General features: G+C 59.5%; 46 protein-coding genes and 2 pseudogenes (1 of these 48 running past the window's edge). 35 read left to right on the top strand and 13 right to left on the bottom strand.

The features are described from left to right. The 3 genes in view from EV130_RS29000 to EV130_RS28990 are tightly spaced (at most 39 nt apart) and all read left to right on the top strand, a layout consistent with a single transcriptional unit that may run on beyond the window. Window positions 1-1,109, top strand: partial view of a polysaccharide pyruvyl transferase family protein gene (locus tag EV130_RS29000; RefSeq protein WP_132553993.1) — the 3' portion only. The gene continues 70 nt to the left of window position 1, outside the view; 1,109 of the gene's 1,179 nt are visible here — the last part of the coding sequence; the start codon falls outside the window, past its left edge; its stop codon occupies window positions 1,107-1,109. 39 nt (window positions 1,110-1,148) lie between these two features. Continuing rightward, window positions 1,149-2,321, top strand: coding sequence for a polysaccharide pyruvyl transferase family protein (locus EV130_RS28995; RefSeq protein ID WP_132662426.1), 1,173 nt, complete (start codon window positions 1,149-1,151; stop codon window positions 2,319-2,321). 28 nt (window positions 2,322-2,349) lie between these two features. Then, window positions 2,350-3,453 (top strand): glycoside hydrolase, encoded by a 1,104-nt coding sequence (locus EV130_RS28990; protein ID WP_165918589.1) that lies wholly within the window; start codon window positions 2,350-2,352, stop codon window positions 3,451-3,453. 192 nt (window positions 3,454-3,645) lie between these two features. Here EV130_RS28990 and EV130_RS28985 read toward each other — a convergent pair whose 3' ends face one another. Further along, a complete protein-coding gene (locus EV130_RS28985; protein WP_245520138.1) occupies window positions 3,646-4,302 on the bottom strand; it encodes a GGDEF domain-containing protein in 657 nt (218 codons plus the stop codon). 516 nt (window positions 4,303-4,818) lie between these two features. On the opposite strand from EV130_RS28985, the gene EV130_RS28980 reads away from it, so the two are divergent. From EV130_RS28980 to EV130_RS28940, 8 genes are all read left to right on the top strand, one after another. Then, window positions 4,819-5,133, top strand: coding sequence for a hypothetical protein (locus EV130_RS28980; protein ID WP_245520137.1), 315 nt, complete (start codon window positions 4,819-4,821; stop codon window positions 5,131-5,133). A gap of 84 nt (window positions 5,134-5,217) precedes the next feature. Next, a complete protein-coding gene (locus EV130_RS28975) occupies window positions 5,218-6,174 on the top strand; it encodes a hypothetical protein (RefSeq protein WP_132662420.1) in 957 nt (318 codons plus the stop codon). A gap of 565 nt (window positions 6,175-6,739) precedes the next feature. Beyond that, on the top strand, window positions 6,740-6,949 hold the full coding sequence (locus EV130_RS28965) for a hypothetical protein (protein ID WP_132662418.1): 210 nt from the start codon (window positions 6,740-6,742) through the stop codon (window positions 6,947-6,949). Window positions 6,950-7,220: 271 nt separating this feature from the next. Continuing rightward, window positions 7,221-8,315, top strand: a complete 1,095-nt coding sequence (gene cax / locus EV130_RS28960; protein WP_074062614.1) for a calcium/proton exchanger — start codon at window positions 7,221-7,223, stop codon at window positions 8,313-8,315. A 203-nt stretch (window positions 8,316-8,518) separates the two neighbouring features. Further along, window positions 8,519-8,830, top strand: coding sequence for a potassium channel family protein (locus EV130_RS28955; protein ID WP_074062613.1), 312 nt, complete (start codon window positions 8,519-8,521; stop codon window positions 8,828-8,830). Between the two features lie 178 nt (window positions 8,831-9,008). Then, on the top strand, window positions 9,009-9,245 hold the full coding sequence (locus tag EV130_RS28950) for a hypothetical protein (protein WP_074062612.1): 237 nt from the start codon (window positions 9,009-9,011) through the stop codon (window positions 9,243-9,245). 338 nt (window positions 9,246-9,583) lie between these two features. Then, the gene (locus tag EV130_RS32765; RefSeq protein ID WP_165918588.1) at window positions 9,584-9,757 is read left to right on the top strand and encodes a hypothetical protein; all 174 of its coding nucleotides are present in this window, start codon (window positions 9,584-9,586) and stop codon (window positions 9,755-9,757) included. Between the two features lie 269 nt (window positions 9,758-10,026). Continuing rightward, the gene (locus EV130_RS28940) at window positions 10,027-11,817 is read left to right on the top strand and encodes a hypothetical protein (protein WP_132662416.1); all 1,791 of its coding nucleotides are present in this window, start codon (window positions 10,027-10,029) and stop codon (window positions 11,815-11,817) included. 371 nt (window positions 11,818-12,188) lie between these two features. On the opposite strand, the gene EV130_RS28935 is transcribed toward EV130_RS28940, so the two are convergent. Beyond that, entirely contained in the window at window positions 12,189-12,509 is a 321-nt protein-coding gene (locus EV130_RS28935) for a hypothetical protein (RefSeq protein ID WP_132662414.1), read from the bottom strand. A gap of 755 nt (window positions 12,510-13,264) precedes the next feature. Here EV130_RS28935 and EV130_RS33625 point away from each other — a divergent pair. After that, window positions 13,265-13,771 (top strand): phosphate acetyl/acyltransferase, encoded by a 507-nt coding sequence (locus tag EV130_RS33625; protein WP_245520136.1) that lies wholly within the window; start codon window positions 13,265-13,267, stop codon window positions 13,769-13,771. 2 nt (window positions 13,772-13,773) lie between these two features. Continuing rightward, window positions 13,774-14,952 carry an acetate/propionate family kinase gene (locus EV130_RS28925; RefSeq protein ID WP_132662412.1) on the top strand — a complete coding sequence of 393 codons (1,179 nt, stop codon included), beginning with the start codon at window positions 13,774-13,776 and terminating at the stop codon, window positions 14,950-14,952. A 193-nt stretch (window positions 14,953-15,145) separates the two neighbouring features. Here EV130_RS28925 and EV130_RS28920 read toward each other — a convergent pair whose 3' ends face one another. The 6 genes from EV130_RS28920 to EV130_RS28895 all read right to left on the bottom strand — a co-directional run bounded on the left by EV130_RS28920 (window position 15,146) and on the right by EV130_RS28895 (window position 27,249). Further along, window positions 15,146-16,465: a glucoamylase family protein gene (locus tag EV130_RS28920; protein ID WP_165918587.1), complete on the bottom strand. Its 1,320-nt coding sequence runs from the start codon at window positions 16,463-16,465 to the stop codon at window positions 15,146-15,148. A gap of 5 nt (window positions 16,466-16,470) precedes the next feature. Then, entirely contained in the window at window positions 16,471-20,364 is a 3,894-nt protein-coding gene (locus EV130_RS28915; RefSeq protein WP_132662410.1) for a GH36-type glycosyl hydrolase domain-containing protein, read from the bottom strand. Window positions 20,365-20,397: 33 nt separating this feature from the next. Then, window positions 20,398-22,863 carry a phosphoketolase family protein gene (locus EV130_RS28910; RefSeq protein WP_132553967.1) on the bottom strand — a complete coding sequence of 822 codons (2,466 nt, stop codon included), beginning with the start codon at window positions 22,861-22,863 and terminating at the stop codon, window positions 20,398-20,400. 416 nt (window positions 22,864-23,279) lie between these two features. Continuing rightward, window positions 23,280-23,948, bottom strand: a complete 669-nt coding sequence (locus tag EV130_RS28905) for a CBS domain-containing protein (RefSeq protein WP_132662408.1) — start codon at window positions 23,946-23,948, stop codon at window positions 23,280-23,282. Between the two features lie 99 nt (window positions 23,949-24,047). Next, window positions 24,048-25,736 carry an ABC transporter ATP-binding protein/permease gene (locus EV130_RS28900; protein ID WP_132662406.1) on the bottom strand — a complete coding sequence of 563 codons (1,689 nt, stop codon included), beginning with the start codon at window positions 25,734-25,736 and terminating at the stop codon, window positions 24,048-24,050. A 514-nt stretch (window positions 25,737-26,250) separates the two neighbouring features. Then, window positions 26,251-27,249, bottom strand: a complete 999-nt coding sequence (locus tag EV130_RS28895; RefSeq protein ID WP_165918590.1) for a LacI family DNA-binding transcriptional regulator — start codon at window positions 27,247-27,249, stop codon at window positions 26,251-26,253. A 217-nt stretch (window positions 27,250-27,466) separates the two neighbouring features. Here EV130_RS28895 and EV130_RS28890 point away from each other — a divergent pair, with 217 nt between their 5' ends. The 6 genes from EV130_RS28890 to EV130_RS28865 all read left to right on the top strand — a co-directional run bounded on the left by EV130_RS28890 (window position 27,467) and on the right by EV130_RS28865 (window position 33,092). Further along, the gene (locus EV130_RS28890; protein WP_132662404.1) at window positions 27,467-28,783 is read left to right on the top strand and encodes an MFS transporter; all 1,317 of its coding nucleotides are present in this window, start codon (window positions 27,467-27,469) and stop codon (window positions 28,781-28,783) included. An 85-nt stretch (window positions 28,784-28,868) separates the two neighbouring features. Then, window positions 28,869-29,804 (top strand): L-threonate dehydrogenase, encoded by a 936-nt coding sequence (gene ltnD, locus EV130_RS28885; protein WP_074062601.1) that lies wholly within the window; start codon window positions 28,869-28,871, stop codon window positions 29,802-29,804. A 10-nt stretch (window positions 29,805-29,814) separates the two neighbouring features. Then, window positions 29,815-30,591: a 2-oxo-tetronate isomerase gene (otnI, locus tag EV130_RS28880; RefSeq protein WP_074062600.1), complete on the top strand. Its 777-nt coding sequence runs from the start codon at window positions 29,815-29,817 to the stop codon at window positions 30,589-30,591. A 3-nt stretch (window positions 30,592-30,594) separates the two neighbouring features. Continuing rightward, a complete protein-coding gene (gene otnK, locus EV130_RS28875) occupies window positions 30,595-31,875 on the top strand; it encodes a 3-oxo-tetronate kinase (protein ID WP_132662402.1) in 1,281 nt (426 codons plus the stop codon). Window positions 31,876-32,430: 555 nt separating this feature from the next. Continuing rightward, window positions 32,431-32,751, top strand: a complete 321-nt coding sequence (locus EV130_RS28870) for a hypothetical protein (protein ID WP_074062598.1) — start codon at window positions 32,431-32,433, stop codon at window positions 32,749-32,751. Window positions 32,752-32,762: 11 nt separating this feature from the next. Beyond that, window positions 32,763-33,092: a hypothetical protein gene (locus tag EV130_RS28865; RefSeq protein WP_074062597.1), complete on the top strand. Its 330-nt coding sequence runs from the start codon at window positions 32,763-32,765 to the stop codon at window positions 33,090-33,092. A 45-nt stretch (window positions 33,093-33,137) separates the two neighbouring features. On the opposite strand, the gene EV130_RS28860 is transcribed toward EV130_RS28865, so the two are convergent. Next, on the bottom strand, window positions 33,138-33,773 hold the full coding sequence (locus EV130_RS28860; protein WP_074062596.1) for a response regulator transcription factor: 636 nt from the start codon (window positions 33,771-33,773) through the stop codon (window positions 33,138-33,140). Between the two features lie 431 nt (window positions 33,774-34,204). Here EV130_RS28860 and EV130_RS28855 point away from each other — a divergent pair, with 431 nt between their 5' ends. Further along, window positions 34,205-34,597, top strand: coding sequence for a response regulator transcription factor (locus EV130_RS28855; protein WP_074063340.1), 393 nt, complete (start codon window positions 34,205-34,207; stop codon window positions 34,595-34,597). 61 nt (window positions 34,598-34,658) lie between these two features. Here the strand turns inward: EV130_RS28855 and EV130_RS28850 are convergent, their stop codons facing one another. Next, window positions 34,659-37,808, bottom strand: a complete 3,150-nt coding sequence (locus EV130_RS28850) for a PAS domain S-box protein (protein ID WP_132662400.1) — start codon at window positions 37,806-37,808, stop codon at window positions 34,659-34,661. 520 nt (window positions 37,809-38,328) lie between these two features. After that, a complete protein-coding gene (locus tag EV130_RS28845; protein WP_132553952.1) occupies window positions 38,329-39,240 on the bottom strand; it encodes a helix-turn-helix domain-containing protein in 912 nt (303 codons plus the stop codon). A gap of 86 nt (window positions 39,241-39,326) precedes the next feature. Between EV130_RS28845 and EV130_RS28840 the strand changes: the two genes are divergently transcribed. The 12 genes from EV130_RS28840 (at window position 39,327) to EV130_RS28785 (ending at window position 53,233) form a co-directional block, all read left to right on the top strand. After that, window positions 39,327-40,601, top strand: coding sequence for an ABC transporter substrate-binding protein (locus EV130_RS28840; RefSeq protein ID WP_132662398.1), 1,275 nt, complete (start codon window positions 39,327-39,329; stop codon window positions 40,599-40,601). 77 nt (window positions 40,602-40,678) lie between these two features. Next, the gene (locus EV130_RS28835; RefSeq protein WP_074062592.1) at window positions 40,679-41,539 is read left to right on the top strand and encodes a carbohydrate ABC transporter permease; all 861 of its coding nucleotides are present in this window, start codon (window positions 40,679-40,681) and stop codon (window positions 41,537-41,539) included. Further along, window positions 41,536-42,378 (top strand): carbohydrate ABC transporter permease, encoded by an 843-nt coding sequence (locus EV130_RS28830; RefSeq protein WP_074062591.1) that lies wholly within the window; start codon window positions 41,536-41,538, stop codon window positions 42,376-42,378. The genes EV130_RS28835 and EV130_RS28830 overlap by 4 nt, the downstream gene beginning before the upstream one ends. 13 nt (window positions 42,379-42,391) lie before the next feature. Further along, window positions 42,392-43,477, top strand: a complete 1,086-nt coding sequence (locus EV130_RS28825; RefSeq protein ID WP_132662396.1) for an ABC transporter ATP-binding protein — start codon at window positions 42,392-42,394, stop codon at window positions 43,475-43,477. 43 nt (window positions 43,478-43,520) lie between these two features. Continuing rightward, window positions 43,521-45,524, top strand: coding sequence for an aldo/keto reductase (locus EV130_RS28820; protein WP_074062589.1), 2,004 nt, complete (start codon window positions 43,521-43,523; stop codon window positions 45,522-45,524). Window positions 45,525-45,710: 186 nt separating this feature from the next. After that, window positions 45,711-47,228: a glycerol-3-phosphate dehydrogenase gene (gene glpD, locus EV130_RS28815; protein WP_074062588.1), complete on the top strand. Its 1,518-nt coding sequence runs from the start codon at window positions 45,711-45,713 to the stop codon at window positions 47,226-47,228. A 42-nt stretch (window positions 47,229-47,270) separates the two neighbouring features. Continuing rightward, window positions 47,271-48,350: an ABC transporter ATP-binding protein gene (locus EV130_RS28810; protein WP_074062587.1), complete on the top strand. Its 1,080-nt coding sequence runs from the start codon at window positions 47,271-47,273 to the stop codon at window positions 48,348-48,350. A gap of 9 nt (window positions 48,351-48,359) precedes the next feature. Beyond that, a complete protein-coding gene (locus EV130_RS28805) occupies window positions 48,360-49,430 on the top strand; it encodes an ABC transporter ATP-binding protein (protein WP_074062586.1) in 1,071 nt (356 codons plus the stop codon). 2 nt (window positions 49,431-49,432) lie between these two features. Next, complete coding sequence (locus EV130_RS28800; protein ID WP_022716001.1) at window positions 49,433-50,299, top strand: carbohydrate ABC transporter permease; 867 nt, start codon at window positions 49,433-49,435, stop codon at window positions 50,297-50,299. A gap of 10 nt (window positions 50,300-50,309) precedes the next feature. Then, window positions 50,310-51,137 (top strand): carbohydrate ABC transporter permease, encoded by an 828-nt coding sequence (locus EV130_RS28795; protein WP_074062585.1) that lies wholly within the window; start codon window positions 50,310-50,312, stop codon window positions 51,135-51,137. An 11-nt stretch (window positions 51,138-51,148) separates the two neighbouring features. Continuing rightward, window positions 51,149-51,430: a DUF2160 domain-containing protein gene (locus tag EV130_RS28790; RefSeq protein WP_074062584.1), complete on the top strand. Its 282-nt coding sequence runs from the start codon at window positions 51,149-51,151 to the stop codon at window positions 51,428-51,430. Between the two features lie 78 nt (window positions 51,431-51,508). Next, on the top strand, window positions 51,509-53,233 hold the full coding sequence (locus tag EV130_RS28785) for an ABC transporter substrate-binding protein (RefSeq protein ID WP_074062583.1): 1,725 nt from the start codon (window positions 51,509-51,511) through the stop codon (window positions 53,231-53,233). A 98-nt stretch (window positions 53,234-53,331) separates the two neighbouring features. Here EV130_RS28785 and EV130_RS33620 read toward each other — a convergent pair. Continuing rightward, window positions 53,332-53,816: pseudogene (locus tag EV130_RS33620) on the bottom strand (hydroxypyruvate isomerase); the annotation flags it as partial. Window positions 53,817-53,966: 150 nt separating this feature from the next. Here EV130_RS33620 and EV130_RS28780 point away from each other — a divergent pair. After that, on the top strand, window positions 53,967-55,502 hold the full coding sequence (locus EV130_RS28780; RefSeq protein ID WP_074062581.1) for a phospholipase D-like domain-containing protein: 1,536 nt from the start codon (window positions 53,967-53,969) through the stop codon (window positions 55,500-55,502). Here the strand turns inward: EV130_RS28780 and EV130_RS28775 are convergent. After that, a complete protein-coding gene (locus EV130_RS28775; RefSeq protein WP_132662394.1) occupies window positions 55,452-56,423 on the bottom strand; it encodes a lysylphosphatidylglycerol synthase domain-containing protein in 972 nt (323 codons plus the stop codon). The genes EV130_RS28780 and EV130_RS28775 overlap by 51 nt on opposite strands. A 65-nt stretch (window positions 56,424-56,488) precedes the next feature. Here EV130_RS28775 and EV130_RS28770 point away from each other — a divergent pair, with 65 nt between their 5' ends. Both EV130_RS28770 and EV130_RS28765 read left to right on the top strand, forming a co-directional pair. After that, window positions 56,489-57,277 (top strand): endonuclease/exonuclease/phosphatase family protein, encoded by a 789-nt coding sequence (locus EV130_RS28770; protein WP_132662453.1) that lies wholly within the window; start codon window positions 56,489-56,491, stop codon window positions 57,275-57,277. A 224-nt stretch (window positions 57,278-57,501) separates the two neighbouring features. Continuing rightward, a pseudogene (locus EV130_RS28765) lies at window positions 57,502-57,671 on the top strand (sugar ABC transporter substrate-binding protein); the annotation flags it as partial.

Below are 57,671 nucleotides of genomic sequence, written 5' to 3'. Positions count from 1 at the left end.
TGTCCGTCTCCTATGCGGAGCGACAGAAGCAGCCGGAAACGAAGGAAGAGTTTCTGCAGGAACTGCGCAACATCAGCAATACCGGGAACTACCTCATCGGTGAGGGCGCCCTGCATGCGCTCGCGCCACATGCGAAGCAAGTTCCCTTCTGGCATCTCTACAATTTGAGCAAGAACGGCAATGGGTTCGACGAGTTTAACGCCAACTTCGACATCTGCGTCTTCACCTGCGCGAACCTCTTGCGTAAAGGCCTCTCCGCGGACGCAGAGGCGGATGTCCTAAGCCGGCTTAACATGCCAATCGTCATGCTGGGCATCGGCCTGCAGAACCGCAAGGACCTTGAGAACAATCTTCCGGAGGGAACGAAGCGGCTTCTGGCCATCCTGAAGGAGCGTGAGCACTACTTCCTGACACGCGGCCACGAAACTGCCGGCTTCTTAAAGGACCAGGGTTTCTCCTTCGTGCGCCCGACCGGTTGCCCTTCAGTCTACTTCATGCCGGCCAACATGCGCCGGTCCATGAGGAAGCTGTCGAGCGTCAATATCGGCAAGGCGCGGACAATCTTTTCAGGCTACCTCGGCGGCAATCAGGATGCTATCGTCGATGCGAATGCGCTGACCCCGCCGGAAACCGTGCCGCAATACGTGGTGCAGGACGAGTTCCTCCACTTCGATATGAAGGTGGAGCCTAACGACGAGGGGCGCGTCTATGATTCCGCGTCGGGCCTGATGATCGGCGATATCGCCTATCCCGGCACCGAGCGGGAGAGGCGGCGGTTCGAGGCTCGCACCTTCTTCGACACCAACCAGTGGCGCGCCTGGGCCTCGTCGATGGACTTCAATTTCGGCCGTCGTTTCCACGGCTCGATCATCGCCATGCAGGCGGCCGTGCCGAGCCTGATGGTGGCGGTGGACGACCGCATGCGCGAGATGCTGGGCTTCACCGGCCTACCGGCCGTCGACATCACCGAGGTCGACAAGGCGGAGAACCGCGCCGAGTTCGTGGCCGATCATCTGGCAAAGCTCAACACGAATGAACTCGTCGACCGGTATTCCGACCGCGAGCGCGCCTTCCGCACTACGCTTCGTGAAATCGGCATTGGTCTATAGCGGCCAGAGGGCCATCACTTTTCGGTTCAGAGGACAGTTATGCGTATATTGCTTACGGGCATTCCATCCTATCTGCAGCGGACGATTGCGGACGTCTCAGGCACGACCGTCATCCATCGGCCCTATTTCGACGAGACCAGGACCAGGAAGGGCCTGATCTCGCAGGTCAGGAAGATCGCCAACACCGGCAACTATCTGATCGGCGAAGGAGCGGCTGAGAGCCTGCGCGGTCATGACGTCACCTATCTGCCGTTCTGGCATCTCGCCAACCATCGCGACTCGAACGAGCTTTACGAGCGCGTGAACCGCGAGTTCGACTTATGCGTCTTCGCCTCCGCCAATCTGTTGCGCCCCGGCTATTCCGCTGATCTGGAAGCGGAGATCTTCGCGAAGCTGAAGATGCCGATTGTGGTGATGGGCATCGGTATCCAGCGCAAGGAAGGCCTCAAGGATCAGCTGCCGGCCGGCACGATCAAGTTCCTGGAGGTGTTGAGGAACAAGGAAAGCTTCTTCCTCACGCGTGGCTACTTCACCGCCGAGTTCCTCAGGGAGCAGGGGATGAAGTTCGTCAAGCCGACGGGCTGCCCGTCGCTCTACTTCTCGCCGAACGACATGAAGCGCTCGCTTGCGGCACTTGCCAATCCGGGACTGGTGGAGGCCCAGAGGATCGCCTTCGGCGGCTATCTCGGTAGCGTTGCCGATACGATCGTGGATGCCCATGCGCTGCTCAAGCCCGACAGCGTGGCAAGCTATGTCGTCCAGGACGAAGTGGTTGCCTACAGCCTCTCCCTGACAGGCGACGACAATGACACAGTCTATGACCGGTCGAGCGGGCGCATCACGGGAGGGACGGAATACAAGCATTCGGAGAAATGGCAGCGGAAATACGAACTGCTGATCTATTTCGATACGAACCAGTGGCGCGGGGCGATGTCGGCGCGCGATCTCTGCTTCGGCCGCCGCTTTCACGGCTGCATCATCGGCATGCAGGCCGGCACGCCTGCCCTCATGATCGCCGTCGACGACCGGATGCGGGAGATGCTCGAATTTATCGGCTTCCCCTACATTGAGGCAGCCACCTGGAACAGGGAGTCGGACAAGCGTTCCTATCTTGCCAACTTCCTCGGCAAGATCGACACGCAGACCGTGATCGATCGTTACTCCGCTTGCGAGGCGAATTTCCGCAATGCTCTGGGGCAGATCGGACTTTGAGCGGATGAGGGCGCCGGCAAAGACGCGCATGCTCCTTGCTTGCGCGCTGGCAGTGGTTTGGGCCTTTATCCCGGTTCCACCAGCGGGCGCGGATGAGCCGCTTCCCGGTCGCATCGGCATTAACCGCGTAAATCTGGCCTGGGTTTCCCGCGCCGATCAGGAGCGCGTGCTGAAGGAGATCGCGGCAAGCGGCATCACCCATATCCGGCTTTCGCTGTCAAGGCCGGTGGACAAGAGCATTGACGCGCTCGAAATCGCGGACCGGCTGGGGCTGAAAATCCTCCTCGAGATCCAGCTCGGCAACAAAGACTACTATTCCTCGCAGGCACGTCCCCGCACCGGTTTCGGCCGCATCTGGGATGTTCAGCGGCTTTCGGATCTCGATCTCGATCTCTACCGAGCGCAGTTGCGCTCGGCGCTTCGCCGCATCGACGAAATGGGCATCCGCATCGACGGCGTCGAGCCTGGAAATGAAATAAACTATAGCGCTTACAATGGCGACCTCGCCGTCTACGAAAAACCCGGACGGCAGACGCCGCGTAACGTTTCGGAACTTGCAAATCGCTCGGCCTTCGAACGCGGGCTCGACGCATATGTCGGCGGCCTCCGCATCACCCGGGAAGAATTGCGGGCGACGGTCTATAGCCGCGACGCGCTTCTGATTTCGGCCGGACTTTCCGACGTCGGCACTGGCGAGGCCGACCGCCGCGGCATGGAACGGCTCGAACCGGGCGAGTTCATTTCGCTCCTGCGCAAGCGGGGGATCGATGCGCTGGTCGATGGCTACGGCATCCATCTCTATCCGGGGCGCAAGAATGATGCAGCGCTTGCGCGCTATGTAACGAGGCTTCTCGACTTTTGCCGGCCTGAAGGGGAAGGCAAGCCGTGCTGGGTGAGCGAATGGGGCATTGCCAACACCGAGCTTTCCTGTCCGGTCGATGATCGCGAGCGGGAAGTGGCGGTCCGTGCCGTGCGCCGCAGCTTCGCGGAGCTGATGGAGAAGGGAAGGCTGAAAGCTGCCTTCTACTATGACTGGGACACCCAACCGGTCTACAGCGTCTGGCGTTGCGGCGCCCTGAGCCCGGCCGGCGTTGCGGCCACCGAAGCGAACAGCGGCGGGGTAGCGAGATGACGGGTCAAGTCTGTCCGTTCCCGTAGCCGAGGTCCGCGCGGCCGCGCTGGGAAACGGTGACGGAAGGTCTGCGGACACACAACTGGTTACATTATCCGTCCCCGTTAGGGATAAGACGACGTCCGCCGGAGGCAGCTCTGGTCTGAAGACCGTAAAGCCCTATTACTCGCGGCAGACGCTAAAGCCTGTCGTTCACGAGAACAGCTCCCGGAATAGGGGTGGGCCAGCTTCTTCCTCCGCCAGGGCGGCGCGGTTAGCAGCCTGGCGGAGTGCCTGAAAGTCGGCCTGGTCCTCGACCCTGGTACCGCCAAGCCGCACCGTCACCGATATCTGACGCTCTTGTCCGGCTGTGAACGTGGTTTCCTGTACCCGCGCGCGGATGCGCTCGCAGATATTGCTGGCATTTTCCATTGTTGTGCCGGGCAAATAGATGCCGAGTTCGTCGGAGGCAAGGCGGGCGACGAGATCACCATAGCGCAGGGAAGAATGCACGATCCGAACAATCGATTGAAGCAGCGTATCGGCCCATTGCGGACCATAGCGACGACCGATCTCATCGAAATTACCGACACTGAGAACGAGCATGACGCCATCTGGCTTTTCCGTGCTGCTCACGCGCCTGCGGTCTATCGCTTGCTCAACTGAGTTCGCAAATTCGCTGGCGCGCAATGTACCGGTGACGGGATCGTGACGGAGCGCGTGCTGAAGTTCTTTTTGGGTATCACGAAGCGCTTCGTTGATTGCCAATTGAAACCCGAATGTGACAGCAGCCGAAATTAATGCCACGCCGGTCAATTCCACCCAAAATGGAGGTTCGGGAACAAGCTGGCTCAGTGCCCAAACGACCACGGTCACTCCAGTCGCAGAGGCAAGGGCGCGGAGCATTGCTATCTTGATATGTGGGGCGTTTACGGCCTGGCGACAACGAAATTGCAGAGTCATCGGTTAACGGAGCTTTTACAGTGGTCGCTATCGTTAAGGGCTTCGATGAAATACCAGGTGAATAAATCTGATGGCATTTTAGCAAAGGGCCACGAAGAATTTGATCGTCACGTCAACCAGATCATGGCCTGTGGAGGCCCAGGCCAATGCGCCGTTTAAAAACATTCGCACCTTCCGCGTTAACGCCGTGACTATTCGCTTCAAACACAGAAAACCGTGGAAGGCCTGCGGCTCGATTGCCATAGGGGTAAAATCTACAAGTCTCTGCGCCATCAGGTCACCGCAACGAGAATTACAAGACATGAAAACAACAAAGGCCTCCCCATCGTGGTGGGCTTTGTCGCGTTCAAGGCAAAGCACGCTGGCAAAACGCAGCCGACCGATCGGTCGATTGGCACTGCCTGGCGGAAATCGCGATAGCCAATGGTAAGGCAAGGTGGCATCGACTACCTTGCCAAACTGCTCGACGAAGATGCCAAGCTTCTTCAGGCGATCGTTAGAATGATGACAACCTTAGCCACGCAAGCATCATCAGCGTCTATGTCCGGACCGGACGAGGCCACCACCCGTTCTCACCGCAACGACATCGAAAACGAACTGGATCGTCTGGGCCTGCCGCACGCCTGGCGAATGGACGACGTCCCCGACAGCTTTGTCGACGACGAAAAGCTCATCGCGCGCATCAAAAAGGAAATCTCCGCGGTAGTCGGTCGGTTACGTACCCCTGCGTATTGCTAATTTGAAGAAGCCTGGGACCACCGAGAGGAGTATAAGGCATTCGTCCTTTGAGGAAGCCATACGAACGTGTCGCGGGAGGTCTCGATGGGATCGGAAAACGGAGAGGAAGGCCACGCATCTCGGGATTCCGCAAGCGTGCGAGCCCAGCTTGACCGCATACTTGAAAGTGCGGAATTCCAAGTTCCCGAGCGCGGACGTCGCTTCCTGCGATATATCGTTGAAGAAACGCTCGAAGGGCGCGCCGAACAGCTGAAGGCCTGCAGGATCGCGCATGCCGTTTTCGGGCGCGATGCGTCCTTCGATGCTCAGAATGACCCGGTCGTCCGCATAGAGGCGGGCCGAATCCGCCGCGCACTTGAGCGATATTATCTCGTGTGCGGAAGAAACGACCCGATACGGATTACGATTCCCAAAGGAGGTTATGCTCCACGGTTTCTGGTCGGCGAGAAAAGGTGCATTGCAGGCGAAGCTGCCGCTCAGCAAGACGGCGAGAACATGCGACGGCAAACTGGGCCGACGACCTATCGCGATCTTCTGCTGCCGATTGGCCTCCCTGTCCTGCTCGGCATCATGGCGGTACTCGCCGTTATCCGTCCGCTCGAATCCTATTTCCTGCCGCCGGAACCGTCCCCCGCCACTGCTGCTTCAACGCTGACAAGCAGAGTGACGATCCTCGTCGAGCCCTTTGTGGCCGTCGGCGGCACCGCACATGCCGACGATTTAGCCAGGGAACTGACCGATCAGCTGATTGGGAACCTCTCGAAAGTTGAAAACATTGTCGTTAGTAATTCGAACCACCCCGGCACGGAAACGGCCGGACTGCTGTTCAACATTCAGGGAAGTGCACTTGTGGAGGGCGAGGTCGTTCACCTGCATGTTCGCTTGATAGACGGTGCCGACGGGGCGGTCGTCTGGGCAAAGCAATATGATCGCGAGCAGCGGAACCAGATCGTTCTCGACATCGAGCACGAGATTGCCGCGCAGGTCGCGATGGAGATTTCAAACAGCCGCAAGCTGAGCGACGCAGGCACTGATCCGTAGCGGCCTTATCGGACTGACATCGGGCAATGACCAATCCGCAGGGGCGCAGCCCGTTGAGGAACTGCTCTTAAATACGTTCCATTCAACGGCGTCCACAAGGTCAACGTTTGACCAGCAACCCATTCCCGCGACGCGGCACGTCGGGGTCTAGGGATTGAGGCCCCGTCGGAGAGACCTCTCCAAAGCGCACCATTGAGATCCAGCTCCTTCCGAAAATAGGCGGAAGTTCCGCCGACGCGTTTGCGCAGCTGTGCGTCCGAACGGCAAAACCTGCCCGTACTAATAAGGAAGTGGTCCCCGACCGTCTGAGCGATTCCTCGTCATCAACGACATGGGGTCTTAAGGTCGTTTTCCATCGGAAGAGCTTGCGAGCTTGCCAGGCTCCTTTCGCCTCCATTGACCAGGATCAATGCCCGGGCCTGATGATTCCGCTACTAGACAAATGGAAACATCGCGACAACCGCGAAGCGCTGGCCGGAGCAACCACGCCGACAGCGTGACTGGCATGGCGAATTATGGCCCCTGTCCGGTTGACGCTCGTGCATCGTCGCAGAAGGAGTCGGTGATGTGGCGGTTGGTCGTCGACGCTCCATTCGACGAGGATATAGAGCTTTCCGTCATCGACGACGAAGGCGTCCATGCCTTGATTTTCCCTTGCCAGCGCCTGGCTGGTGGTTGGATCAACGCCATGACCGGAGAACGACTGGAAGTGCACCCCACTCACTGGCGCACTTGGCAGATAGTGCATCGATGCGATGTTTTCGAACTTCATTGATCGCGACAAAATCGCACGATGGCGCGGCGCACCTTGTCTGCGATCAATGACATGAGAGGACGGGCCAAAATAGTCTGATGGAGTTCATAGAGCCGGCGGCGCGGCCGCTGTCTCAAAAACTGAGGAGGGCCGCATGCGGAGTTTCGGTGTCCATTGGGAGATTGGAAAGCGCTGAGAACCGTGATGGTCTGCAGACCGTCTCTGGCTCATCAGCACCTGACGCCTGCAAACTGCCACGATCTGCTCGGGCTGCCCCAGCGGGAGTGAAGGGTTGAGTCTTCTTCTAAAAGAAATACGCGACAGCCCCATGCTGTGGTTGCTGGTCGCTGTACCGCTGGTGTTTGCTGCTGCGATATTGATCCCCGAGGCACACACGACGCTCTTTATCCTGTCGGTACTTGCCATCGTGCCACTGGCCGGGCTGCTCAGTCACGCTACTGAATCTGTTGCGGCCAAGACGGGTGACGCCGCAGGCGGGTTGCTCAATGCGACCTTGGGAAATCTCACCGAGCTGGTCATCGCACTGGCTGCGTTGCGCGCCGGGGAGTATACCCTGGTGAAATCCTCCATCGCCGGCGCCATTGTAACCAACACGCTGTTCATGCTGGGTGCCTCGTTCTTTCTGGGCGGGCTTAAATACCACTTCCAGGAGTTCAACCGAGCCAGCGCCCGTCTTCAAGCGGGCCTGCTCTTTCTCGCCACAGTCGGGCTGCTGATGCCTTCGGCTGTTGCCGAGATGGACTCCACTTCGGCCGCGGCCGTCACCCAGAAGCTCAGTCTTGGCCTGGCCGTCATGCTCATCGTCGGATACGGACTTGGGCTGCTGTTCAGCCTCAAGACACACCGGGAGATTTTCGCGGCAGCGGAGCACGCGCACAATGACGAGATGCCCTGGCCGATCGGCTTGGCCCTGGGCACGCTCGCCGGCGTAACCGTCCTCGTAGCGCTGGTGAGCGAGATCTTCGTCGAGTCCGTGCAAAAGGCGGCCGAAGCCTTCGGAATGACGCCTGCCTTTGTCGGTTTCATTGTCGTCGCCCTGGTTGGCGGCGCCGCCGAAATGGCCTCGGCGTTCTCCGGCGCCCGCAAGAACCGGCTCGACCTGAGCGTGGGTATCGCGCTCGGAAGCGCTTCCCAGATTGCGCTGTTCGTTGCACCCGTGCTGGTGCTACTGAGTTACGTGATCGGCCCGTCGCCGATGGACCTGCAATTCGCGCCAGGTGTTGTGGTGATGGTACTCCTTGCGACCATCACTGCGATGTTCGTAACCAATAGCGGACGGTCGGCATGGTTCGTCGGTGTCTTGGTGCTGATGGTGTATTTGATCTTCGCCATAACGCTGTATGTCTTGCCGCCACGAATGCAGTAAAGCCGCCCTGCAACGGAACGCCATGTCCCGGTGCGACGATCATCTGAAGCAAGTATCGGTATGGTGGATGGAGACTTGATGCGACCCGATAAGCATTCCCGGATATGCTGGCCCCACGCTTCATAGCTCTCACCTGACGCTGAACCACAGAAAGGTCGAAAGTCGTGGCAGTAGAAACAGGCAACGAACCGGGCGCCCGGAAAATGCGGCGTCTGTTCTTCATAGCGCTCGCTCGGCAGCTTCGCATAATTTGGCCGATCCTGTCCGGCATCGTATCCGTCATGGTCGTCTCCGGCCTTGCAATATGGCGGATAGAAAATTGGCGGATCGACGAAGCCCTCTATTTCACGTTCGTGACCGGACTTACCATCGGCTATGGTGATTTTACGCCCAAACATGTGTCGGCGCGGGTGCTGGCACTGGTGATTGGCTTTGCGGGCATTGTGCTGACCGGTGTCGTTGCGGCTGTCACCGTGAAGGCACTGAACGCGACCGATCGAGGCAACGTGGAATAGAAAAGTCCTGATCCGAGCGCGGCGGATGTGCGAGACACTGCCGTTCGAGGTCATAAATCCCGAGGCGGCCGACCGAATTTCGCATTTTGAAGACATATCGATGCGGATCTGCAAAGGATCCGAAGTGAAAGCGATTTTGTATGACTTCCCGGATTGATTGCGAAGGCGGAGCCAAACAATGAGCAGAGAACGCGGCCGCAGAAAATTGATGTTGCGACTTCCCGATATCCGCCACCTTCTGGCGGGCATGAGCAGTGAAGCGCTCGGTGAGATGTTTGAAGCCTATGATCTTGCCGTCGATGCGCTGGACCGTTTTCGAAACCAGAGCCCACGGGAAGACAAGCTGATTTCTGAATATGAACAGCTGTGCCGGGAAATAGAGCAGGAGGTCGTTGTCTACTGCAAAGACCAGTGAGCCTGACAATGCCTATCGCGTTCGTGCCGGCTCGGCATCGAAACTGCTAGGTGGACTACCTTCAGATCCGGCGGATGGTGCCGCGGGCCGGGCGCAGGCTTCCAGCATCCGACAAGAGCATAGAACTTCAAGTCCATAATTTGCCGAAGCGTCTGTGCGGCATCGGCGAAATTGACCAGAGGGCGAGGGGGCGATCATGCCGACGACGATGACAAATGGCCGCAACGATCGCCCGTTTCCGACCGGCCGTGACATCGGCAACAGTGCAACGGCAAGACTAAACGACCAGGAGTGCGAAGGGAGCGATGAGAACCGTGGTCCAGTAGCCGGAAAGCGCGATGATGCCCAATCGAACGAAATCGCTTGCTTTGGCCTCTATCGAAGTCTGTCCCGAGCCGGTTCTTTGCGCTATGGCATCGGCCGATCTGTCGATCCGCCCCCGTTCCTGGCTGGGATTATGGCGTCATGTCGGGCTCGACGTGGCGGATACTGCGATCCTCGACGAAGCCTGAAACCCGCTGCGGCACTTTCCGAGAAGCGCATCGAACTTCAGTCGTTCATAGGGGATGGAGCCTGCAAAAACGTCCACCTCCAGTATCTGCTGTCATGAAGACCGCGGTATTTCTCGATGATGTCGCCGGCGGTCGGCTCGTCAGGATACTTTTAATTAGTTTATACTAAATTAGTTTGTTCGATTGAATTGTGTTGCCGCTCGGCCAGCTCGGGACTATCGTCCATGATTGCATACTGCAGGTTGCTTGCAAATCGGAGTCTGGGGGCGATGACAAATGCAGGCGTTGATACGACTGGCAGCGGCCCGGCTTCAGAGGAAGAAGTGCAGCAGCAGCTCGAGCGCGTACTTTCCAGCCCGGAATTTCGCCTTCCCGAGCGGGCGAGGCGATTCCTGGAATTCGTAGTTACCGAAGCGCTTGCCGGTCGTCGCAATTACCTGAAGGCCTTTACCATCGCGCAAGCTGTTTTTGGCAGGGATGCGAACTTCGACGCTCAGCAGGATCCATGTGTGCGCATCGAAGCAGGGCGACTGCGCAGAGAGCTGGAGCACTATTACCTGACCGCCGGTGGCGCCGATCGGGTCATCATCACAATTCCGAGGGGCGGTTATGCGCCGGTCTTTGAAGTGCGGCCGGGCGTTGAAACCGCAGCTCTGCAATCGAATCGGCCGATGTCTTCGGGAGAGGGCGCACAACGGGTCGATGCCATCAAGGATGCCGTCAGCCAAATCGGGGCTACCCGGCATTCGTCGCGATACCGGCACTGGCTCCTTGCCGGAGGAGTGGTGATCACCTGTGTCTCGGCCGCGGCGATGCTTCAACACCAGAGATTGTTCGATGCGGGAGGCGAAACACAATCGGGAACCGGCAATCGCCTCACCGTTGTCGTCGAGCGCTTTGAAAGTGGCTCGGACGGGAGACTTGCATCCGAAATCTCACGCGGCATTACCGACGACATCATCGAAACGCTCGTCCCCTTCAATGACATTGTCGTCGTTGCCGACTTGCCGCAGTTCAAACAGGGGCAGACTTCGACGGAACCGCTTTATGCTCTTCAGGGAAGTGTGCGGCTGGAGAGCAGTATGCTGCGCTCGACTGCCAGACTTGTTCGGCGGGCGGATGGAGCGGTCATATGGGCGAATAATTACGATGCCGACATGAAGGTGCAAGGCATCCTGAAGACGCAGGCGAGTCTTGCCGAACATATTGCAACGGCAGTGGCGCGTCCGTTTGGCGTCATGTTCCAGACCGACACCGCCAGCATCGCCGGCGGCGCCGACGCCTTTTCATGTATCTTGTCCTATTATAGCTACCGTAGCGAGATGACTGCCCAGGCGCATGAGGTGACAAAATCGTGTCTGCAACGGGCGGTCGAAAAAATGCCTGCCGATTCCAACGCCACGGCCTTTCTGTCGCTGACATATCTCGACGAGTTCCGCTTTCCGTATCAGTTGAACACGAAGCCCATGGCTGTCACGCTTGACGTAGCAAAGGAGTTTGCCGAACGCGCCGTGCAGCTAGACCCAAACAATGCCCGCGCGCTGCAAGCGCTAATGCTTGCCAATTTCTTCGCCAATGACCCGACGGGAGCCCTGCGCGCTGGCGAGGCAGCCTATGCCAGCAATCCGAATGACACCGAGGTGGCGGGCGAACATGGCTTGCGCCTGTCGATGTCGGGACAATGGGACAGGGGCTGCCAGCTCATTTTGGAAGCCGTCAATAAGAATGCCGGGCCACGCGGATATTACGAAGTGGGAATGGCACTCTGCGCCTTCATGCGGGGGGACACGCAGGCCGCCGAATTATGGTCACGCATGTCGGATCTGAACTACAATCCAATGCACCGCCTCGTTCTGCTTTCTATCCTCGGCAGCCTTGGAAAAACGGCTGACGCAAAGGAGCAAATCGACTGGATCAAGGCCCGGTCTCCGGCGTTGATCCCGAATATCAGGCGGGAGGTTGTCAGCCGGCTGGCGCGGACCGAGGACCAGGAGCGGTTTTTCGCCGGATTGGAGGCTGCGGGGCTCGCCGTCTCGGGCGAAAAGGCGCAAACAGAATGAATCACGCCGTGAGTGGTGAATTTCACCATCCGATTTTGGATCGTCTCAAGGAAACACCGTCGGTCGCACGATCACGCCCTGCGCTCTTGAATCACTTCTTCGTCAGCCTTGCGAGCCGCCGCGATGCCATGGGATCCAAGCGACAGTGGAGACGGGGGCGTAAGGGCATTAGCCACTTTGTCGCCTGAACGAGGTGTTTGCCGGATGGTTGCGGATTCCGATGGCACGCTCGTCGATTGATGCCTGCGTGCTCGACGTCGAAAATCAGCAACCAAAACGCCCGGCCGCGATGTTTCTCGGAGGTATCTGGAGGGGCCCGGCTCTTGACGAACCCCGACCTCCAGCTTGGCCATCGGATGGCGTCGGGCTCTCTAGCGCTTAATGTCGTAAGCTTGGCCGGACGCTCTCAGCTCCTTGAGTGTTTTCCCGAGACAGCTCCCCACCTGGCCTTCGCCCCTGGCTTTTGCTTGGCCGTCTATCGAAATCGTTCCGGCAAGCCGGTCCGGAGTGATGTAGGTTGCCACGCCGTCTGGCCCTAACTTCGAAAGATAGTAGGCGTGATGGAGGCCCTTGTATTCACAGGTGACGACAAACGGAAAATCCTCCAATGGTTCGCTCGCCAGAGCTTCTGAATATGAGCATACAGAAAGTTGAAACAAGATACCCGCAGTAACAGCTTTTGCTAAGTTCACTTCGAAATCTCCCCCTGTTTACAACATCCAATTCATAGAGCTGCAATTAGAAAAAACGGGGCGGTCTTCGCTCCAAAAGCCGAACAGTCCCGTTTGCATGCGAACTGAAAAAATACTGAAAAACAATACTACCGTTCCTCGCGTGAGTCGAGTTGTGCGCGGACTCCGGACCTTGTGACAGGGTAGTGGATCATGCGCTGCAAATGCGCACGCTGGATGACAATCTGCGATCTTGGCGGCAATGGCATCGAGCACGAAACATCGCTTCGCCGCTGGGGCCCAACTCTCGGACAGCAATCTCGCGAACTACCGCGTCTTTGCCCCATCGGTCGTCCTGGCGGCCGTTGCGCCGCCGGAACGCCCGCCGGGGGGGGGACGCTTCCTTGCTGTTTACGCCTGCGGGCCGCGTTTGGCATCGAGCCGGCCTGCAGCCGCTCACCGCGCAAGGCGCGCCCAAAGTGCTTGAACCAGATCGCCGTGGTGAAAGAGAAAGGAGCTGCCTTACTGTTCGCTGCGCTGTCGGCATAATGCATGGCAGAGTCCGATGAACGCGATTTCGAGGCTATCGGCAGGATCAGGCGCAGTCATGCCGGCGCAGGTCGATTGACGCGGGCTGAGTTCGAGACGATGATGCGGGAATAGGATTTCGTCCTATTGATCGACGAGCCTGGGCCCTTCCGGCACTCCTGCCGGGGGCATAGGCGAGCGCCGAAAGATCTTCGAGACCCTGCGCAGGTGTCGTCGGGGCGCCGGAGGTGGCGGCAACCGATCGCCTCGAGCGTGCGGCTCAGCTGTTCAGCCTCAGCCTCGGCAAGGAGGAATTCGGCGGCAACGTCCTTGGACCGGTCAAGCAAGACCGCTCGCGTTCGCAGGCCATCCTGATCGAAGCAGAGGGAGCTTCCCAAGTGACCGACCTTTCCATGACCAAAGCTGAGCAGTCAGAATACGACCGCCTGATTTTCGCTGCACGGGAGGCTTCGCCTGCCGTCACGATCGGGGCGCATCCCTGCGACGAGACATCCTTGCCGGGCGCGCTTGTGGCCGCGCAGAATAGGCTGATTATTCCTGTCCTGGCAGGGACCGTTGCAAAAATTCGGGCGACATTCCTCGCCCACGCGGATGCCGCGGGCATTGTTCTAGGCGTCCGTGTGCCGATCGTGCTGACATCGCGTTCCCATTGCGTGCGAAGCCGTCTGGTGTCGCGCGCGGTGGCGACACTCTGCGCCGCTTCCCGGCGGCGCGTAACAGAATTGGCGGCCTGAACATGGACACGATCCTTGTCGTCAACGCCGGCTCGTCGAGCTTGAAATTCCAGATCTTCGAGATCGCCGGTTCCGTCCCAAAGCGCTTCATTCGCGGTCAGATCGATGGCATCGGAGTACGGCCTCGTCTAACGGCGAGCGCCGCCGACGGAACGGTCCTGGTTGATCGTCGATATGCGCCAGAGGCGGTCGACCACCTGCCGGCGGCAATCGCTGAAACCCGTGCGTGGTTGCTGACCCTAAGGGGTATCACGCTCCGCGCCACTGGTCACCGCGTCGTTCACGGCGGCCCGGACTTTGCGACACCGGTCCTCATAGACCACGCCATACTCGACAAGCTTGCGGCGTTCCAGGAGCTTGCTCCGCTGCACCAGCCGAACAACCTCGCACCGATTCGCCTGGCGATGGAAATCAATCCGGATGTGCCGCAGGTCGCCTGTTTCGACACCGCTTTCCATCGCGGTCACGCCCCACATACGGATTGCTACGCCTTGCCCTGGGACTACTACGAGCACGGAGTGCGTCGTTACGGCTTTCATGGCCTGTCATACGAATATATTGCCGAGCGGTTGGCCGAAGTCGCGCCCGGTATCGCCGGTGGGCGCATCATCATTGCCCACCTAGGCAGCGGCGCGTCCATGTGCGCGCTGAAGGACGGCCGCAGCCTCGAGACAACGATGGGTTTTACGGCACTCGACGGCTTGCCGATGAGCACCCGGCCGGGTCAGATTGACCCTGGTGTCGTGCTATACCTGCTCGACCACAGAGGCATGACCGTGAAGGAGGTTACGGACCTTCTCTACAGGGCTTCCGGTCTGAAGGGTCTATCAGGCACATCCGGCGACATGCGCGATCTTCTTGCCAGCGATGACCCGCGTGCGGCCATCGCCATCAGTCACTTCATCCATCGCTGCGCGCTCAGTTCCGGCATGCTTGCCGCCGCGCTCGGAGGCCTCGACGCTTTCGTCTTTACGGCTGGCGTCGGGGAGAATTCGCCGCCAATCCGCGCTCGCATCGCCGAGCGGCTTGGCTGGCTCGGAGCAGAACTCGATCCCGCGGCCAACGAAGCGGGCAGGACTGGCATATCCACTCCGCAGAGCCGCGTTGCGCTCTACGTCCTGCCGACGGATGAGGAACTGATGATCGCCCGCCACACGCTTGCACTCATAATGGCATCCTGAATCCGTGCCTCACGGCGCCGCCCGCCCGATCGCCAGGCTGGTGCTCCATGTGGACGGCGGATATCAATGGTGGAGTGACCATGCGGCGAAGACAAAACTGCCGCCGGACCTTCGTCCCGCCAGGTTATCTGCACCTCCTTCGCATTCCCGAAGATGCCAATCGACAGCGACGGCGGAAGCCAACCGGCATGGTCTAGAGCCAGCCCCCTGAAAATCCCGCACGTCTCAATCCGGTCACGATGGGCTTGCATTTGCGCATGATGTTCCAGAGCAAGCCGGTCCGATAGTTTTCGATCATCAGCACCACCGGGCCCTGGTCGATGCCGAAATGATAAGGACTTACCCACCATCCGGCCTGATTGTTTTCCACGGCATACATCTGGTTGAACGACGGCTTGAAGCCGTAAAGCCGCGTCATGCCGAGATTCATACGCGCAAAGTTGCGAACAGTCGGCACGACGATCTCCGGCGCGAATGGCAGCGAGGCGACGACGACCCATGGCGCGACAGTCCCGTCGTCAGGTCCGAAGGGAGCCCCGCGGGCAATGTAGTCGAAGAACTCTCGGTCGACCCCAGCTATCGTCCGCTTGCCCCAACCGGGTCCGTCGCATGCGGTGAATCCCCAACAAAGTTCGCCATAGCCTGCGAAGTCCATCGGGTTGCGGATTGCGTATTCTCGCTGGACATATGTCGCATGCCGGCTGTTTTCGAAATAGTCGGTGTCATGGTGGCGCATGAACGCATCGCGGATGCCTCGAAAGTCGATCCACATGTGCGACAGTTGATGGGTAAACAGCGGTCCGGAATACAGCAGCTCGCGGCCGTAGATATTTCGCCATTCATAGGTTTCGGTGTAGGCGGCATAGCATTCGGGCGGCAAAGGGTGAGTTGGGGATCCTAGACCGATGATGTAGAGCAAAAGGCCTTCATCGTAGCCACGCCACCGATAGGGAATGAAACCACTCTCAGGACGCCAGCCATGCGTTAAAGTTGGACCGCCATCGCGAGCCCAGTTCCAGTCGGCACGCTCGTAAAGCGCCATCGCGAGCTGGCGGATTTCCACCTCGTCGGCCGTGTCGCCGTCAAAATAGGTGGCGGCGGTCAAGGCACCCGCGAACAGGAAGGCCGAGTCGATCGTCGACAGCTCGCATTGCCACACCCGCCGGCCCGTTTCGATGTCCAGAAAGTGGTAAAAAAAACCTTTGTACCCAGAAGAATCCGGCTCCGGCCCCTGCGGGCATGCCATCAGATATCTCAAGCGGTTGCGGGTAATCTTCGCTGCAAATTGGCGGATAAGGACACCGCGTTCGACAACCACGGGGATCGTCGCCAGCGCCATGCCGATCGCCGCGATGCTTGCCGGGGCGTTCGGTTCTGTCTTGTCGCGAACCAGGCCGTTGTCCGGATTGGTGCAGTGGAGATAGTACAGCAGGGTGCTGAATTGCAGCCGACCGAGATCCTCGTCGGTTGGCATGCGGTGGAGATCGGCGTCGGTTGAGAGCGTTTCGGGCATGGCCGCTAACCGACTACGACGTGGACATCGTGCGTACGTCCGTCTTCGGCAAGCCGGACGGCTCCGTTCGCGACAGGCTCACCGTCCAGTGTGACAGAATGCACGCCTCGGCCACTGCCCCTTGCGTTGTCGAAACGGATTCGATAGATCGTCGATCCAGTTCGGTATGTGATCTCATAAGATGGCCAGCTTGGCGGAACGCACGGTTCAAACCGCAGCAACCGCCCTTGCTGGCGAAAGCCGAGGATCGCCTCGAGCGCGGCGCGATAGAACCAACTGGCCGATCCAGTGTACCAGGTCCATCCACCGCGCCCTGTGTGTGGGGGCGCGCCATAGATATCGGCGCTGACCGCATATGGTTCCACCTTGTAGCATTCGATTTGATCTCTCGTCGCGCCATGACAAATCGGATTGATCAGGTTCCAAAGCTTCAGGGCGAGATCGCCGTCGCCCTGCAAGGCCGTCGCCCAGACAACCCAGGTTGCCGCATGCGTGTATTGGCCGCCATTTTCGCGGATGCCGGGGACATAGCCCTTGATGTAGCCGGGTTGCAGCAAGCCTTCGTCAAAAGGCGGGTCGAAGAGTTTGATCAGCTTGTCCTCTTGCCGTACCAGCCGGTCGTGGACCTCACGCATCGCCTTTGAAGCCCGTCCAGCATCGGCTTCGCCCGAAATGACAGCCCAGGCCTGCGGGATGGCGTCGATCCGGCATTCGTCGTTCAGGGACGACCCGAGCGGCGTGCCATCGTCAAAATAGGCTCGGCGATACCAGCCACCGTCCCAGGCGTTGGCTTCAAGGGCTTTGCGCAAAGCTTCTGTCCGTTCGCGACACCAGGTGGCACGGCTTTGATCTCCGCGTGCCGCCGAAATCGTGGCAAATGACTTGAGGACCGTGAGAAAGAACCAGCCGTTCCAGACGCTCTCTCCCCTGCCTTCCGCGCCGACCTTGTTCATGCCGTCGTTCCAGTCGCCTGTTCCCATCAGGGGAAGACCGTGGCTGCCCAAACGGTAACCATGCTCCAGCGCACGGACGCAGTGCTCGTAGATGGTGCCGGACTGCTCGCTGACCGCCGGCTGGTTGAAGTCTTCCTCCTGGTCCTCTTTCAGCACCGGTGAGGTGATGTAGGGCACCATTTCGTCGAGCAGTTGAACGTCGCCTGTCGTGGACACGTAGTGTTGAACGACAAGCGGCAGAAAATACAAATCGTCGGTGATTCGTGTACGAACGCCGACGCCGGATGGAGGATGCCACCAGTGCTGGACGTCCCCCTCCTCGAATTGGCGTGCCGCAGCTCGCAGGATCTGGGAGCGGGCTTCGTTCGGTGTGCTGTAGACCAGCGCCATGACGTCCTGAAGCTGATCCCTGAAACCGTAGGCACCGCCGGACTGATAATTTGACGTGCGCGCCCATACGCGGCATACCAGGACCTGGTACAGCAACCAGCGATTCATCATCAAGTTCATGCCGGGGTCCGGCGTGGAGACCTGGATCGAGTTTAGAATGTCATCCCATTGGCGGGAGGCGGCCGACAGGCTTTCGCATGCGCGCTCGACGTCCGCATGGTCATGGACGAGCCTGCTGACCTCGTCGAGGCCGGCGGCTTCTCCAAGTATAAAGACAACCTCCCTGCTTTCGCCGGGAAGCAGCGATATCTCCACCATCAGCGCGGCGCAGGGATCCAGCAACGGGCCAAAACGCTCTGCCAGATTGGTTCGCTCCAGGGCCGCAGGCTGAAACACCGAACCGTATTGGCCCAGGAACTCGCTACGGTCGGAGGTTGCCGACCTTAGCGGCTGACTGGCGGCTGCAAACGCCAGCTTTTGCGCAAAATCTCCGGCCCAGGGGTTCCTGGCCACAATCGCATGCGATCTGGCATCCCGCTCGCAAACAATCCGCGTTGCCGTCTCTTCGCGCTGGGTCCCAAGCACCCACTCGGCGAAGTAGGTTGCGGTGACATGCCGAACCCGGGTGTCGTCGTTGCTAAGCCGAAGTCGAATGATCTTGACCGGATCGTTAGGCGGCACCGATACCGTCAGTTCTTGACTGATGTGACGGCTGTGACTTGCATACCGGCTGTAACCTTGGCCGTGACGAACAGTCACGACCGCACCAGGACCGAGAGGCAGCGGTGTCGGCGTCCAGACGTCTCCGGTTTCTTCATCTCGCAAATAAAGGACCTCGCCCGGCGCATCCGTAACCGGATCGTTCGACCACGGCGTCAGCCGGTTCATCTGGCTGTTCTCCGACCAGGTATAGCCAAGACCGGCTTCAGTTGTCAGGCAGCCAAAATCAGGGTTTGCGATCACGTTGGTCCAAGGTGCAGGCGGAAGGACGGGGGCTCGTGGTCTGACAGCGTCCACACGCACGACATACTCGCGCCCGTCGGGCGTGAAGCCTCCGAATCCGTTCCAGTGCTGCAAATCCTCCACCGGGATAGAAGGTGAGGCTGCAGGTTGCTCGCTCACCCGAGCGGCCAACGTCTGCGAAAGAGGTGACAGAGCGGGCAAGGGCCGGTCGAGCTGGTCGGCAAGTTCGCCGCCGCTTCCCAGCATGACTATGCGCGCCGCCGTTTCGATGGTCCTCAAGTGTTCGCTCTCGGTATCGGGCGCGGAAAGGATAAAGATTCCGCCGGGTTTACCGATCACTTCGGCTTGCGGGCCAGATAGCAGCTTTTCGGTCAGTCGCTTGGTGTTGGCTGCGCCGCCCTCGTCAAGCAGGACAAGGTCAAATCCCAAGCCCTTCCGCCGAAGGAAATCGTGGCCCATCATCACCTGCCGAATGAGGGCATGGTCCTTGCCGGCATTTGCGCGCACCAGTACGATGGGGAGGTCGCCGGAGACACCATGAGCCCACAAAGCCGCCCGATCCAGTCGTTCGTTCTGCAGCGCTGTCACCTGCCGCATCGTCGGGTTTGCAAAGACGACACTCCCGGCCAACCGATTGAACAACGAGACATCGTCAGGCGTAAGGCTCAACGTCTGAAGCTCGCTTCGATATCTCTCCGATGCTTCGGCGAAGGCTTGCTCGGCCGCGTCGATCTTGGCATATCTTGCGGCGATGAGCTCGACGGCGGACTGGTCTTGCGCAGCGCCTGTGACGAAGGCGACGCGGGCTACAGCGCCTGGAGCCATGCGAACCGTCCGTCGCAAACAGAAAACCGGGTCGAGGACGGGACCTGCAGTCCCGGAGAGCGATCCACCCGCGTCGAATATCACGGGATTGGCTGTCGTTCGGCCTCGGCCAAGAAATCTCAGCCGATCAGTTTCATATTGGAGGTCTTGGGAAGGCGGCAGGTTCGATGAGGAAACGTGGACTGCCCAAGTGGCCTTTTCCCCGGCAGCACGGGGCCTGCGGCGCGCAAACAAGGCGCCTGTCGCCCCGTCATACCGTGTTTCGACAAAGAGCTTGACAAAAGCCGGATGCGCCATGTCTGCACGACGATTGTTCAGGCAGACCTCGGCATAGCTTGTCAGTTCGAGCGTTCGCTCCCTTGTGCCATTGTTCGTGACCGTGAGCATACGCACTTCCGCGTCCACGTCGGACGCGACACAGATTTTCGAGAAAATCTCGATGTCACCGGCATGACAGCAGAATTCGGCCCTGTCTCCGTGAAAGGCGTGCTCGTAGACATTTGATGGCAAAGATACCGGCTGCCGTCCGATAGACCAGAGATCGTTGTCATTGAGATCCCGAACATAACAAAATTGGCCCCAGCAATCGCGGGTGCTGTCCTCGCGCCACCGGGTAATGTCAAGACCTTGCCAGGTTCCGTAACCGGCCCCGGCTGCTGTGACCAGGACACTATACCGATCGTTGGAAAGCAACGCGACCGCTGAGCCGGGATTGGCCGGCTCGGCGGTGCTGCGCTTGCGTACTGCCTCGGACGTGCTCGTTGCCACTGGAACCTCCGTTCGATTGGGCTGTGCCGTCGCTCAGGCATTGTCCCCTTCGGTCGAGGTTCTATGGGGGGCTCCTGCCTGGCCTTTCAATCCCCATTTCCAGCCGCTTATTGCTGGCATGTCGTCGCCGTATTTCTCGATGTACTGCCTATGTTCGATCAGCTTTTCATGAATTGCCTGTTTGAAATAGGCCGCGCGCGCACCGAGTTGTGGCAGCCGGTCGATCACGTCCTCGACCAGATGGAAGCGGTCCATTTCATTCAGCACAACCATGTCGAACGGCGTCGTCGTCGTTCCCTCTTCCTTGTAGCCGCGCACGTGCAGACTGGCGTGGTTGGTGCGGCGGTAGGTGAGCCGGTGGATAAGCCATGGATAGCCATGGAAGGCGAAGATGATCGGCTTGTTCTTGGTGAAGAGAGCATCAAAATCGCGATCCGACAGGCCGTGCGGATGCTCGGATGGCGGTTGGAGCTTCATCAGGTTCACTACATTGATGACGCGGACTTTCAGCTCCGGAATATGCTCCCGTATCAGCTCGACTGCCGCGAGTGTCTCGAGCGTTGGAACGTCGCCACAACATGCCATCACGACGTCAGGCTCGGTGCCCTTGTCGTTGCTTGCCCATTCCCAGATACCAAGGCCCTCATTGCAATGCTTGATGGCCTGATCCATCGTGAGCCACTGCGGGGCAGGCTGCTTGCCGGCGACAACGACATTGACGTAGTTGCGGCTGCGCAGGCAGTGATCTGTTACCGAGAGAAGAGTATTGGCGTCCGGCGGCAGATATATCCGCACGACGTCCGCCTTCTTGTTGACCACATGGTCGATGAACCCCGGATCCTGGTGGCTGAAGCCATTGTGGTCCTGCCGCCAGACGTGGGAGCTCAGGAAGTAGTTGAGCGAGGCGATCGGTCGCCGCCATGGAATGTGGTTGCACACCTTCAGCCATTTGGCGTGCTGGTTGAACATCGAGTCGATAATGTGGATGAAGGCTTCATAGCAGGAAAAGAAGCCATGCCGGCCGGTCACCAGGTAGCCTTCCAGCCAGCCCTGGCATTGGTGCTCGCTGAGGACCTCCATCACCCGGCCGTCCGGCGCCAGATGATCATCATCCGGGTAGATATCCGCCATGTAGCAGCGATTGGTGACTTCCAGCACATCCTGCCAGCGGTTCGAGTTGTTTTCATCAGGGCTGAACAGGCGGAAGTTCTTGCTCTCCATGTTCATCTTCATGATATCCCGGAGAAACGCGCCCATCGTCCGCGCAGACTCGGCGATGGTTGCCCCAGGGCTCGGTACGGATACCGCATAATCCCGGAAGTCGGGCATCTTCAGGTCCCGCAGCAGCAAGCCGCCGTTGGCGTGGGGGTTGTCGCTCATTCGACGATGCCCTGCAGGGGCAAGCGCTGCAAGCTCCGGTTTGAACCGGCCACCGTCGTCGAACAGTTCCTCGGGGCGGTAGCTCTTCATCCATCCTTCGAGAATACGGATGTGCTCCGGCTTGTCCATGTCGCCCATCGGCACTTGGTGCGAGCGCCAATAGCCTTCGGATTTCTTGCCGTCTATCTCAGGCGGGCAGGTCCAGCCTTTGGGTGTGCGGAAAACGATCATCGGCCACATGGGACGTTTCACGTTGCCTCTGTCGCGGGCATCTGCCCAGATTTCCTGGATATCCGCCACTGCTGTATCAAGGACGCCAGCCAGTTGCTGGTGCACACCGGCAGGGTCGTCACCCTCGACGAAATATGGCGTGTAACCCATGCCTTCGAAAAATTTCCTCAGCTCGTCGCGGGGAATGCGGGCTAGAAAGCATGGATTGGCGATCTTGTAGCCGTTCAGGTGCAGGATAGGCAACACGCAACCATCGCGAGCAGGATTCAGGAACTTGTTGCTTTGCCAGCCTGTTGCAAGCGGCCCCGTCTCGGCTTCTCCGTCGCCGACAACGCAGGCGACAATCAGATCCGGATTGTCGAACGCCGCTCCGTAGGCGTGGCTGAGGGCATAGCCCAGTTCGCCGCCCTCGTGAATGCTGCCGGGTGTTTCGGGAGCAACGTGGCTCGGGATGCCGCCTGGAAAACTGAACTGTTTGAACAGCCTCTTCATGCCCTCCGTGTCTTGGCCAATGTTGGGATAGACTTCGCTGTAGGTGCCTTCGAGATAGGCGTGAGCGACCAATGATGGCCCGCCATGTCCCGGCCCGATGACGTAGATCATGTTGAGATCATCGCGTTTGATAACGCGATTGAGGTGGGCGTAAAGCATGTTCAAGCCTGGCGACGTGCCCCAGTGACCAAGCAGCCGCGGCTTTATGTGCTCGCGCTTTAGCGGTTCTTTCAGCAAAGGATTGTCGAGAAGATAGATCTGTCCGACCGACAGGTAGTTCGATGCCCGCCAATAGGCATCCATCGACTGTAATTCTTCCGCCGAAAGGGGACCGTCCGCTGCCATGCTCTTGTTTATAGAGACCTTTGCATCTCCTGCCGTCTTAAGCGAGACCATGGGTGCCTCCTCCTCTGAGCCCAGATTGCTGCGGTAAGATCTTCCAAGATGAGAATCGTCGAATTGGCTAGATGTCTAACATTCGAGCGAGCGATGCCCGGCTTGGCGGAGGGATGCTGGAGCAGGGGCATAGTCTGCGGTTCGAGCGGTATTAACCCGACCGCATGCAGCTCAGCTAAGGCACTGGCCGGCCGGCGTTCATGGCCGGTGGACTGTCATCCATGCCTCTGATTCAAGTAAATTTAGCCCTGCCGTCAAGTACGTTCCTCGTGCCAAGCCAACAGTATGCGAATAATCTAATATTCGCACAAAAAACATCCTAAGCACAGTTAAAAATCGAAAGCGCTGGAGATATGATCCGAGACGAAGCCATCGGCGAAGAGCTGGTCTCGTGATCGCAGATCCGATTCTGCCTGTCACGGACCATCCTCAGGATAATGCTCAACCACTTTTATCACGCCGCGGACATTCTCGGCCGCTACTCGCGCTGCCTTCCTGCACTCTGCTGTATCAACCTTTCCCCATAGGTGAGCGACACCGTCGATGACGGTCACGGTCATGTCTTTTCCTTCTAGGCCCGTATTTTCGCTGAGGCGGATCGATATGCTGCGACGGATGGCCTCGTCACCGGGCGCGGTTTCATCCTGGTGGGCCGTAACAATTGCTTTGAGAAGGTCCGCACGACTGACGATGCCGACCAGCGCGCCCTTTTTCATGACCGGAATTCGCTTGATGCCATGCTCCTGCATCAAACCAGAGACGTGGGCAAGAGACGCGTCTTCTTCCACGACCACAGGGTTGCGGCTCATGACGTCAGCCACCCTCCACGCGTTGCTCTTAACATAGGCCTTGGCTCTGTCCTCGGCGGAAAAAGCCTGACCTCCAAGGTCGGCAATGGCTCCACGCCCCAACTCCGTTCTCCGCAACAGATCGCCCTCGCTGATGATCCCGACGAGACGGCCTGCGTCGTCAATGACTGGAACACCACTTACGTGATTGGCGAGCATGATCTCAGCAGCCCGCCGGACGCTGTTGTCCGGCGAAACTCCAACCACTTTCTTCATCATCACATCTTTGACTAGCATCTCTGCACCACCTTCCCCCTCCAGGCACCGAGGAGCGGACAAAATAAACCTGTTGCAGGCCTTCGACAACCAGTTCACCGGTATTGCAGCGGCGATGCGTCAGGCTCCCTTTACCGTCCACGTCCACCCGCCATCCTCACCGAATTCCAAGACCGCGTCGTGGCAATCGCGCAAGGCGACGGTTTCGGCGTTGTTGATGACGGTGATCGAATTTTCAGAAAGCATCCGCATGATCTTGTGAAATCGCTCGGGACCGAGCGTCGTGTCGATTCGATCCAGGAAGGCGAACCGCGGCGCCGCGAGGTTGATATTGACGAGTGCCAGGAGTTGCTGCGCTTCCAGCGAAAGCAACATTTCCCAATCTTTCTCGACATGTAATCCGCCTGCCTGTTCAACGATCTGTCCGAGATTAAGCTCGCGCAGAAGCTGGATGATGTGCTCGTCCGGAATTTCATCGGCGCGCTCGTTTCGTACGAGTATCTGGCGCAGCGTACTGGCCGGCAGATAGGGCCGCTGAGGCAGGAAGAGTATCTCGCCGGAACCTGGATGAACGATGCGTCCGGACCCATTGAAGGAAACGCCGGCCGTCGCTCTGAACAGCGCGACGCGTGCAGCCTCAGCCGGTCCGGTGATCAGGACGCGCGTACCGGCAGGGATCGAGATCGACAACTCCTTGACGAGAGGGTGGCCGTCTGCCGATGACAGCAGGGTCAACTGCTCGTACGCCAGACGCCCTTCTTCCTCGACGATCTCGATACCTGACCTAACGGATCTTTGTGCCTGTTCGATGGCCTCCATCAGGGAGCTGAGCCGCGCGACGACCGCCGCGAAGCTAGAGAGGGACTGGAACTGGGTTATGATCAGCGAGAATGCACCCACAAGCATTGCGAAGGCTGCGCCGGATTGGGTGATGACGCCGAAATCGATATCCCCTCTCATATAGGCAGGGGCAATGAGCAGGGCAGGAATGATCTGGATCAGCCAGTTGTAGCCGGTGGTGAAGAATCCCACGTTGCGATTGATGGCGGTAATCTTGCGAAAGTTGGCTACCACCTCCTCCAGTCGCTGCGACAGGCGAAGGGCCTGCGGTTCTTCGTAGCGCGCCAGCATAATGGATTCAGCGTTTTCTCGCACTTGAATAAGGCCGGAGCGAAAGCTGGCCTCCTTGTCGAGCTGGTCGTAGTTTAGCTTGATGAGCGGTCGCCCGAGCGCAATCGTCAGGTACGAACCGCAAGCCGCATACATAATTGCGACGACAAACAGCAAGGGACTTATCGACCACAGCACACCGGAAAAGGCGACGATCGTGAGGCCGCTGTTGAGCACCATCAAGATGAAAGACAGCGTGGTGACGGTGAACGCACGCATGTCCTCGGCGATCCGCTGGTCGGGATAGGTGAGCTGTCCCGAGACGCCCAGATGATAGTAGGTTCCATCGGTGAGATAGAGATTGATGGCCCGCCGGGTCAAAAATTCCCGCCAGAGCAGCGCAAGTCGCTCTTCGGTGAACCGGGCGACGACTGCAACAACGGTGAATGCCGCAAAGACACCGATGTAAAATATCGCTTGCCGGATGAATTCAGCCATTTCGCGATTGGCGATCGCGGTCATGAAGTTACGGCCTACGTAGCTGTTGACAACGTTAAGGCTGCTAAGCGCCAAGAAAAGCGCCACGAGCCCGGCAAACATCATCCTAGCCTGTCTGCCGACTTCGGAAGTCATAAAGATCCTGACGGCCCGCACGAATCGAGCGGCGGTTACCTTGAACGGAATCTGTTGCGTGTCCATGGCATCCCCTCTGGCAGGCTCCAGTTATGAGGAGGAGCGGCCTCTTGGTTGTCGGGCAGCGCCAAAACCAAACGTCCCCGCAGGCCGTGCCGTGAAGATCTGCGGAATACTCTGACCGATATACTCCCTCAACCGGCGGCCTGCTCATACTTTCAGTGAAATCGTCAGCAACGAGATCACCACAAGGCGAGATCGGCCCTGTGTCGACAAGGTCACGCAAGCCTGTCCAGGCAGCGCAAGCCTCTAACGGCAGTCGTCACGGTTCAACCACGGCAATGTGCAGGTTTCGATCTGATCACGCCCCCGCAAACAAAGCTTACGACGAATAACAATCGGCTCCGAGGAAATTCGATGCCTTGTTTGCATTCGAATGGTGGAATCGGATTGCCAACCATGGCCAAATTCCAAAACCGAATAACGATCCATCGCTTGCTGTCTGAAGCCCTGGAAAGCGCAGTTCTGCGCTCCGTCTTGGGAGTGGCTATCTGTGACGATCGCTCCGCCTCTGAAGCACTCAAGCGGTTGCCCCTTCGATCAGCTCAAATCCGAGATCGACCACCTGGGAGGGCGAATTATTGACGACAAGCTGTGCGGCCACCTTTCCGGTCTCAACGCGCGGGGTGCGGATGGTCGAGAGCGGCTGCGGCGTTACCCGGCCGATATCGAGACCGTTATAGCCGAATATGGCAAGCTGTGAGGGGATCGAAATTCCCCTTGCGAGGCAATGAAAATAGCCGCCCAGCGCCATGTCGTCGTTCGAAAAATAAACGGCATCGAGATCTGCGCTTCGGGCGAGCAACTGTTCCAGCCCCAGCCTGCCGTTCTCCACGGATGATGCCCCTGCGAGAATCTCGCGATCGGCAAGGGTCGCATCGCCAGCGGCGAGGGCTTCGCAGAAGCCGGAAAACCGCTTGCCGGCGCGGGTGTCGCGGTTCAGGTCGTGACCGACATAACCGATGCGGCGATAGCCCCGCTTTAGCAGGAAGGCAGCACTTTGCCGTCCGGCAGCACGGTTGGAAAAGCCGACGGCCATGTCGAGAGCATCACCGTCCACGTCGAGCAGTTCCACGATCCGGCAACCGCTCGCGCGCAATCTCTTTATGGTACCGTCGGTGTGCTCGTATCCGGCCACCATGACTGCCGCCGGCCGCCAGGCGAGCATCGCAGCGGTCAGAGCTTCCTCCTTGTGCGGATCATAGTCGCTGACGGAAAACACCGCCTGGTATCGATTTTCCTCCAGAATGGTGCTTGCGCCTCTCAGGACGTCGGGAAAGACGATGTTTGATAGCGATGGGACAACGAAGGCAACAAGACGCGAACCGTTGGAGGCCAGAGTACCCGCGATCCGGTTCGGTACATAACCCAGCCGCTCTACCGCCGCCATGACCCGCTCGCGCGTCTTGTCGGAAAAGGAGCCGTGGTTGCGCAGCACGCGCGACACCGTGCTCTCGCCGACCCCGGCCGCTTCTGCGACCTCTGCAAGCGTTACTGTCGTCTGGTGTTTGAATTCCACAGTCATGCTTGAACCTGCGGCTGCCTCGTGCCGGACGATATCGGATTCTTTCGCCATTTTTCACTGCTTTCAGCAAGAAGCAAGTTTCTTCTTGGCAGCGCTGCCAATTTTGCTGTGGGCAGCGCTGCCAAAATGGGCTAAAGGAAATGGCAGCGCTGCCAATCTCACGGCCGGCGTACCGCGGAAGGAGATTTGCGGTAAACCTTTGGAGGAAATCATGACGCTGCAAACGCAGGCGCCAGTCGATGGCGTGTACCCCGCACAGGCGGTGGAGGATCGTGCATATGGAAAGGTATTCTGGCGAATAGTCCCTTTTTTGATGCTTTGCTACGTCGTCGCGTATCTCGACCGCGTCAATGTCGGCTTCGCGAAGCTTCAGATGGCGAGCGAACTCGGTCTATCGGAAGCGGCTTATGGCATCGGTGCAGGCATCTTCTTCATCGGGTATTTTCTTTTTGAAGTGCCCAGCAACGTCATCATGAACAAGGTTGGAGCGCGGGTTTGGATGGCCCGTATAATGGTCACCTGGGGCGTCGTTTCCGCCGCTTTCATGTTCACCTCGTCGGAGACCGTCTTCTATATCCTGCGTTTCCTTCTGGGCGTAGCCGAGGCAGGATTCTTCCCCGGTATTATCTTGTACCTGACGTCCTGGTATCCGGCCCATCGCCGCGCCAAGATCATCACCACGTTCATGTCCGCGATCCCGATATCTGCCATCTTCGGTAATCCGCTCTCGGGCCTGCTGATGGACAGCTTCCACGGAACGCACGGTCTTTCCGGCTGGCAATGGATGTTCCTCATCGAGGCCATTCCGGCCATTCTTTTCGGCGCAGCCACGTACTTCTATCTCGATGATACGATCCGGGCCGCCAAATGGCTGGACGAAGACGAAAAGGCGGTGCTGACGGCCAATATCGAAGCAGACAACCGGGCCAAGGTCTCAAGCCCCCACAGCATTGCCGCAACACTGACGGACCGCCGCGTCTGGCTGATGTGCCTTATCTATTTCTGCTTCGTGCTCGGGCAGTATGGACTGAATTTCTGGATGCCGTCCATTGTGAAGGCTTCGGGCGTAACCGGAAATCTGAATATCGGCCTCATTTCCGCGATCCCCTACATTTGCGCTTTCGTTGTCATGCTGGCGCTTGGACGCTCCTCCGACAGGCTGCGCGAACGGCGGTGGCACCTCGTCATTCCCGCGCTCATCGCGGCCGCCGGCTTTATCGCAGCAACGACGGCTACAAGCACGACAGTCGCCATAGCCTGCCTCTCGCTCGCCGCCGCAGGCGCAATCAGTTGCGCACCCCTCTTCTGGTCACTTCCAACGGCTTTTCTCGTCGGTACGGGTGCGGCCGCCGGCATTGCCTGGATTAATTCGGTCGGAAACCTCGCCGGATTTCTCGGGCCGTTTCTGGTGGGTTATCTGAAGGATCTCACCGGCAGCAACAGCGCCGGCATGTATTTCCTGGCCGCAGCGCTCATCGTCGGCTCGCTGGCGGTGCTGGCGGTTCCCAGAAAAACCGTCAATCGCTAAACTTTCCAGCTGCAGGCCCTTTCGAGATCTATGGCTTCAAGGAGCCGGGCCTGCGCTCAATTTCAATAACCTGGAGAATATCGCCATGGCATCGCATGTTGACAATCTGGGACAGACGGTCGCTGCCGTGATCGGCCTCGGCTCCATGGGGGCCGGCATGGCCCGGTCGATGAAGCGCGCGGGCCTCGACGTCGTCGGCTATGACATCGCGCCTGCCGCCATCGATCGCTTCGTCGCCGATGGCGGCCGGGGCGCGGCCTCGCCCGCCGAGGCGGTTCGGGGCGCTGACATCATCGTTTCTGTCGTCGTAAACGGCGCGCAGACCGGGGCCCTGTTGTTCGGTGCCGAAGGTGTCGCAAGCCTGGTAAAACCAGGGGCCGTATTCATTTCTTCTGCGACAATGGATCCGGCCGTTGCGAAAGACCTGGCACGCCAGGTGGAGGCCCTTGGCCTGCATTACCTCGACGCGCCAATTTCCGGCGGCGCGGCAAAAGCGTCGAGCGGCGAGCTGACGATCATGGCGTCCGGTTCCAGGCTTGCCTTCGAAGCGGCCCGCCCGGCCCTCGATGCCATGGCCGCCAAGGTCTATGAACTTGGCGATTCGGCTGGCACAGGGGCTGCCTTCAAGATGATCAACCAACTCCTTGCCGGCGTGCACATCGCCGCTGCGTGCGAAGCGATCGCCTTCGCTGCCAAGCAAGGCCTCGATCTCGATAAGGTCTACGAGGTGATCACGGCGTCGGCCGGCAATTCGTGGATGTTCGAAAACCGGATCCCGCATGTGCTGGCGGGAGACTACAGGCCGCTCAGCGCCATCGAGATTTTCGTCAAGGATCTCGGCATCGTTCAAGACATGGCGCGCTCGGAGCGTTATCCGGTGCCGTTGGTGGCGGCCGCCTTGCAGATGTACCTTGCGGCTTCAGGCGCCGGTATGGGCCGTGACGACGATTCCTCGCTTGCCCGGCTCTATGCCCAGCTCTCGGGTACGCATCTGCCTGGCGTAATCAAAGAGTCCCGATAAGGAGGTCGGTATGCCCATTTTCGCAGCCAACCTGACGATGATGTTTAACGAATGGTCGTTCCTCGATCGCTTCGATGCTGCAGCTGATGCCGGATTTTCCGCCGTCGAGTATCTTTTTCCCTATGAAGCCCCGCCAGAAGCGATCGCCGAACGGCTAAACCGCAACAATCTGCGGCAGGCATTGTTCAATCTGCCGCCGGGTGATTGGGCAGCAGGCGAGCGCGGTGTTGCAGCTGTTTCTGGGCGGTTCGACGATCTGAAGTCTGACGTGGAACGGGCACTGGACTATGCGGCGGCGACCGGCGTAAAGCGCTTGCATCTGATGGCAGGTCTTGCCGAGCCCTCTGATATGGAGGCTGCATCCTGCTACCGGCATTCCGTGGCCTACATTGCGGCGCGTCTCGGAGAGGACGGTATCGATCTGTTGATCGAGCCCATCAACGGACGAAACATGCCGGGATATTTCCTCAATGATTTCGGTGCGGCTGAGCGGCTAATCACCGACCTCGGCCTGCCCAATCTAAAGCTTCAGTTCGACGTCTATCACCGCCAGATCTTGCATGGCGACGTGGTCATGGGATTGCGCCGCCTGCTGCCGATGACCGGCCATATCCAGGTCGCCAGCGTGCCGTCGCGCAATGAGCCGGACGGCGAGGAGCTGAACTACCCCTATCTCTTCGAGGAAATCGACCGGCTCGGTTACGTCGGCTTTGTAGGCTGTGAATATATCCCCCGGGGCCAGACGCTGGACGGCCTCGACTGGTTCAGACCTTTTGCCCGGAGGTAGCAGATGACCATTCTGCTTGGATCGATCGCCGACGATTACACCGGCGCGTCAGACCTTGCCAACACGCTGACGAAGAACGGTCTGCGAACCGTGCAGACCGTCGGCATTCCCGACCCGTCGCTGGCGCTGCCGGATGTCGACGCGGTCGTCGTCTCCATGAAAATTCGCTCCGTCGCAGCCGCTGACGCCGTTGCTGCGGCGACACGGGCCGAACGATGGCTGCGCGAGCGCGGGGCGGTCCATGTCCTTTACAAGATCTGCTCGACCTTCGATTCGACTGATGCCGGCAATATCGGTCCGGTGACGGAGGCGCTGAGCCATGCTGCCGGCGGCGGCACGGTGCTGGTTACACCCGCCTTCCCCGAAACGGGGCGCACCGTCTATCTCGGTCACCTCTTTGTCGACGGGAAACCGCTGAACGAGAGCCCGCTAAAGGATCACCCCCTCAATCCAATGCATGATGCCAACCTGGTGCGCGTCATGGCCCGGCAATCGCGCGGTGGGGTCGATACAGTCGACCTGGCAACGGTTTCGGCTGGAGCCGGTGCGGTAAAGGCGCGGCTTGAGGCCATTCGCGCCGAGGGCGCGACCGCCGCGATCGCGGATGCGATCTGCGAACAGGATCTTGAAACGCTCGGCGAGGTGGCGCTCCAAGCACCGGTGTCGACCGGCGCATCGGGCCTTGGTCTTGGTCTCGCCCGTGCCCTTATGCGCTCGGGCCGGGTAGGTTGCGCCACCGCAGCAACTGCTGACGCCATGCGCCCGGTGGGCGGGCTTGCCGCCATCGTTGCCGGAAGCTGCTCCAGCGCGACGCTCCGGCAGCTGGAGGTTGCCGAAAGGTCGTTGCCCGTTCTGCGGCTCGACACGGAAAAACTGCTCGCCGGCCCAGACGAGATTTCCGCCGCGATCTCCTGGGCCGGGAACCGCATTTCCGCCGGCCCCGTCGTCGTCGCAGCGAGCGCGTCGCCCCAAACCGTTGCCCGGCTGCAATCGCAGTACGGACGGGACGCCTCGGGCCACGCTATCGAAACCGCGACGTCGATCATTGCTGAGGAACTGATGACAAGAGGCGTGCGGCGCCTGGTGATCGCCGGCGGCGAAACCTCCGGCGCAGCGGTCGACAGGCTCGCCATTCCAGCATTTCTGATCGGCCTGGAAATCGCGCCTGGCGTACCGGTGCTGCGAACGGTCGGAAATAAGCAGGGCGACATGCTCCTGGCCCTGAAATCCGGAAACTTCGGAGGCGAGGATTTCTTCACCTCCGCGCTGGCAATGATGCACTGACGTTTCAGGTGCGAAAATACGGGTTGGGAGATAAATGCCCTTCCGATCAAAAATGGACGAGTTCGCCCCAGAACCACTTCCTGGCCGAACTCCGCGCGGCTTTTCTGTCGAGCGTATATCTCCGTTTTCATGTGTGCGGGCCTGGCTTGAAAGTTCCCGTTGCCCCCTTGCGGAGCTTTTTTTTAAGCGCCGCGTCTAACTCGCCTGACGCAAGGAGCGCTTGGTCATCAGGTCGAGAACTTTTAACGAAGCAGTACTTGGAGGTTGCAATCATAGTCCCGCATTGAAGCGTACCTAGACCGACGTATAAGTCGTCCCTTCCTCGTTGGTATCTGATTCTTCCTCCTGTTCAATAGGCAGGCCGGACAACGTGCTGTTACCGTTAGCCTACATTCTGCCCCACCGGGCCGTTTTCCAAGACGCCATAAATGGACGGGCGGCACATCGTGGAGGCGGAGCCGCCCGAAAAGACAAAGAACGCTACTTCGCAGCGGCTCAATTTTTCGAAGGGCTTCAGAACCGAAGCTGGTTCAATTCACCATCGAGGTGCGAATCATGAGCAAGGCAGCAGCTATTCTCTTTCCATTCGTGATCGCAGCCCCGGCAGTGGCGCATGATGCGACGCCAACGGCGGCGCAGCCGCACGGATGGACATATCCATTTTCGTGCTGCAGTGGGATGGATTGCCGCGAGATCCGCGATCAAGGGGTTCTCGAGGGCCCCCGCGGATATGTCATCAAGCTCACCGGCGAACTCATAACGCCACGGGATACTCGCATCAAGAACAGTCCGGACGGGCAGTTTCACCAATGCACGGTGGCCGGCGAGCCCACGGGTCGCACCATTTGCCTGTTCGTTCCTCCGCGCTCCTTCTAAGGATGGTCACCATGACGCAAGACCTCAACCGCATCGAAATCGACCTGCAGCGCATGTCAGAAGGCTGGACGATGCCATCAGGTAATCCGATCCAGATGCCGCCAGACTATCCAGCAGTGCCGAATCTGGATCCTGAAGCTCATTTGATGACGTTTTCCGTCATGCCGCGCGAAACGATCTTGTCTCTAAAGGGGCGAGCGCTGCAATCGCGGGCATCTCAATTTACCCTGTACGTTACCGGGACGCGGTTCGGTCTTTTGTGCTACTCGCTCGGGCTTGTCCGTCTTGTAGAGGCCTTCGAGGAGCTTTGCCCTACGCAGCATTCGGTGACAATACATTAAGGTCGGGTGGTGCCTTTCAGGGATTCTCTCATCTGGATTGGCCGGCTAGGAGCCTTGCGGCTTTCCTGGCCCCAGCTTCAGCTTGTCCGCCATGAGGGCGAGTTCGGGCAGGGACTTGGCACGCATCTTCTGCATAACCTGGCTACGATGTACCTTTACCGTAATTTCACTCACGCCTAGATCGGCGGCAATCTGTTTGTTCAGCCGTCCGATCACCACCAAAGCCATCACCTCGCGCTCCCGTGGGGTCAGGCTCTCAAAATTCGCACGCAAGGTCGCCAACGCTTTTTCATTCTCAATCCAAGCACGGTCGCGCGCCAGACCCACATGAACGGCATCGAGTAGATCCTGCTCGCGGAACGGTTTCGTCAAGAACTCAATCGCCCCCCCTTTCATCGCTTGCACGGACATGGGAATGTCGCCATGCCCGGTGATGAAGACGATCGGGAGCTGAATGTTTCTCCGCGACAACTCTCGTTGAAATTCAAGACCGCTTTGTCCCGGCAGCCGGACATCCAGCACGAGGCAGGTCGGCCCGTGCGGTCGTTCGGACTTGAGGAAGTCGTCCACAGAGGAAAGGAGCTTCACGTCAAAACCGACGGATCGCAGCAGGCTGCCGAGCGCCTCGCGGATCGCCGGATCATCATCGATGACGATGGCGGTTTCTCGCACATCCGTCATGTCAGCGGCCCTCGGAGGAAGGCAGCTCTTGCGGACACGAGAGGTCTGCACCCGCTGTTGCGGCATCGGGGCAAGCCCAACCGACAGAGTGGCGATGCCGCAATGAGAACACTCCCCTCTCTCCTCAGCCGGTGCCGAACCGAAGCTTTCTCGCACATCAGAATGCGCCCTAATTCCCTTAGCGACAAGGCCAGTTGCGATAGGATCGATCGGCCCGCTATGGCGTTGCACCTCCTGCCATTGCCGGCACGCCCAACCGGCAACCAGCGGGACCAAAAACTTGGCGGCCCTGCACTTTGCGACGACAGGTCTTAAGCAATCTATACCATCGTATAGCCCCCAGTGACTTTGTCGCCCCTGCAGGCTGCTGTATCTTGCAAGCCGCGACCACACACTTCTGCAAAACGCCTATCGCGAATTTGGAGGCGGCAGTGCCAACGAAAAAGCCTCTCATTGCGATCGTCGATGATGACCAGTCGATGCGCGAGGCTACCAAGGGACTCATGAGGTCGCTGGGATTTGACGCCGAGGCTTTTTCATCCGCCGATGATTTCTTGAGGTTTCCGCATCTGCACCGCACGGCCTGCCTGGTAACGGACATCCATATGTCCGGAATGAACGGGCTTGATCTGCACCGGAGCCTTGTCGCGTTGGGCAAGAGCATTCCGACCGTTCTGATCACTGCCTATCCGAATGAGAATGCGCACAGGCGTGGGTTGGGTCCCGACATTGTCGGCTACCTGGCAAAACCGTTTGGAGAGCAGGATCTGCTGAAGTGCATCGGTTCTGCGCTGGCCCGTGGTACCGACCGGCAAGACCGATGAGGGGGCGGCTGACGCCAGGCATCGGCACGTCGAAGTGATGCATGTCGCAAGACCCGCCACCTCACACTGCCGGCGCTGGGCCGGGATGCTCGCCAGGAGCATTCTCGGCCGGAGCCGAAGGCAAGGTGAATTGAAACACAGCCCCCCAAGGATCGTTCGTCCGGGCCCACAGTCGCCCCCCGTGCGCCTCGATGATCGACCGGCAAATGGCCAAGCCCATGCCCAGACCCTCTGCCTTCGTCGTGAAAAACGCTTCGAACACCCGCTCCACACTCTGCGGCTCCAAGCCGACACCGGTGTCGTGCACTTCGACCAGTGCGGCCTCGGATGCGTCGAGGCGGGACCTGATCAGCAGTACGCGTGGTCGGTCTGCGATCGTCTTCATCGCCTCCATGCCGTTCATCACCAGGTTGAGGATTACCTGCTGCAACTGCACCCGGTCGCCCGCAACGTGCGGAAGGTCGTGCGCCAACTCGGTCCGCAGCAGGATCCGATGGCGGCGTACCTCGCCTTGGACGAGAGCTACTGAATCTTCGACAAGGCCGTTCAGGTCCACCTGCGCCGTGACAGTGACTGTCTTCTTCAGGAGCGCGCGCACCCGGCCGATGACTTCGCCGGCACGATGCCCGTCACGGACGATGCGCTCCACCGTCTCCCGCGCCTCGTCGAGGTTGGGGGGCTCGCTGGCGAGCCAGTGGAGGGCGGCATTGGCGTTGGTGACCACGGCGGCCAGCGGCTGGTTGACCTCATGGGCGATGGAGGAGGTCAGGGCGCCCATCGTGGTCACGCGCGCGACATGCGCGAGCTCGGCCTGCGCCTTCTGCAGGGCCTCCTCGGCCCTCTTGCGATCTTCAATGTCGACGAGAAACCCGTACCATTTAGCAATGTTTCCGTGCTCGTCGCGCAGCGGCACGGCATTTTCGAACCACCAGCGGTATTCGCCGTCAGCTGCCCGACGGATCCGCACTTCAACCTCGAACGGGTGGCCAGTGGCCAAGGAGGCATGCCACCTGGACATATAATGCTCAAGATCTTCGGGGTGAAATCGGGCTTCGGCGTCCCAGCTCGCTCCTGCCGTTGCGTCCAGGGACAAGCCTGTGAACTCCTGCCAACGCCGATTGATGAAATCGACACGGCCGTCGGGCAGGGCCGTCCACACCATCGCCGGAACTGTCTCGATGACCTCGCGAAGCTCTTCCTCACTCCGCCGGGCAGCCTCTTCGGCGCGCTTGCGCTCGGTGATGTCCTCGCACACGATGAGGATGACAGGTCGCTTCTTGATCACCATCGCTCGGCCCGTCTCGCGAACCCACAGCATCGAGCCGTCCTTGCGTATCTTGCGCAGTTCCCAGCTCATGGCCCGGCCAAGATGTTCGAGACAGGCGGCTGCATGCCTCTGGACGGCATCTCGGTCCTCCTCGTGAAAGATGTCCTTTACGGGTCGGTCGATCAGTTCGTCGACGGTGTAACCCAGCTGCTGCGCGCCAAAGGGATTTACGGACACGACGGTGCCGCTTGCGTCCACCATGAAGTACATCGTCGGATTGTTCTCGAATACGGCTCTCCACTGCTCCTCGCTGTCCCGCAGCGCCTCTTCGACCCGCTTGCGCTCGGTAACGTCCTGGATCGTACCGAACATGCTGTGCGGCCGACCCGACCCGTCCCTTGTAAGATCGCCCTGGCTGTGAACGATGCGCAGCTCGCCGCCGGGCCGGACGATGCGGTACTCCAGGTCGTAGCGAGATTCGCCGCGCATGGCCTCCGCCGCTGCCTGGCTCCAGATCGACCGATCCTCCGGGTGGATCCGCTCAACCGCTTCGGCAACACTGACGACCGTGCCTGCGCGCGGCGTCAACCCAAAGATGCGGTATGTCTCGTCCGACCAGGTAAGACAGTCTGTGTCGAGGTCACGCTCCCAATAGCCGACATGGGCGACGCGTTGCGCTTCTGCAAAGTTGGCCTCGCTTCGACGCAGACCCTCCAACGTCTCCTTGAGACGGAAGGTCATGAGAGCGAACGCCTGGGCAAGCAGGCCGACCTCATCGTTTCTACGGACCTTGGGCACTTCCCGCCATTCGCCGTTTGCAATCGCGTGGGCGGCCTGCGTCAAGGCGGTCAGCGGCCGCAGCGTGCGTCCGACGAGCCCCAGTCCGAGGACCCCGAAGACAGCGACGATGACTGTGCCGACGCCTATCGACAGATAGGCCGCACGGTATACAGGCGTCAGAAAATCCGAGGCTGGCACCGCTGAGATGATTGTCCAGTCAAGTGCGCCGGGGGCCTCAGCGCGATCGACCGCCGCATAGATCCTGCCCCCCTCAGGGTCACTGAAGGAAAACACGCGCGGTCCAGGTGACGAAGACCCGGCTACCCCCGGGTACCTTCGAAGGTAGCGGGCAGTTTCGCGGACGATGGGATCGGTCGCCTCTGATGCCTGAAGGCGCAGGTGCGCGCCGTCAGCGCCGATAGTGACGGGCGCCACTCCTCCCGACGCGCCAATCAGATGTCCTGTGGCGTCCATGATGAAGGCCCTGCCGTTGTCGCCGATTTCGAGCGTCTGCAAGAACCTGGAAAGATTAGTCAGGATGAGATCGATCCCGCACACCCCAACGAAGTTGCGGTTCTTGTTGAAGACCGGGAGGGAGAGCGAGATGCCCAAGATCGGCTCGCCTACACCGAGATAGGGCTCGGTCCAATAGCGCTTGCCCGTCTCCTTGGCCCTGGCGTACCAGATCCTCCCGCGTGCGTCGAACGCGCCTTCTGACTTCCGCAAACGGCCGATCCTGCCGCTTGGCAGTGCTTCGAACTCGCGCACGACGTTTGCGCGAAATTCATCGGTCATCAGAAACACGACGCTTGAATCTGCCAGTCGCCCGACCGAAACGATCCCGCCGGCCTCGTTGCCGAAAAACATCCAGTCGACGTCGGGTTCTTCAGCCAGCAACGTATGGAGCTCCTGTGCGACAGCATGTGGGTCGCCGGGTGACAGGTCGTGACGAGCAAGACCATTGGCCAAGCGGGACACCGCCTTGTCGGCGGCGCGCACCAAATGATCAACGTCGCGATGCACGGCATGCGTCACCTCTCGGATCAGCCGCTCGGACATGATCGAGACGATGACGTTTCCCGTCCAGATCCATAGACCGGCCAGGACCAGACTTAGAACGAGTACGACGCCGGCAACGGCGAGGATTAAATGGTTCCGTAACATGATCGCCGAGTGCCTTAGGCGGCCAGATGGATATTTTGTGTCTCCTATATTGCTCCTGTGGCCGGGCGCTCGCAATCCGAAGCTCCGTGATGGTCTTGTGCAGGACTGACTTCCTCGGCCCCTGCCCCGCGACCGCCCGGCAAAAGCCCGCAACGAGACGGATACTTGCAGATGGAAGCCCAAGCCTGAGGGCTCAACTGACGAGGCTGCTTCAGCAATGAGGCGGCGCAGCACTGCGGCCGACAGGCCCATGGCGTCTCCTTAAGACCGTGCGGCGAAGTTCCCGCGTCAACAGCCCGAGCAGATCGCGCTGCGACCGATCTTGCGTTCGGCGAAAAGTTCGAATACCGGCCTGGACGGCGCGTTCTTGACGCAAGTTCGGCTGCGAGGCGGTTGCGGATTTGTCTTTAAAACCAGGAGTTTGATCTGAAAGTGTACCTGGAGCCGCAGGGTGTCGATGCCGGCAATATCGTGATTTTTCTCATGTATCGGCAGTTTGCCGCTTATGGACGCGAACCAGCTAGCTTGCCGGTGCGCCGCTGGATGTGGCGAGGCGAATGTCTCTTCGGAAGTCCGACGGAGACATGCCGGCGATGTGGCGGAAGGATTTGTTGAAGGCGCTGATGGAGCCGAAACCACTGTCCATGGCCACCTGAAGCACATTGGCATCGTCTGCCATCAGCAACGCCTGGGCGCGGGAGAGGCGCAACAGATTGAGATATTTGCTGAGCGTCATTCCGGTCGATTTCTTGAAGACGTTCATTGCATATTTCGGATGCAGGTCCGCCGCCCGGGCGATATCGACGGTGTCGATGTCCTCCATGAAATTGGCGGCGATGAAATCGCACATCCGGGCAATGCTGCGCGACGGTTGCGTGTGAGGCTGTTCGGCCTCCTTTCCACCGTAGCCGACGACCGTCATCGAATAGGGTTCGAAGGCGATGCGCTCGATGCGAAGCAGCAACTCGTCGACAGCATGCTGGGCCTTTGCCGGATTGCCCGAATTGGCGTAGCGGAACCAGCGGGAGAAGTTCTCTTTGTCCGCAGCATCGGTATCGGACGTCAGCAGCGTCGAGCCCTTCATCAGGCGGCTGGAGATTTCAGCGGGCAGGCGCAGACGGAAGAAATAGACGAGCGGCAAATGGGCGCCTGCATAGAGCGAATCTTCCGAAGACTCATCCATCTGATGCGGCTGGCCGCCCCAGAAGAGGCACATGTCGCCAGCCTTGAGCGTCATTTCGTGATCGTTCATGCGGTAATGCACAGTGCCCCGCATGATGTAGTTCACCTCCACCTGCGCATGCCAGTGCGGCATCGCCATCACCGGTGGATGGGCATGAAACAGCTGAAGCTCTGTCGGCGAGCCTTCGATGCTGCTTGCGCCCGGCTGATAGATGGCTCTGCTGGCAACCTTACTTTCCGCCAAATTGATATTCCCTTTTTAGGAGACAGCGGCTCCCTTACGGATAACTTAGCCACGTTCGCTAAAGGACGGCAATTGAAAAGGGAGGATTTTCAATGCGCTTCAAACTTATCGGTGCGACCGCTGCGGTCGCACTGCTTTCTTCCGGTTCCGCATTCGCGCAGTCGGGCAATCTCACCATCTGGAGCTGGAACGTCGCAGCATCGGCGCTGAAATCCACGCTCGAAGGCTTCAACAAACAATATCCCGACATCAAGGTGACTGTCGAAGATCTTGGCAACAGCCAAGTCTTCGATAAGACACTTGCCGGCTGCGCAGCCGGCGGCGACGGCCTGCCGGACATAGTGACGATCGAAAATTTCGAGGCGGAAATCTTCTGGAACCGCTTCCCGGATTGCTTCGCAAACCTGAAGGATCTGGGCTATACGGCGGAAATCCAGGCGAAATTCCCGGACTTCAAGCGCACAGAGCTGGAGGTGGATGACGCTGCCTATGCGATGCCGTGGGACTCCGGGCCGGTTGCCGTCTTTTACCGCCGCGATTTCTATGAAAAGGCCGGCGTCGATCCGGCAACGATCAAGACTTGGGACGATTTCATCGCCGCCGGCAAGGAGATCTCGAAGGCCAATCCTGGCGTCGTCATGGCCCAGGCCGATTTCAACGGCGATAGCGAATGGTTCCGGATGATCGCCAACGAGCAAGACTGCGGTTATTTCTCCACCGACGGCCAGACGATCACCATCAACCAGCCGGCCTGCGTCGCGACCCTCGAAAAGGTCAAGCAGATGAAGGACGCCGGTACGCTGACAGCGGCCATCTGGGACCAGAAGATCCAGGCCAATACGGCCGGCAAGGTCGCAAGCCAGATGTATGGCGGCTGGTACGAGGGCACGATACGCTCAGGCTCGCCGGACCTTTCCGGCAAATGGGGCGTCTACATGATGCCGAGCCTCACGGCCGACGGCCCGCATGCCGCAAACCTCGGCGGTTCGTCGCTGGCCATCAGCGCCAATTCCGAAAACAAGGAAGCGGCTTGGGCCTATCTGAACTATGCGCTGGCGACCAATGAAGGCCAGGTCACGATGCTGAAGTCCTTCGGCCTCGTCCCTTCGCTGCTGTCGGCCGTCCAGGATCCTTTCGTCAACGAGCCGCTACCTTACTGGGGCGGGCAGAAGGTCTGGGCAGATATCCTTTCGACGCTGCCGAAGATCGTGCCGAGCCGCGGGACGGCGTTTCAAAGCGATGCGGACGCGATCTACAAGGCAGCGCAGACGAAGTATTTCGCCGGCGGTTATCCGGATGCGAAGGCTGCACTTGATGATGCCGCCAACCAGATCGCTTCGGCGACCGGTCTTCCGATCGCAGAATGAGCAACCTGTCGGGCGCCTGATGCGCGCCCGGCATTTCACCTTCGAGGTGGCTCGTTTCGCTTGTGAGGAGGATATAAATGCCGTTCAGGACCCGGAGCGCCTATGCGTTCCTTGCGCCCTATCTGCTGGTCTTTGCGACCTTCTGGCTCTGGCCGATCATCAATTCGTTCTTGATTTCGTTCCAGAATACGCGCGTCAATCCCTGGAAATTCAGCCTTGCGTCGAATTGGGGGCGTTTGTTCGGCGACCCGGCTTTCTACAACGCGCTCTACAACACGCTGATCATCCTGGTCATCCAGGTGCCGGTGATGATTGCGCTTGCAACCGTCATGGCGGTGCTCTTGAATTCGCCGCTGCTTGCGGCGCGGCCGCTCTTCCGCTTCGCCTTCTTCGCGCCGGTCGTCGTCGGCGAGGTCGCCTATGCCGCCGTCTTCCGGCTGATGTTCAGCATCGACTTCGGCATCGTCAACAAGCTGATCGCCTCGGTCGGTATCGCTCCGGTTTCCTGGTTCGACAATGCGAATGCGGCGATGGCGCTCGTCATAATCGCCGTTACCTGGCGCTGGGCCGGCTATAACGCAATCATCATCCTGGCCGGCCTGCAGTCGATCCCTGAGGACGTCTACGAGGCTGCGACGCTCGATCGCGTCAGCAAGCTACAGCAGTTCTTTCACATCACCTTGCCGCTCCTCAAGCCGATCGTCCTCTTCTGCGTGGTGCTGTCGGTAATCGGGACGATGCAACTCTTCACCGAACCCTTCCTCATTACCAATCGCGGCGGCCCTGGCGGGGGCACGGAAACGCTCGGCCTGCTTCTTTACCGGCAGGGCTTCACATCGCTGAATTTCGGCTACGCATCGGCGATCGCCTACACGATAGCCGCATTGGCGATTGCAATTTCGCTTTTCAATCTCTGGGTCGGGAGGGAATCGAAATGAAGTCGAGGTCCAAGTCGCAATCCCTCTTGATGCGCAAGATTGCGCTGCATGCCGTGCTGACGCCGCTTGCCATCATCTGGCTCTTTCCGCTCTGGATGATGTTCGTCTTCTCGACCATGCCGGACAACGGCATATTCAGCCCCGACATCGTGCTGTGGCCGTCGACGAATTTCGTCGAGAATTTCAAGAACCTGGAGGCCGACACGAATTTTCTCCGGGCGATGTTCATCTCAATCACCGTCGCGGTCGTCTACACCGTCCTGTCGGTGCTGCTGACATCGATGGCCGGCTGGGCGCTTGCCCGCTATCGATTCGCCGGCCGCTCCCTCGTCACGGCAATCATTCTGGGCACGATCACCTTGCCTTTCGCCGTCGTCGTGATCCCGCAATTCATCATGGTGGCGCGCGAATTCAAGCTGGCGAATACCTGGGTGGCGCTGGTCGTCCCGCCGCTCTTCAATTCGCTGGGCGTGCTTTTCATGCGCCAGTCCTTCTCGATGATGCCGAACGAGCTCTTCGATGCCGCCCGCGTGGAGGGCGTCAAGGAGTGGCAGATCTTCCTGCGCATCGCCTTGCCGCTTGCCCGTCCGACGATGGCGGCGCTGTCGATCATTCTCTTCCTGGCATCCTGGAACAACTATCTCTGGCCGCTGCTCATCAATTCCAGGCCCGGAATGATGACGGCGCCGGTGGCGCTTGGAACGCTGATCGGTCTTACCAAGGTCTCCTGGGGCGGGATCATGGCGGGTGCAATGTTGCTGACCGCGCCGATCCTTCTCGTCTTCGTGCTGTTGCAACGCCACTTCATCGCCGGCATCGCGGCCGGCGCAATCAAATAATAGCGGAGGCCGCATGGCAGAGCTTTCACTCAGGAATGTCGTAAAACGCTTTGGCGCCTTCGGCGTGATCCATGGCGCCAATCTCGACGTCAAGGACGGCGAATTCGTCGTCTTCGTCGGTCCTTCGGGCTGTGGAAAATCCACTCTTCTAAGGATGATCGCCGGCCTCGAAGACATCTCGGAGGGCGAAATCACGATCGGCGGCAGGGTCGTCAACAATGTCGAGCCCGCCGACCGTGGCATCGCCATGGTTTTCCAGTCCTATGCGCTCTACCCGCATATGACGGTCGCCGATAACCTGTCTTTCGGCCTGCGCATGAACGGCAACCCTAAAGAGGATACCGACAAGAGGGTGCGTCACGCCGCAGAGATCCTGCAGATCAAGGAATTGATGGAACGCCGCCCGAAGCAACTATCCGGTGGCCAGCGCCAGCGCGTTGCAATCGGTCGCGCCATCGTTCGCGAGCCCGAGGTCTTCCTCTTCGACGAACCGCTCTCGAACCTCGATGCGGAACTGCGTGTGCAGATGCGCGTGGAGATCTCCAGGTTGCACAAGCAGCTTGGCGCGACGATGGTCTATGTCACGCACGATCAGACAGAGGCTATGACGCTTGCCGACAAGATCGTCGTGCTGCGTGCCGGCAACATAGAGCAGATCGGCGCGCCGCTGGATCTCTATGACGATCCGGCTAACCAGTTCGTCGCCGGTTTCGTCGGTTCGCCGAAGATGAATTTTCTGGCGGCCGAGGTTGTTGAGCGTGACGCATCGAACGCGACCGTCGCCCTGGCCGGCGACAGGAACGTCCGCCTGACGCTGCCGGTTCTTTCAGCAACCGAAAAAGGCGCGCAGGTAACGCTCGGCGTGCGGCCGGAGCATTTTGCCGACGGCGGCAGTGGCGACACCGACCTCATCGTCGCCGTCGATGTTGCCGAACACCTCGGCAATACCAGCTACGTCTATGCGACCGCTGCTGGCGGCCAGCCGCTCATCATCGAACGTCCCGAATCCCGTTCCTCGGCCGATCGCGACACGCTCACCGTCGCGCTGTCGGCAAGACGCACCTTCCTGTTCGACAGCGCAGGCAATCGCTTGCGATGACGAAATCCGCTCCCAAGACGAAAATATGAAAGAGGAAATAGTCATGAGTTCAGAGCAGCCGATCCGCTGGGGCATTATCGGCCCAGGCACCATCGCCCGCACCTTTGCAGACGGCATTGCCCATTCGCGTACGGGTAAACTGGTGGCGATCGCGAGCCGCAATCCGCAAAAGCCCGGCCTTGGCGATGGCTTTCCCGGCGCCCGCATCGTCAAAGGCTATGATGCGCTGCTGACCGATGCGCAGATAGATGCCGTCTATATAGCCACCCCGCATACAGGCCATGCCGAGTGGGCGATCAAGGCGATTCGCGCTGGCAAGCATGTGCTGGTGGAAAAGCCGATTGCGCTTTCGGCCTTTGATGCGGAGGCAATCTACCATGAAGCGAGGAAGGCCGGTGTCTTTGCTGGCGAGGGTTTCATGTACCGCCTGCATCCCCAGACGGAAAAGATCGTCGAACTCGTGAAGAGCGGCGTGATCGGCACAGTGCGCATCATCCGCTCAAGCTTCGGCTTCAACATGGGCGGCTTCAAGCCCGAGCATCGATTGTTCGCCAACGATACGGCGGGGGGCGGCATCCTGGATGTCGGTGGCTACCCGGTCTCGATGGCGCGGCTGATCGCCGGAGCGGTTGAAGGCAAGCCTTTCTGCGAGCCGGAGAAGGTTTACGGCGTGGCGCACCTCGGACAGTCCGGCGTAGACGAATGGGCCTCCGCCGTCTTGCAATTCAAAAACGGCATCATTGCCGAAGTCTCCTGTTCCATCATGGCCCAGCAGGACAATACGCTTCGCGTCATCGGCTCCGAAGGGCGCATCGAGGTCAAGGATTTCTGGTTCGCCTCAGGTCACAAGGGCGGCGTCGGCACGATCGAGCTTTTCAGGGGAGCCGAGCAGGAAACGATCGAGGTCAAGGAAGACCGCTGGCTCTATTCCTTCGAAGTCGATGCGGCCGGAGATGCAATCCGTGCCGGCGAGAAGGAATTCGCTTCGCCAGGCATGAGCTGGGCCGATTCCACCGGCAATCTTCGCGTTCTCGATAGATGGCGGGCCTCTGTCGGCCTCGAATATGGTGTCGAGAAGGCGTCAAGCCGAACGACGAATATTGCGGGCGGAGCAGTTAGGCCCGGCAGCAGCATTCCGCAGCGCCAGATACCTGGCATCTCCAAACCGGCCTCCGTCGTAACGCTTGGATTCGAGTTCTTCCCGAACTTTGCGGCGGCCTCGCTGACGCTCGATGCCTTCTACGAGGCGGGCGGCAACGTCTTCGACACGGCCTATGTTTATGGAAGCGGCAAGACAGAGAGTATCTTCGGCGATTGGCACACGAGCCGCAATGTTTCGCGTGAGGAGATCGTGCTGATCGGCAAAGGAGCGCATTCGCCTCTCTGCTACCCGGACATGATCGCCAAGCAACTCGATCAGTCGCTCGACCGGTTGAAGACCGACTATGTCGATATCTACTTCATGCACCGGGACAACACGGCGATTCCGGTTGGAGAGTTCGTCGATGCCATGGACGCCGAGGCCAATCGCGGCCGCATCCGAGGGATCTTCGGCGGCTCGAACTGGACCCGTGAGCGGATGGACGAGGCAATGGCCTATGCGGCAAAGTCCGGCAAGAAAGCGCCTGCGGCGCTCTCCAATAACTTTTCGCTCGCCGAAATGCTCGATCCGATCTGGGCAGGATGCGTCGCGGCCTCGGACGACGAATGGAAGAAATGGCTGAACGAAAAGCAGATTCCGAACTTCGCATGGTCCAGCCAGGGCCGCGGTTTCTTCACCGACCGGGCGGGACGCGACAAGCACGACGATGAGGAAATCGTCCGTTGCTGGTATTCCGATCGCAATTTCGCACGCCGCGACCGCGCGAACGAGCTGGCAAAAAAGCTCGGTCGAAACCCGATCCATATCGCGCTCGCCTATGTGATCGCCCAGCCGTTCCCCGTCATTCCGCTGATCGGCCCGCGCACGATCGCCGAACTGGAAGATAGTCTTTCGGCCCTTGGAATCGAGCTTACTCGCGAACAGGTAAAGTGGCTGGAGGGCTAGGGAAACAGGCTGGTTCCATCTCAACCGCTTCATAGTGCGCCGCTACCCGATCGGGTGGCGGCTTTTTGCTGATTCCTCGACGCAAGAAACATTCGTTTGACACGCGAATAGTTTTCGTTTTTACTTCAGTAAGTTTCGATTTGAGGTGTTGCGCAAATCGATTAGGGCGCACGGGGAGGGGTAAAAGTGGGCCAAACACATCACGACCTCTTCGTGATTGGCGGCGGGATCAACGGCTGCGGCATTTGCCGGGATGCTGCTGGACGAGGCTATCGCGTGGCGCTGGCGGAGATGGGCGACTTTGCATCGGGCACGTCGTCTGGGGCGACGAAGCTGATCCATGGAGGCTTGCGCTATCTGGAGCACTACGAGTTCCGGCTGGTGCGCGAATCGCTGATGGAGCGCGAGGTGCTGTGGGCGATGGCCCCGCACATCATCTGGCCGCTGCGCTTCGTGCTGCCCTATCACAAGGGCGGCATACGGCCGGCCTGGCTGATCAGGCTGGGGCTGTTTTTCTACGACCATCTTGGCGGCCGCAGGCTTTTGCCGCCGACCGCCGTGCTTGACCTGCGCCGCGATCCGGCGGGCGGGCCGCTGAAGCCGGTGTTTGCCAAGGCCTTCGAATATTCCGACGGCTGGGTCGACGATGCCCGCCTGGTAGTACTCAACGCCCGCGATGCCGCCGACCGCGGTGCGCTGATCATGCCGCGCACCAAGGTGGTGGCGGCGCACCGCAAGAACGGCCTATGGGAAATCGACAGCTGCGACATGCTGACCGGCGAAACGCGCCGGCATCAGGCCCGCATGCTGATCAATGCCGCCGGTCCCTGGGTCGACCAGGTGCTGCGTGCAGCCCTTGGCGAGACCGAGGCGCGCCATGTTCGGCTGGTGCAGGGCAGCCATATCGTCGTCAAGAAGAAGTTCGAGGGCCCGCGCGCCTATTTCTTCCAGAACCCCGACAACCGCATCATCTTCGCCATCCCCTACGAGGACGACTTCACGCTGATCGGCACCACCGACCGCGACTACAGCGGCGATCCCAAGGACGTGCGCATCTCTGCCGAGGAGACCGGCTATCTGTGCGCCGCCGCCAGCGAGTATTTCAACGAGCCGGTGACCCCGGACGACATCGTCTGGAGCTATTCGGCAGTGCGGCCGCTCTACGACGACGGCGCCTCCAAGGCACAGGAGGCGACGCGCGACTATGTGCTGCAGCTCGAAGGCAAAGGTGGCGAGGCGCCGCTGCTCAATGTCTTCGGCGGCAAACTGACCACCTACCGGCGGCTGTCGGAGCATGCGCTGGAAAAGATCGGCGAGACGATCGGCAAGAAGGGCGGACCGTGGACGGCAAGCAGCCATCTGCCGGGCGGCGATTTCCCGGTCAAGGGATATGCGGCCGAGGTGAGCAAGCTGAAAACCGATTATCCGTTCCTTGCAGAGGCCCATGCCCGCCGGCTGGTGCGCCGCTACGGCACGCGCGCCGCAAGCCTGCTCGGCGAGGCCAAGTCTATCGTCGATCTCGGCCACTGCTTCGGTTCCGATCTTTACGAGGCCGAGGTCCGCTATCTCGTCCGGAACGAATGGGCCGTCACCGCACAAGACATCCTGTGGCGAAGGACCAAGAACGGGCTATATCTGGAAATGGATGAAGTACAGAAATTGGAGGAGTACATGGCCGCGATCCCTGCGCAGCTTGCGGGATGAAGCGCCATGTCGTCCCCGTCGTGAGGAGGCACGGGAACCGGAATGCTTGAATTGCGGAATGCCGCTAAGATGGTAGGTGGTGAATACCATATTCATCCTACCGATCTGACACTCGAAAAGGGTACGCTGAACGTCCTGCTGGGACCGACGCTCTCCGGCAAGACGTCGTTGATGCGCCTCATGGCTGGACTTGACCGTCCAACCAGCGGCTCCATCCATTTCGATGGCGCCGATGTGACCGGCGTGCCGGTGCAGAAGCGCAATGTCGCGATGGTCTACCAGCAATTCATCAATTACCCCGCATTGTCCGTCTATGAGAATATCGCCTCGCCGCTCAGGATTGCTGGCCTGGACGCGAAGACCATCGATGTGGAAGTGCGCAAGGCGGCAGAACTCCTGAAGCTGACACCTTATCTCGAGCGTACGCCGCTCAACCTGTCGGGCGGGCAGCAGCAGCGGACCGCGCTGGCGCGCGCCCTTGTCAAGAATGCAGGTCTGGTGCTGCTCGACGAACCGCTTGCCAATCTCGACTACAAGCTGCGCGAGGAACTGCGCCAGGAACTGCCGAGGATATTTTCCCAGTCCGGCGCGATCTTCGTCTATGCGACGACGGAACCATCCGAAGCCTTGCTGCTCGGTGGCAATACCGCGACCCTCAACCAGGGCAGCGTGACGCAATTCGGTCCGACGATTTCCGTCTATCGCCGGCCCGCCGACCTGGTGACGGCCAAGACGTTTGCGGACCCACCGCTGAACTTCATATCGGTTTCGAAGGAAGGCGCGAGCTTTCAGCATAGTGGCCTGATCGGCATTCCGGTGCCTGCACATCTTGCGGCAATCGCCGACGGTCCGGTCACCATCGCGTTTCATCCGCACCATCTTGCGCTGGGACCACAGACCGCTGATGCGCCCAGGCTTCGCGCCAGAACGCAGATTTCCGAAATCACCGGCTCCGAGAGCTTCGTGCATCTGGACTACGAAGGTGTGCGCTGGGTCATGCTAGCGCACGGCATTCACGATATCGAGCCGGATACGGATGTCGACGTGTTTTTGGACACGCGTCATCTGATGGCGTTCGGCGAGAACGGCCGCGCCATTGCCGCCACGCGGCTTGCGGCATAGGGGGACACAATGGCACGGATCACGCTCGACCATATCCGCCACGCCTACGGACCCAATCCGAAGACGGACAAGGACTATGCCCTGAAGGAAGTCGATCACGAGTGGACCGACGGCGGCGCTTACGCGCTTCTTGGTCCGTCAGGATGCGGAAAGACAACGCTTCTCAACATCATCTCCGGTCTGCTTCAGCCTTCGCACGGGCGCATCCTGTTCGGCGGCCAAGACGTAACGACGCTGTCGACCCAAGCCCGCAACATCGCGCAGGTTTTCCAGTTTCCCGTCATCTACGACACGATGACGGTCTACGACAATCTCGCTTTTCCGCTTCGCAACCGGGGTGTTCCGGAGGCCGACGTCGACCGGCGCGTTCGCGAGATTCTCGAGATGATCGATCTTTCGGACTGGGCCAAGCGCAAGGCGCAGCGGCTTACGGCCGATCAGAAACAGAAAATTTCGCTTGGCCGCGGTCTGGTGCGAAACGACGTCAATGCGATTCTCTTCGATGAGCCGCTCACCGTTATCGATCCGCACATGAAATGGGTGCTGCGGTCGCAGCTGAAGCGGCTGCACAAGCAGTTCGGTTTCACTATGGTCTATGTGACCCACGACCAGACGGAGGCGCTGACTTTTGCCGAGAAGGTCGTCGTCATGTATGAGGGAGAAATCGTGCAGATCGGCACGCCGGCGGAACTTTTCGAACGCCCGAGCCACACCTTCGTGGGTTACTTCATTGGCTCACCGGGGATGAATGTCATGCCGGCGGAAGTTGCCGGCAGTACCGTCAAGATTGGCAGTGAGACGATCAATCTCGGCTACGCGCCGAAAACGAATGGTGCGGCCAAGATCGAACTTGGCATCCGTCCCGAATTCATCCGCCTCGGCCGTGAAGGCATGCCCATCTCGATTTCGAAGGTCGAGGATATCGGCAGGCAAAAGATCGTTCGCGCGCGGTTTGCCGATCAGCCGATCGCCATCGTCCTTGCGGAGGATGTGGAGATTCCAACGGATGCGCGCGCCAGCTTCGATCTGGATGCGATCAGCATCTACGCCGGTTCGTGGCGGGTCGGCAGGGAGGGCTGATCATGGAAAAGACCTGGAACAACAAGGCTTGGTTTCTCGTCCTGCCGGTATTGCTGCTCGTCGCGTTTTCAGCGGCCATTCCGCTGATGACGGTCGTCAACTATTCCGTTCAGGACACCTTCGGCAATAACGAGTTCTTTTGGGCCGGCACCGACTGGTTCGACGACATCCTCCATTCCGACCGCTTCTGGGAGGCCCTGCAGCGAAACCTGCTATTCTCCTTCATCATCCTGGCGCTTGAAATCCCGCTTGGGATCTTCATTGCGCTCAACATGCCCAAGAAAGGCATTGGCGTTCCCGTCTGCCTCGTGCTGATGGCTCTTCCCCTCCTCATCCCGTGGAATGTGGTCGGCACGATCTGGCAGGTCTTCGGCCGTGTCGATATCGGCCTGCTCGGCCATAGCCTGGAAGCGATGGGGCTCGACTATAATTATGTCCGTGACCCTATCGATGCATGGATCACGATCATCATCATGGATGTCTGGCATTGGACGAGCCTGGTCGTGCTGCTCTGCTATGCCGGTCTCGTTTCAATCCCCGAGGCGTACTACCAGGCTGCGAAGATAGACGGCGCTTCGCGTTGGTCGGTTTTCCGCTATATCCAGTTGCCGAAGATGAAGCGCGTACTGCTGATTGCGGTGCTGTTGCGCTTCATGGACAGCTTCATGATCTATACAGAGCCGTTCGTCGTCACCGGTGGCGGACCGGGCAATTCCACGACCTTCCTTTCCATCGATCTCGTGAAGATGGCGGTCGGTCAGTTCGACCTCGGGCCAGCAGCCGCCATGTCGATCGTCTACTTCCTGATCATCCTGCTGCTGTCGTGGATATTCTACACGGTCATGACCAGCAGCGACGCGAATTCGTGAGGAGAGGGTCATGGAAACCACGATGAAATACAAACCTGCCGGCAACTTCTCCTGGGTCGTCTCGACGATCTATATCGTCTTTCTGCTGCTGCCGATCTATTGGCTGATCAATATGAGCTTCAAGGAGAATGCCGAGATCACCGGCGCCTTCTCGCTCTGGCCGCAGAACCCGACACTCAGGAACTACAGGGTGATCTTCACCGATCCATCCTGGTACAACGGCTATATCAATTCCATCATCTACGTCATGATGAACACCGTGATTTCGGTGCTTGCGGCGCTGCCGGCCGCCTATGCCTTCTCCCGCTACCGGTTTCTCGGCGACAAGCACCTGTTCTTCTGGCTGCTGACGAACAGGATGGCACCGCCGGCCGTCTTCGCGCTTCCTTTCTTCCAGCTCTATTCGGCGTTCGGCCTCATCGACACGCATGTTGCCGTTGCGCTGGCGCATTGCCTTTTCAACGTGCCCCTGGCAGTCTGGATCCTGGAAGGCTTCATGTCGGGTGTGCCGAAGGAAATCGACGAGACTGCGTATATCGACGGCTATTCGTTCCCGCGCTTCTTCGTGAAGATCTTCATGCCGCTGATCGCAAGCGGGATCGGCGTCGCAGCCTTCTTCTGCTTCATGTTTTCGTGGGTCGAACTACTGCTTGCCCGCACGCTGACGACGACGGCCGCAAAGCCGATCTCGGCGATCATGACGCGCACGGTTTCGGCGGCCGGCATGGACTGGGGCGTGCTGGCTGCTGCCGGCGTGCTGACGATCGTCCCTGGAGCACTCGTCATTTATTTCGTCAGGAACTACATCGCCAAGGGCTTTGCTCTTGGACGCGTTTGAGGGAGATCGATATGAACTTTTCATGGATGGCGTGGACGCTGCCCACGGCACTGTTCTTCCTGACGATCCTTGTGCTGCTGATCGCCATGAGCGTGTGGGAATATTTCGCGCCGGGGGGCTCGCCGCGAGTAGGCGTGCTGCGTTTCGAAACGACGCGCGGGGACCGGCTCTTCATTTCGCTGCTCGGGGCAGCGTTCATTCATCTCGCATGGCTGGGCCTTGTCGGGCCCAACCTGTGGTGGGCTCTTGCCCTCGCCGTAGTCTACGCCATCGGGGTGTTCCGCTACGTGTGACGGCAGGGTAATACAGATGGCCGGGGGACTGGCCGCCTGAGACGTGAAGACTGCGATCGCAAACCCTGGGAGGATATTATGCGACGGCATTTACTAGCGACAACAGCAGGCATCTTGCTGGCCATGGCGGGCTCCGCCTATGCTGGCATGGATGAGGCAAAAGCCTTTCTGGACAAGGAAGTCGGCGAACTCTCGACGCTTTCCCGTGCCGATCAGGAAAAGGAAATGCAATGGTTCGTCGATGCGGCGAAGCCTTTCGCCGGCATGGACATCAAGGTTGTCTCCGAAACAATCACCACCCATGAATATGAATCGAAGGTGCTTGCACCAGCCTTTACCGCCATCACCGGCATCAAGATCGCCCACGATCTCATCGGCGAAGGCGACGTCGTTGAAAAACTGCAGACGCAGATGCAGTCGGGGGAAAATATCTACGACGCCTACGTCAACGACTCTGACCTCATCGGCACCCATTGGCGCTATCAGCAGGTGCGCAACCTGACGGACTGGATGGCGAACGAAGGCAAGGACGTCACCAATCCCGGCCTCGATATCGCCGACTTCATCGGCACTTCGTTCACGACCGCGCCGGACAAGAAGCTCTACCAGCTCCCTGACCAGCAGTTCGCGAACCTTTACTGGTTCCGCTACGACTGGTTCAACGACGAAAAGAACAAGGCCGACTTCAAGGCGAAGTACGGCTACGACCTCGGCGTGCCGGTCAACTGGTCGGCTTACGAGGACATCGCCGAATTCTTCACCGGCCGTGAAATCGACGGCAAGAAGGTCTTCGGTCACATGGACTACGGCAAGAAAGACCCGTCGCTCGGATGGCGGTTCACCGACGCCTGGCTCTCGATGGCCGGCAACGGCGACAAGGGCATTCCGAACGGCTTGCCTGTCGATGAATGGGGCATCAAGGTCGACGAGAACTCGCGTCCTGTCGGTTCCTGCGTTGCCCGCGGCGGCGATACCAACGGCCCGGCCGCGGTCTACTCGATCTCCAAGTATCTCGATTGGCTGAAGGCCTATGCGCCACCGGAAGCACAGGGCATGACCTTCTCGGAATCCGGTCCGGTTCCGGCCCAGGGTAATATCGCCCAGCAGATCTTCTGGTACACGGCGTTTACGGCCGACGCCGTCAAGAAGGGCCTGCCGGTCGTCAACGAGGACGGCACGCCGAAGTGGCGCATGGCTCCGTCGCCACACGGCGTCTATTGGAAGGACGGCATGAAGCTAGGCTATCAGGACGTCGGTTCCTGGACACTCATGAAGTCGACGCCGGATGACCGCGCAAAGGCAGCCTGGCTTTACGCGCAGTTCGTGACGTCGAAGACGGTCGACGTCAAGAAGAGCCATGTCGGTCTGACGCTCATCCGCGAAAGCTCCATCCGGCATGACAGCTTCACCAAGCGCGCGCCTGAGCTCGGTGGTCTGATCGAGTTCTACCGCTCGCCTGCCCGCGTGCAGTGGTCGCCAACCGGTACGAACGTTCCGGACTATCCGAAGCTGGCACAGCTTTGGTGGCAGGCAATCGGCGATGCGTCGTCGGGAGCAAAGACTGCCCAGGAAGCCATGGACTCGCTTTGCGCCGAGCAGGAAAAGGTACTGCAGCGCCTGGAACGCGCAGGCGTTCAGGGCGACATCGGCCCGAAGCTCGCTGAGGAGCAAGACCTCGAATACTGGAACAAGGATGCCGTCGCAAAGGGCAACCTCGCTCCGCAATTGAAGGTCGAGAACGAGAAAGAGAAGCCGGTAACGGTCAACTACGACGAACTGGTCAAGAGCTGGCAGTCGAACTGATCGTCATCGGGCAGGGCCGGAAGAAACAATGCTTCCGGCCCGCTCTCCAAAGGGTGCCGGGACCCATATGCTTCCGATATGCGCGTCATGGCAGCGTGCCCGCCAAGCTTGTCAAAGCGCGCCAATCGCCCGACCGCCGCAATGCCTTGCGCAAGCAGCCTATACTCCAGCCCCACGCTTCCTGTGTGTACCCTCTCTCAAACAGCCAGTTGAGGCGGTGCGCCAGATCGATGCGGCCGGAGCCGGGTTCGTTGCGACCCCTCGTGGTCTGCGACGTGTACATGACACACGCGCGAGATCCTCCGGCCGATCACATCCTCCGTTCGTAGACGATTCCGATCTCGGGGCGATCGATCTCGTCAGCGATGTCGAGGCCTTCGAGGGTGGTTCTGGGCGACCCTTATCGAGGCGGCCAGTCCTTCCAACCACGCTTGCTTGTTGGTGGATCTGTCAACGGAATCACCGGCTCTGCCAAGATGCTGGAGACGGCAAGACCGGTCTGCCTGAGGGCAGCGGAGATCGCGCCGAGATCCTTGTCCGTCCACTGCCGGAACTCGATTGCCGGCAAACCGGCGTTGCTGGCCGTCAATGCCTGCAGAAGGCAATGCGGATTCAATGACTGAGCAGATTGCGGCTGCATCACGTCAAACAACCTTCGTTTTGCTCCATCCGGGAACAAGCCGCACATTTCGGGCGTTTTCAGCGCACGATATTCAAGGGCGCTGGACAGCGAATGACAGATTTTCGAGCCGTATCCGATAGCCGAAAGACAACAAAAGCAATTGATTATATCACCACCGTCGCGCGTCGGCGCCGCAGTGCCCTTCCGGTCATCCCGGGCGGTATTATCCGCGCCGGACGAAACGTCTGGCAAACCGGTAAAGCCGATAAAGCGGCATTCCTGGTCGACGGCGCTGCCTATTTCGCGGCGCTCGACGAGGTTTTGAGACAGGCAAGACATTCGATCTGGATCATCGGCTGGGATTTCAATCCCGATATCCGGCTGAAGCCGCATCAAAGCTCGCAAACGCTCGGCGAACTTCTGCTGGCGCTTGCCGATGAAAATCCGTGGCTGCAGATCCGGATATTGATCTGGGGCATGGGGCCGATCTACTCGGGCAAGTCCTTGAAGCTTTTCAAGGGAAACGGCTTTTCCACCCACCCGCAGATCAGCCTGCGTTTCGATCTGCGCCATCCTCTGCGTGGCTGTCACCATCAGAAGCTTGTTTCCATCGATGACAGCATCGGTTTCCTCGGCGGTTTGGATTTGACCGCCCGGCGCTGGGATGAACCTGATCACCGGATCGACAATCCGCTCCGGAAGGATCCGGACGGTGTGCCATACGATCCCGTGCACGATATGCAGTCGATGGTCTCAGGCAGCGCTGCGCGCCTGATCGGCGAGGTGTGTCGGCGGCGGTGGAAGCAGGCGACCGGCGAGTTCATCGAAGGGGCGCCCCAGGGCAGCGTGCCATGGCCGCCTACGCTCCCCCCTGAAATGGAGAACGTGACGGCGGCGATTGCACTCACCGAGCCGAAATGGATCGGCAAACGCGGGCGGTTTGAAGCCTTTCGTCTGACGCGCGATGCCATAAATGCGGCAAGAAAGTACATCTACATCGAGACCCAATATCTTGCCTCCTTCGGCGTTGCGCGGGTCATCGCGAAGCGGCTCAGGGAGGTCGATGGACCGGAGATTGCGGTCCTGGTTACGAAGAGTTCGCATGGACTGATCGAAAAGCTGGCGATGGGCCACAACCGCGACCGGCTGATCCGCAGGCTGAAGCGCATCGATCGCTATGACCGGCTGTGCGTGATGTATCCGGTGGTCCCGGACGGGAAGGGCGGTGAGCAGGAGGTTGTCATCCATTCGAAGCTTATCATCGTCGACGATCGTTTCATTCGTATCGGCTCGTCGAACCTCAACAACCGTTCGGAGGGGCTCGATACGGAGTGCGACCTGGCGATCGAGGCGGAGACTGCTGCTCACCGGCAGGCGATAACGTCGCTTCGCCACCGACTGATTGCCGAACATCTCGATGCGACAATCGAAGCTGTCAAAGACATGGAGACGGCGAAGCGGTCCTTGCTTAAGGCCATAGAGGCGCTGAACGTCCGCAAGCGCGGCCTTCGCCAGTTTTCAATCGATATCGCGCGAGGCGAGACATCGCCGATGATCGGGACTGCTTTCGTGGACCCGCGGCGACCGTACCGGCCGCTACAGAAGCTGCGTATGCGCCTGAGCCGGCTGTTGAGGGCGATCTTCTGAAGGTGGCGGCTTTGGCTTGGCAATGACGAATTCGCTGATCGCAAACGTCGGCAGGCCGATCAAAAGAGGAACCAGAAAATAGATCACCCTGAAGGCCACCAGTGACCCAATCGAGGCGGCTCCGGGCAGGACATAGCTGACCGTGGCTTCGATGACGCCCAGACCGCCAGGCACGTGGGTAACGAGAACAGCGATATTGGCCAGCACGTATGCCGTGGCCGTCTGCACGTAGCTCGCCTGGCCTTGTACGGCCAGCATCTGATGCAGGCAGGCTGCGACGAAGATGAAGTTCACCGTGCCGATGACGACCTGGCCCAATGCGAGCTTCAGGGAGGGCATTTCGAAAGACCATTTCCAAAGATGCAGCGGCGCGCGGACGGTGGCGGACAGAACGACGTAGACTGCCGGCACGCAGACACAGATGCAGCCGAGGGCAAATAGACTGGCCGGGCCGAGTTTCAGGAGATTTGCTGCATCCTGCGGATTGATGAGCAGGGCGATGCCCGCAAGCGTCGAAAGGCCGATGCCTACGGTCACGCCGCAAAAAAGGATGACCTTTGCAACCTCTTCGGCATTCAAGCCCCAGCGTGAATAGAAGCGGTAGCGTACAGCGCCACTGCTCAGCGCCGCAAGACCGAGATTATGGCCGATCGAGAGGCTGGTGAACGAAGCAAGGGCGGCCCTTGGATAGCTCTGCGGCTTGCCGGCGTAACGCAGTGCCAGCCAGTCGAACCCGGTCAGGCAGAGATAGGAGGCGGCCGCAAAGCCGAGGCCCGCAAGAATGCGCACTCCCGGTATCGTGCGGATCGAATCCAAGACGTCGCTCAAGGTGTAACGGCTGAAGACCCTGTAGAGAAGAAAGGCCGCAAGCATCAGGCAGAGAACGAAAGCCAGATTGATCAGTACGCGTTTGATGGACATAAACGCCCCGTTTCGTTGGAGTTCCGCAGATGGAACGAAACAGGCTGAAAGCTAGTTCCCCCCGGATGAGCACATTCTCTCCCGCTCCGCTGCAATCAATCGGCAGCGAGCTGAAAATCCTGACCTATAATGTGCATAGCTGCATTGGCACCGATCGGCGGATCGAGCCAGCGCGCATCGCCGATGTGATCGCGCAAACCGGTGCGGACATCATTGCGCTGCAGGAACTGGATGTCGGCCGCAAGCGCACGGGCGGCATAGACCAGGCACATGCGATCGCCTCGCTCTTGAAGATGCAGGCCCATTTTCATCCGGCGCTGCATGTCGAGGAGGAGCAGTACGGCGATGCCATTCTGACGGCCATGCCGACCCGCTTGATGAAAGCCGGGCCGCTACCTTCCGTCGGCGAAAAGCGAGGGGCGATATGGGTGCAGATCGAAATGGCGGGAATGCATCTGAACTTGCTGAATACGCATCTTGGCCTTCGTGGCATCGATCGGATGCGGCAGGTGACGACGCTGCTCGACAGGGAATGGATTGGAAGCCAGAAATTCCAGGCGGCTCCCGCGATCATCTGCGGCGACCTCAATGCTGTCCCGTCATCGCCGGCCTACAAAATGCTGGCGCGGCATTTCCGCGACACGCAGCTGCTCGCCGCGCGCCGTCCCCGCCCGACCTATCCCTCTCGACTGCCGATCCTGCGGATCGACCATATATTCGTATCGGACGGGATTGGCGTGACATCTGCAACCGTCACCGCGACAGCGCTCGTGCGCCGGGCTTCCGATCACCTGCCGCTGCTGGCTACCATATTGCCGGGGGCTGCGAGCAGGCGAAGGGAAATCGCGTTTTGAGCGATCGCCGGAAGTGGCTGTCGAAATCAAATATTTCAACAATTTATCCATAAAGTCCGATTTTTCTCACGAGTCGAGAAAGACTTGACGCCGCTCGTTTTATAACGCTTTAAATTATCAACCGTGACTGGGAGAGTTGCGGGGCATGTTTGCCGCTTCGACTGCGGCAGACATCGGCGGACGAGGAGAGTCTCGCCGCTTTACTTGCGAACGGGAGGAATATCATGCGCAAGTTTTTGGGCACGGCAGCCGCTGCTGCCGTGATGATGGCAGGTACTGCGGCCTACTCGGCCGACGTGAAGGAAGTGCAGATGCTGCACTGGTGGACGTCGGGCGGTGAGGCTGCGGCGCTCAACGTGCTCAAGGAGGACCTTTCCAAGGAAGGCTTTGCCTG

Source organism: Rhizobium azibense (assembly GCF_004342325.1).
Lineage (GTDB): Bacteria > Pseudomonadota > Alphaproteobacteria > Rhizobiales > Rhizobiaceae > Rhizobium > Rhizobium etli_B.
Note: the sequence above shows the minus strand (reverse complement) of the source record. Positions and strands in the feature narration are given on the sequence as shown.

Bases quoted from the DNA above. Each gene is read 5' to 3' on its own strand.
- EV130_RS28995 (WP_132662426.1), top strand. From the start codon at position 1,149: ATGCGTATATTGCTTACGGGCATTCCATCCTATCTGCAGCGGACGATT.
- EV130_RS28990 (WP_165918589.1), top strand. From the start codon at position 2,350: ATGCTCCTTGCTTGCGCGCTGGCAGTGGTTTGGGCCTTTATCCCGGTT.
- EV130_RS28980 (WP_245520137.1), top strand. From the start codon at position 4,819: ATGGTAAGGCAAGGTGGCATCGACTACCTTGCCAAACTGCTCGACGAA.
- EV130_RS28975 (WP_132662420.1), top strand. From the start codon at position 5,218: ATGGGATCGGAAAACGGAGAGGAAGGCCACGCATCTCGGGATTCCGCA.
- EV130_RS28965 (WP_132662418.1), top strand. From the start codon at position 6,740: ATGTGGCGGTTGGTCGTCGACGCTCCATTCGACGAGGATATAGAGCTT.
- EV130_RS28955 (WP_074062613.1), top strand. From the start codon at position 8,519: ATGCGGCGTCTGTTCTTCATAGCGCTCGCTCGGCAGCTTCGCATAATT.
- EV130_RS28950 (WP_074062612.1), top strand. From the start codon at position 9,009: ATGAGCAGAGAACGCGGCCGCAGAAAATTGATGTTGCGACTTCCCGAT.
- EV130_RS32765 (WP_165918588.1), top strand. From the start codon at position 9,584: ATGATGCCCAATCGAACGAAATCGCTTGCTTTGGCCTCTATCGAAGTC.
- EV130_RS28940 (WP_132662416.1), top strand. From the start codon at position 10,027: ATGACAAATGCAGGCGTTGATACGACTGGCAGCGGCCCGGCTTCAGAG.
- EV130_RS28925 (WP_132662412.1), top strand. From the start codon at position 13,774: ATGGACACGATCCTTGTCGTCAACGCCGGCTCGTCGAGCTTGAAATTC.
- EV130_RS28920 (WP_165918587.1), bottom strand. From the start codon at position 16,465: ATGCCCGAAACGCTCTCAACCGACGCCGATCTCCACCGCATGCCAACC.
- EV130_RS28910 (WP_132553967.1), bottom strand. From the start codon at position 22,863: ATGGTCTCGCTTAAGACGGCAGGAGATGCAAAGGTCTCTATAAACAAG.
- EV130_RS28905 (WP_132662408.1), bottom strand. From the start codon at position 23,948: ATGCTAGTCAAAGATGTGATGATGAAGAAAGTGGTTGGAGTTTCGCCG.
- EV130_RS28900 (WP_132662406.1), bottom strand. From the start codon at position 25,736: ATGGACACGCAACAGATTCCGTTCAAGGTAACCGCCGCTCGATTCGTG.
- EV130_RS28890 (WP_132662404.1), top strand. From the start codon at position 27,467: ATGACGCTGCAAACGCAGGCGCCAGTCGATGGCGTGTACCCCGCACAG.
- ltnD (WP_074062601.1), top strand. From the start codon at position 28,869: ATGGCATCGCATGTTGACAATCTGGGACAGACGGTCGCTGCCGTGATC.
- otnI (WP_074062600.1), top strand. From the start codon at position 29,815: ATGCCCATTTTCGCAGCCAACCTGACGATGATGTTTAACGAATGGTCG.
- otnK (WP_132662402.1), top strand. From the start codon at position 30,595: ATGACCATTCTGCTTGGATCGATCGCCGACGATTACACCGGCGCGTCA.
- EV130_RS28870 (WP_074062598.1), top strand. From the start codon at position 32,431: ATGAGCAAGGCAGCAGCTATTCTCTTTCCATTCGTGATCGCAGCCCCG.
- EV130_RS28865 (WP_074062597.1), top strand. From the start codon at position 32,763: ATGACGCAAGACCTCAACCGCATCGAAATCGACCTGCAGCGCATGTCA.
- EV130_RS28860 (WP_074062596.1), bottom strand. From the start codon at position 33,773: ATGACGGATGTGCGAGAAACCGCCATCGTCATCGATGATGATCCGGCG.
- EV130_RS28850 (WP_132662400.1), bottom strand. From the start codon at position 37,808: ATGTTACGGAACCATTTAATCCTCGCCGTTGCCGGCGTCGTACTCGTT.
- EV130_RS28840 (WP_132662398.1), top strand. From the start codon at position 39,327: ATGCGCTTCAAACTTATCGGTGCGACCGCTGCGGTCGCACTGCTTTCT.
- EV130_RS28835 (WP_074062592.1), top strand. From the start codon at position 40,679: ATGCCGTTCAGGACCCGGAGCGCCTATGCGTTCCTTGCGCCCTATCTG.
- EV130_RS28830 (WP_074062591.1), top strand. From the start codon at position 41,536: ATGAAGTCGAGGTCCAAGTCGCAATCCCTCTTGATGCGCAAGATTGCG.
- EV130_RS28825 (WP_132662396.1), top strand. From the start codon at position 42,392: ATGGCAGAGCTTTCACTCAGGAATGTCGTAAAACGCTTTGGCGCCTTC.
- EV130_RS28820 (WP_074062589.1), top strand. From the start codon at position 43,521: ATGAGTTCAGAGCAGCCGATCCGCTGGGGCATTATCGGCCCAGGCACC.
- EV130_RS28810 (WP_074062587.1), top strand. From the start codon at position 47,271: ATGCTTGAATTGCGGAATGCCGCTAAGATGGTAGGTGGTGAATACCAT.
- EV130_RS28805 (WP_074062586.1), top strand. From the start codon at position 48,360: ATGGCACGGATCACGCTCGACCATATCCGCCACGCCTACGGACCCAAT.
- EV130_RS28800 (WP_022716001.1), top strand. From the start codon at position 49,433: ATGGAAAAGACCTGGAACAACAAGGCTTGGTTTCTCGTCCTGCCGGTA.
- EV130_RS28795 (WP_074062585.1), top strand. From the start codon at position 50,310: ATGGAAACCACGATGAAATACAAACCTGCCGGCAACTTCTCCTGGGTC.
- EV130_RS28790 (WP_074062584.1), top strand. From the start codon at position 51,149: ATGAACTTTTCATGGATGGCGTGGACGCTGCCCACGGCACTGTTCTTC.
- EV130_RS28785 (WP_074062583.1), top strand. From the start codon at position 51,509: ATGCGACGGCATTTACTAGCGACAACAGCAGGCATCTTGCTGGCCATG.
- EV130_RS28780 (WP_074062581.1), top strand. From the start codon at position 53,967: ATGACAGATTTTCGAGCCGTATCCGATAGCCGAAAGACAACAAAAGCA.
- EV130_RS28775 (WP_132662394.1), bottom strand. From the start codon at position 56,423: ATGTCCATCAAACGCGTACTGATCAATCTGGCTTTCGTTCTCTGCCTG.
- EV130_RS28770 (WP_132662453.1), top strand. From the start codon at position 56,489: ATGAGCACATTCTCTCCCGCTCCGCTGCAATCAATCGGCAGCGAGCTG.